The organism is Bacillus sp. RC51 (assembly GCF_044908115.1).
GTDB classification, from domain to species: domain Bacteria; phylum Bacillota; class Bacilli; order Bacillales; family Bacillaceae_G; genus Bacillus_A; species Bacillus_A mycoides.
This window is the reverse complement of record NZ_JBIYCW010000001.1, coordinates 519,042-576,712: the sequence shown is the minus strand read 5'-3', so window position 1 is coordinate 576,712 and position 57,671 is coordinate 519,042. Positions and strand designations below refer to the sequence as shown.

52 protein-coding genes and 2 pseudogenes (2 of these 54 cut by a window edge) are annotated in these 57,671 nt (G+C 35.0%); 10 read left to right on the top strand and 44 right to left on the bottom strand.

Annotation, left to right across the window (positions count from 1 at the left end; translation table 11 throughout):
* The 3 genes from ABH959_RS02935 to ABH959_RS02925 form a co-directional block, all read right to left on the bottom strand.
* On the bottom strand, nucleotides 1–1,500 hold the 5' portion of the coding sequence (locus ABH959_RS02935; RefSeq protein WP_113938268.1) for a HAMP domain-containing methyl-accepting chemotaxis protein. Its footprint begins 483 nt before the window's first position; only the first 1,500 of its 1,983 coding nucleotides appear in the window; the start codon lies at nucleotides 1,498–1,500; its stop codon lies off the left edge, out of view.
* Nucleotides 1,501–1,711: 211 nt separating this feature from the next.
* Entirely contained in the window at nucleotides 1,712–2,761 is a 1,050-nt protein-coding gene (rsgA, locus tag ABH959_RS02930) for a ribosome small subunit-dependent GTPase A (protein WP_404492263.1), read from the bottom strand.
* Nucleotides 2,762–2,943: 182 nt separating this feature from the next.
* The gene (locus ABH959_RS02925) at nucleotides 2,944–3,471 is read right to left on the bottom strand and encodes a DinB family protein (protein ID WP_113938266.1); all 528 of its coding nucleotides are present in this window, start codon (nucleotides 3,469–3,471) and stop codon (nucleotides 2,944–2,946) included.
* A 196-nt stretch (nucleotides 3,472–3,667) separates the two neighbouring features.
* On the opposite strand from ABH959_RS02925, the gene ABH959_RS02920 reads away from it, so the two are divergent.
* Nucleotides 3,668–4,015, top strand: coding sequence for a DUF4257 domain-containing protein (locus ABH959_RS02920; protein ID WP_000426320.1), 348 nt, complete (start codon nucleotides 3,668–3,670; stop codon nucleotides 4,013–4,015).
* Between the two features lie 84 nt (nucleotides 4,016–4,099).
* The gene (locus ABH959_RS02915) at nucleotides 4,100–4,324 is read left to right on the top strand and encodes a hypothetical protein (protein ID WP_002064959.1); all 225 of its coding nucleotides are present in this window, start codon (nucleotides 4,100–4,102) and stop codon (nucleotides 4,322–4,324) included.
* 185 nt (nucleotides 4,325–4,509) lie between these two features.
* Here the strand turns inward: ABH959_RS02915 and ABH959_RS02910 are convergent, their stop codons facing one another.
* Nucleotides 4,510–5,685, bottom strand: a complete 1,176-nt coding sequence (locus ABH959_RS02910) for an MFS transporter (RefSeq protein WP_113938265.1) — start codon at nucleotides 5,683–5,685, stop codon at nucleotides 4,510–4,512.
* Between the two features lie 49 nt (nucleotides 5,686–5,734).
* Nucleotides 5,735–6,670, bottom strand: a complete 936-nt coding sequence (locus ABH959_RS02905) for an aldo/keto reductase (RefSeq protein ID WP_113938264.1) — start codon at nucleotides 6,668–6,670, stop codon at nucleotides 5,735–5,737.
* 107 nt (nucleotides 6,671–6,777) lie between these two features.
* Between ABH959_RS02905 and ABH959_RS02900 the strand changes: the two genes are divergently transcribed.
* Entirely contained in the window at nucleotides 6,778–7,086 is a 309-nt protein-coding gene (locus ABH959_RS02900) for an ArsR/SmtB family transcription factor (protein ID WP_001259916.1), read from the top strand.
* A 309-nt stretch (nucleotides 7,087–7,395) separates the two neighbouring features.
* On the opposite strand, the gene galT is transcribed toward ABH959_RS02900, so the two are convergent.
* The 12 genes from galT to ABH959_RS02840 all read right to left on the bottom strand — a co-directional run bounded on the left by galT (nucleotide 7,396) and on the right by ABH959_RS02840 (nucleotide 25,152).
* A complete protein-coding gene (gene galT, locus ABH959_RS02895) occupies nucleotides 7,396–8,886 on the bottom strand; it encodes a UDP-glucose--hexose-1-phosphate uridylyltransferase (RefSeq protein ID WP_404492262.1) in 1,491 nt (496 codons plus the stop codon).
* Between the two features lie 404 nt (nucleotides 8,887–9,290).
* The gene (locus tag ABH959_RS02890) at nucleotides 9,291–13,667 is read right to left on the bottom strand and encodes an endo-alpha-N-acetylgalactosaminidase family protein (RefSeq protein WP_404492261.1); all 4,377 of its coding nucleotides are present in this window, start codon (nucleotides 13,665–13,667) and stop codon (nucleotides 9,291–9,293) included.
* 445 nt (nucleotides 13,668–14,112) lie between these two features.
* A complete protein-coding gene (gene lacD, locus ABH959_RS02885; protein ID WP_404492260.1) occupies nucleotides 14,113–15,120 on the bottom strand; it encodes a tagatose-bisphosphate aldolase in 1,008 nt (335 codons plus the stop codon).
* A gap of 15 nt (nucleotides 15,121–15,135) precedes the next feature.
* Complete coding sequence (gene lacC, locus ABH959_RS02880) at nucleotides 15,136–16,071, bottom strand: tagatose-6-phosphate kinase (RefSeq protein ID WP_404492259.1); 936 nt, start codon at nucleotides 16,069–16,071, stop codon at nucleotides 15,136–15,138.
* Nucleotides 16,072–16,097: 26 nt separating this feature from the next.
* Entirely contained in the window at nucleotides 16,098–17,246 is a 1,149-nt protein-coding gene (gene nagA / locus ABH959_RS02875; protein WP_404492258.1) for an N-acetylglucosamine-6-phosphate deacetylase, read from the bottom strand.
* A 23-nt stretch (nucleotides 17,247–17,269) separates the two neighbouring features.
* On the bottom strand, nucleotides 17,270–18,433 hold the full coding sequence (locus ABH959_RS02870; RefSeq protein WP_404492257.1) for an SIS domain-containing protein: 1,164 nt from the start codon (nucleotides 18,431–18,433) through the stop codon (nucleotides 17,270–17,272).
* Between the two features lie 64 nt (nucleotides 18,434–18,497).
* On the bottom strand, nucleotides 18,498–19,394 hold the full coding sequence (locus ABH959_RS02865) for an ROK family protein (RefSeq protein ID WP_404492256.1): 897 nt from the start codon (nucleotides 19,392–19,394) through the stop codon (nucleotides 18,498–18,500).
* Between the two features lie 108 nt (nucleotides 19,395–19,502).
* Entirely contained in the window at nucleotides 19,503–19,670 is a 168-nt protein-coding gene (locus ABH959_RS02860; protein ID WP_404492255.1) for a DUF6903 family protein, read from the bottom strand.
* Nucleotides 19,660–21,831, bottom strand: a complete 2,172-nt coding sequence (gene gnpA, locus ABH959_RS02855) for a 1,3-beta-galactosyl-N-acetylhexosamine phosphorylase (protein ID WP_404492254.1) — start codon at nucleotides 21,829–21,831, stop codon at nucleotides 19,660–19,662. The genes ABH959_RS02860 and gnpA overlap by 11 nt, the downstream gene beginning before the upstream one ends.
* A gap of 12 nt (nucleotides 21,832–21,843) precedes the next feature.
* The gene (locus tag ABH959_RS02850; protein ID WP_404492253.1) at nucleotides 21,844–22,833 is read right to left on the bottom strand and encodes a carbohydrate ABC transporter permease; all 990 of its coding nucleotides are present in this window, start codon (nucleotides 22,831–22,833) and stop codon (nucleotides 21,844–21,846) included.
* 15 nt (nucleotides 22,834–22,848) lie between these two features.
* A complete protein-coding gene (locus ABH959_RS02845; RefSeq protein ID WP_061675429.1) occupies nucleotides 22,849–23,739 on the bottom strand; it encodes a carbohydrate ABC transporter permease in 891 nt (296 codons plus the stop codon).
* A 69-nt stretch (nucleotides 23,740–23,808) separates the two neighbouring features.
* Nucleotides 23,809–25,152: a carbohydrate ABC transporter substrate-binding protein gene (locus ABH959_RS02840; RefSeq protein WP_404492252.1), complete on the bottom strand. Its 1,344-nt coding sequence runs from the start codon at nucleotides 25,150–25,152 to the stop codon at nucleotides 23,809–23,811.
* A gap of 169 nt (nucleotides 25,153–25,321) precedes the next feature.
* On the opposite strand from ABH959_RS02840, the gene ABH959_RS02835 reads away from it, so the two are divergent.
* The 3 genes from ABH959_RS02835 (at nucleotide 25,322) to ABH959_RS02825 (ending at nucleotide 28,622) form a co-directional block, all read left to right on the top strand.
* Nucleotides 25,322–26,182: an AraC family transcriptional regulator gene (locus tag ABH959_RS02835; protein ID WP_087980278.1), complete on the top strand. Its 861-nt coding sequence runs from the start codon at nucleotides 25,322–25,324 to the stop codon at nucleotides 26,180–26,182.
* Between the two features lie 69 nt (nucleotides 26,183–26,251).
* Nucleotides 26,252–27,115, top strand: coding sequence for a PucR family transcriptional regulator (locus ABH959_RS02830; RefSeq protein ID WP_404492251.1), 864 nt, complete (start codon nucleotides 26,252–26,254; stop codon nucleotides 27,113–27,115).
* Nucleotides 27,116–27,518: 403 nt separating this feature from the next.
* A complete protein-coding gene (locus ABH959_RS02825) occupies nucleotides 27,519–28,622 on the top strand; it encodes an ABC transporter ATP-binding protein (RefSeq protein WP_404492250.1) in 1,104 nt (367 codons plus the stop codon).
* Between the two features lie 29 nt (nucleotides 28,623–28,651).
* On the opposite strand, the pseudogene ABH959_RS02820 reads toward ABH959_RS02825, so the two are convergent.
* The 4 genes and pseudogenes from ABH959_RS02820 to ABH959_RS02805 form a co-directional block, all read right to left on the bottom strand.
* Nucleotides 28,652–28,738: pseudogene (locus ABH959_RS02820) on the bottom strand (IS6 family transposase); the annotation flags it as partial.
* A gap of 98 nt (nucleotides 28,739–28,836) precedes the next feature.
* A complete protein-coding gene (locus tag ABH959_RS02815) occupies nucleotides 28,837–29,787 on the bottom strand; it encodes a serine protease (RefSeq protein WP_404492249.1) in 951 nt (316 codons plus the stop codon).
* Between the two features lie 334 nt (nucleotides 29,788–30,121).
* Nucleotides 30,122–30,409, bottom strand: coding sequence for an AbrB/MazE/SpoVT family DNA-binding domain-containing protein (locus ABH959_RS02810; RefSeq protein ID WP_002012401.1), 288 nt, complete (start codon nucleotides 30,407–30,409; stop codon nucleotides 30,122–30,124).
* Between the two features lie 119 nt (nucleotides 30,410–30,528).
* The gene (locus tag ABH959_RS02805; protein WP_113938262.1) at nucleotides 30,529–32,409 is read right to left on the bottom strand and encodes an ABC transporter permease; all 1,881 of its coding nucleotides are present in this window, start codon (nucleotides 32,407–32,409) and stop codon (nucleotides 30,529–30,531) included.
* A 264-nt stretch (nucleotides 32,410–32,673) separates the two neighbouring features.
* Between ABH959_RS02805 and nadE the strand changes: the two genes are divergently transcribed.
* Nucleotides 32,674–33,492, top strand: a complete 819-nt coding sequence (gene nadE, locus ABH959_RS02800; RefSeq protein ID WP_002064947.1) for an ammonia-dependent NAD(+) synthetase — start codon at nucleotides 32,674–32,676, stop codon at nucleotides 33,490–33,492.
* 44 nt (nucleotides 33,493–33,536) lie between these two features.
* Here nadE and ABH959_RS02795 read toward each other — a convergent pair whose 3' ends face one another.
* The 4 genes from ABH959_RS02795 to ABH959_RS02780 all read right to left on the bottom strand — a co-directional run bounded on the left by ABH959_RS02795 (nucleotide 33,537) and on the right by ABH959_RS02780 (nucleotide 36,390).
* The gene (locus ABH959_RS02795; RefSeq protein ID WP_078204809.1) at nucleotides 33,537–33,998 is read right to left on the bottom strand and encodes an NUDIX hydrolase; all 462 of its coding nucleotides are present in this window, start codon (nucleotides 33,996–33,998) and stop codon (nucleotides 33,537–33,539) included.
* A 30-nt stretch (nucleotides 33,999–34,028) separates the two neighbouring features.
* On the bottom strand, nucleotides 34,029–34,226 hold the full coding sequence (locus ABH959_RS02790; protein ID WP_002086113.1) for a DUF4083 domain-containing protein: 198 nt from the start codon (nucleotides 34,224–34,226) through the stop codon (nucleotides 34,029–34,031).
* A gap of 103 nt (nucleotides 34,227–34,329) precedes the next feature.
* Nucleotides 34,330–35,490, bottom strand: coding sequence for a transglutaminase domain-containing protein (locus tag ABH959_RS02785; RefSeq protein WP_404492248.1), 1,161 nt, complete (start codon nucleotides 35,488–35,490; stop codon nucleotides 34,330–34,332).
* 147 nt (nucleotides 35,491–35,637) lie between these two features.
* Nucleotides 35,638–36,390 (bottom strand): YwqG family protein, encoded by a 753-nt coding sequence (locus ABH959_RS02780; RefSeq protein WP_113938259.1) that lies wholly within the window; start codon nucleotides 36,388–36,390, stop codon nucleotides 35,638–35,640.
* 224 nt (nucleotides 36,391–36,614) lie between these two features.
* On the opposite strand from ABH959_RS02780, the gene ABH959_RS02775 reads away from it, so the two are divergent.
* Together ABH959_RS02775 and ABH959_RS02770 are read left to right on the top strand one after the other, a co-directional pair.
* A complete protein-coding gene (locus ABH959_RS02775; protein WP_113938258.1) occupies nucleotides 36,615–36,776 on the top strand; it encodes a YjcZ family sporulation protein in 162 nt (53 codons plus the stop codon).
* 87 nt (nucleotides 36,777–36,863) lie between these two features.
* Nucleotides 36,864–37,829 (top strand): patatin-like phospholipase family protein, encoded by a 966-nt coding sequence (locus ABH959_RS02770; protein ID WP_113938257.1) that lies wholly within the window; start codon nucleotides 36,864–36,866, stop codon nucleotides 37,827–37,829.
* Between the two features lie 105 nt (nucleotides 37,830–37,934).
* Here the strand turns inward: ABH959_RS02770 and ABH959_RS02765 are convergent, their stop codons facing one another.
* Nucleotides 37,935–38,102 carry a DUF3933 family protein gene (locus tag ABH959_RS02765; protein WP_002012388.1) on the bottom strand — a complete coding sequence of 56 codons (168 nt, stop codon included), beginning with the start codon at nucleotides 38,100–38,102 and terminating at the stop codon, nucleotides 37,935–37,937.
* A gap of 12 nt (nucleotides 38,103–38,114) precedes the next feature.
* Complete coding sequence (locus tag ABH959_RS02760) at nucleotides 38,115–39,557, bottom strand: aminotransferase-like domain-containing protein (RefSeq protein ID WP_113938256.1); 1,443 nt, start codon at nucleotides 39,555–39,557, stop codon at nucleotides 38,115–38,117.
* 122 nt (nucleotides 39,558–39,679) lie between these two features.
* Between ABH959_RS02760 and ABH959_RS02755 the strand changes: the two genes are divergently transcribed.
* Nucleotides 39,680–40,297: a LysE/ArgO family amino acid transporter gene (locus tag ABH959_RS02755; RefSeq protein WP_002031419.1), complete on the top strand. Its 618-nt coding sequence runs from the start codon at nucleotides 39,680–39,682 to the stop codon at nucleotides 40,295–40,297.
* A gap of 48 nt (nucleotides 40,298–40,345) precedes the next feature.
* On the opposite strand, the gene ABH959_RS02750 is transcribed toward ABH959_RS02755, so the two are convergent.
* The 17 genes and pseudogenes from ABH959_RS02750 to thrB form a co-directional block, all read right to left on the bottom strand.
* Nucleotides 40,346–41,596: an MFS transporter gene (locus ABH959_RS02750; protein WP_404492328.1), complete on the bottom strand. Its 1,251-nt coding sequence runs from the start codon at nucleotides 41,594–41,596 to the stop codon at nucleotides 40,346–40,348.
* A gap of 217 nt (nucleotides 41,597–41,813) precedes the next feature.
* Nucleotides 41,814–42,020: an alpha/beta-type small acid-soluble spore protein gene (locus ABH959_RS02745; RefSeq protein ID WP_000113539.1), complete on the bottom strand. Its 207-nt coding sequence runs from the start codon at nucleotides 42,018–42,020 to the stop codon at nucleotides 41,814–41,816.
* Between the two features lie 120 nt (nucleotides 42,021–42,140).
* The gene (locus tag ABH959_RS02740; RefSeq protein WP_113938254.1) at nucleotides 42,141–42,983 is read right to left on the bottom strand and encodes a sugar phosphate isomerase/epimerase family protein; all 843 of its coding nucleotides are present in this window, start codon (nucleotides 42,981–42,983) and stop codon (nucleotides 42,141–42,143) included.
* A gap of 14 nt (nucleotides 42,984–42,997) precedes the next feature.
* A complete protein-coding gene (locus tag ABH959_RS02735; RefSeq protein ID WP_404492247.1) occupies nucleotides 42,998–44,002 on the bottom strand; it encodes a DUF6005 family protein in 1,005 nt (334 codons plus the stop codon).
* 23 nt (nucleotides 44,003–44,025) lie between these two features.
* The gene (gene asbD / locus ABH959_RS02730; RefSeq protein ID WP_113938252.1) at nucleotides 44,026–44,301 is read right to left on the bottom strand and encodes a petrobactin biosynthesis protein AsbD; all 276 of its coding nucleotides are present in this window, start codon (nucleotides 44,299–44,301) and stop codon (nucleotides 44,026–44,028) included.
* Nucleotides 44,298–45,536 carry an AMP-binding protein gene (locus ABH959_RS02725; RefSeq protein WP_113938251.1) on the bottom strand — a complete coding sequence of 413 codons (1,239 nt, stop codon included), beginning with the start codon at nucleotides 45,534–45,536 and terminating at the stop codon, nucleotides 44,298–44,300. The genes asbD and ABH959_RS02725 overlap by 4 nt, the downstream gene beginning before the upstream one ends.
* Nucleotides 45,523–47,364 (bottom strand): IucA/IucC family protein, encoded by a 1,842-nt coding sequence (locus ABH959_RS02720; RefSeq protein ID WP_113938250.1) that lies wholly within the window; start codon nucleotides 47,362–47,364, stop codon nucleotides 45,523–45,525. Before ABH959_RS02720 ends, ABH959_RS02725 begins: the two co-directional genes overlap by 14 nt.
* Nucleotides 47,365–47,431: 67 nt before the next feature.
* Nucleotides 47,432–49,240, bottom strand: coding sequence for an IucA/IucC family protein (locus ABH959_RS02715; protein WP_113938249.1), 1,809 nt, complete (start codon nucleotides 49,238–49,240; stop codon nucleotides 47,432–47,434).
* A gap of 250 nt (nucleotides 49,241–49,490) precedes the next feature.
* On the bottom strand, nucleotides 49,491–50,027 hold the full coding sequence (locus tag ABH959_RS02710) for a GNAT family N-acetyltransferase (RefSeq protein WP_113938248.1): 537 nt from the start codon (nucleotides 50,025–50,027) through the stop codon (nucleotides 49,491–49,493).
* A gap of 77 nt (nucleotides 50,028–50,104) precedes the next feature.
* Complete coding sequence (locus ABH959_RS02705) at nucleotides 50,105–50,785, bottom strand: MgtC/SapB family protein (RefSeq protein ID WP_002012374.1); 681 nt, start codon at nucleotides 50,783–50,785, stop codon at nucleotides 50,105–50,107.
* A gap of 158 nt (nucleotides 50,786–50,943) precedes the next feature.
* Complete coding sequence (locus tag ABH959_RS02700) at nucleotides 50,944–51,600, bottom strand: YkyA family protein (RefSeq protein ID WP_002135778.1); 657 nt, start codon at nucleotides 51,598–51,600, stop codon at nucleotides 50,944–50,946.
* Nucleotides 51,601–51,614: 14 nt separating this feature from the next.
* Nucleotides 51,615–52,436 carry a peptidoglycan-N-acetylglucosamine deacetylase gene (locus ABH959_RS02695; protein WP_113938246.1) on the bottom strand — a complete coding sequence of 274 codons (822 nt, stop codon included), beginning with the start codon at nucleotides 52,434–52,436 and terminating at the stop codon, nucleotides 51,615–51,617.
* A 134-nt stretch (nucleotides 52,437–52,570) separates the two neighbouring features.
* Nucleotides 52,571–52,831: pseudogene (locus ABH959_RS02690) on the bottom strand (sensor histidine kinase); the annotation flags it as partial.
* A 62-nt stretch (nucleotides 52,832–52,893) separates the two neighbouring features.
* A complete protein-coding gene (locus tag ABH959_RS02685) occupies nucleotides 52,894–53,895 on the bottom strand; it encodes an LCP family protein (RefSeq protein WP_113938245.1) in 1,002 nt (333 codons plus the stop codon).
* Nucleotides 53,896–54,254: 359 nt separating this feature from the next.
* Nucleotides 54,255–56,558, bottom strand: a complete 2,304-nt coding sequence (locus ABH959_RS02680; protein ID WP_404492246.1) for a glycoside hydrolase — start codon at nucleotides 56,556–56,558, stop codon at nucleotides 54,255–54,257.
* A gap of 221 nt (nucleotides 56,559–56,779) precedes the next feature.
* Nucleotides 56,780–56,992, bottom strand: a complete 213-nt coding sequence (locus ABH959_RS02675; protein WP_404492245.1) for a DUF6366 family protein — start codon at nucleotides 56,990–56,992, stop codon at nucleotides 56,780–56,782.
* Between the two features lie 92 nt (nucleotides 56,993–57,084).
* Nucleotides 57,085–57,671, bottom strand: partial view of a homoserine kinase gene (gene thrB, locus ABH959_RS02670; RefSeq protein WP_404492244.1) — the 3' portion only. Its footprint extends 307 nt past the window's final position; the window shows 587 of its 894 coding nt (coding positions 308–894); its start codon lies off the right edge, out of view; its stop codon occupies nucleotides 57,085–57,087.

The following is a 57,671-nucleotide window of genomic DNA, read 5'->3' as shown; positions in this document are numbered from 1 at the left end:
CTCAATTGCTGCATTTAAAGCTAGAAGATTTGTCTGATCTGCAATATTTTGAATAACTTCTAAAATATCACCAATTTGCTTTGATTTGTTATTCAACAACTGAATAACAGCATCTGACTGTGAAACAGATTCCGCAATAGATTGCATTTGATTTACTGTTTTTCCAACTAGCTTTCCACCATCTTCTGCTTTTTCGCGAGTGTGAGCAGAAGCAGTATTAATAGATGATGAGCTATTTGCTACATGCTGAATCCCTTCTGTTACATCAAACAGTAACATAGCACCATTTTCTACGCTTGCTGTTTGCGTCGTTGCACCACTTGATATTTCATCCATTGCTGATGTAATTTGTTCAGTCGCTTCACTCGCTTGTCTCACACTTGCTGTTAACTCTTCAGATGCAGCTGCAACATGCCCTGCTGAAGTATTAATTCTTCCAATTAATGTACGTAGTGAATGAGTCATCTCATTAAAACCTTTCGCAAGTTGTCCAATTTCATCATTTGAATGTATTTGAATCGTTTGAGTTAAGTCCCCTTCGCTTATTTCTTTAGAAGTGACAACTAGTCTCTTTAAAGGTTTGGTAATAGAAAGTGTCACGAAATAAATAAGCACTCCACCTACAACTAATGAAATAAACATTACAATTAACATATTATAAAATACAGGTTGAGCAGCTTCAACTATTTCATTTGAATATATCGTCCCTGCAATTTTCCAACCTGTTTTTAAATTTGTCGCGAATATCATTTTCTTTTCACTACCACCATAAGTGTATGAAAAAGTGCCATGGTTATCTTCGTATATTTTCTTTCCCCAAGAATCATCTGCCTTGTCACCCGATTTTTCTTGAGGGTGAGCAATTATTTTTTGTTTTCCATCTAAAATGAAAGCATAGCCTTTTTTACCAATATTGATTAACTTTGTTGTTTTTAATAAATTATCTAAGCTTAAATCTACCGCAATAACACCATTTTTATCTTCAGTTTGTTTTGCGATTGTTACGACAATATGTCCATTCCCTTGTGCCTTATATGGTTCAGTGACAACAATTCCACCTTGCTTATTCACTGCATCTTTATACCAAGAACGCGCTGTTGGATCATAATCTGCTGCCATTTGTATATTGGGTTCTTGTACAAATTTTTTATCGTTTCCAGCAACATACACTTGTTCTACATCTTTGTTCAAACTAATATATTGGGATAATGTTTTTCTTAGCTCATCCTGATTATCCCCTTGATACATATCACTATGAATCACTCGTGCAAAATTATTTACATCGTTGAATTTCGCTTCAATCATTTGATTGATTAAATTATCCAATATTTTTATATTATCCTGAGCGCTACTCATAATTTGTGATTCAAAATTCTTTTTAGCTGTTTGATACGACATGCCCCCAATAATAGAAACTGCCGCAATTAATATAACAAAAAAGGAAATTAATAGCTTTTTTGCTACTTTCATATCTCTAAACCAACTTACTAGTTTACTCATTATAAACCTCCTGCATTTCAATATTAAGCTTTAAAGATTAAATAGAGCTAATTTTGAATATATCCCATTCCTTAGTTTCTATTTTTATAACTTGTTTTGATGAACACTTTGTAAAGTTTAAACAAATTAATTTCTTTTGTCTATATATACGAATAACATTATTATAAAATTTACAAATATAAAAAACCAAAGGAGCAAGCCCTTTGGTTTTTTACATTTTTTTATGTTGTTTAGAAACCTTTTTCCATCTATCTCGTTCCGCTCTTGCCAGAGTAATGTTTTGTTTTCTCATAACATATGCCAATTCTCTTTGCAGTTTTTTATAGCTTAGTAAGCGCTCTACGGGTATAGTTCCGTTATCTATAGCACTTCGCACTGCACATCCTGGTTCACCTTCATGTTTACAATCTCGAAAGCGGCAAGTATTTGCAAGATCTTCAATATCGGAAAATGTAGTTTGAATTGCCGTGCTTCCTTCCCAAAGCTGAAGTTCCCTCATACCAGGCGTATCAATTACTAAACCGCCACTCGGTAATTGGAACAATTCACGGTGAGTTGTCGTATGCCTTCCTTTACTATCTTCTTCACGTATATCTCCGGTTTTTGCTACATCTGTTCCTATTAATGCATTTAATAAAGTAGATTTCCCTGCACCTGAAGATCCAACTAAAGCAATTGTTTTTCCTGGTGAAACAAATTGTTGCAATAATTCTATTCCGACGTACACTAAGCTATCAACAACAAATATAGGAACACCGATTGCTACCGCTTCAGTTTCTGCAATTTTCTGTTCCACATCTTCACATAAACTACTCTTCGTTAAAACAATAACAGGCATTGCACCGCTCTCATAAGCCACCAGCAAATAACGTTCCATCCTTCTTACGTTGAAATCATGGTTAAGTGCATTCACTAAAAATAGATAATCTACATTTGTTGCGATAATTTGTTCTTCAGTTCTGTTACCAGCTTCTTGTCTTGAAAAAGAACTTCTTCTCGGAAAAATACGGTGAATAATTGCCTTTTTCTCATTTTCTATTTTCTTTATATACACCCAATCCCCAACTGCCGGATAATCTCCCTTCGTTAACGCTTCATGACGAAACTTCCCAGACAGTTCCGCTACATATTCACCATCATTACAAATAATCCGATATATATGCTTATGCTCAAGTAAAATACGCCCTACTTCATAGTTCTCTACAGCTTGTTCTTCAAAAAAAGAATCCCATCCGAAAGATTCTAAAATATTTTGATCCAAATTGATATCCTCCCTAGTTTGAACTTAGTGGAAGGATTGTGCGCTCACTTATAGAGTATCGCCCTTTCCGTCCACCTTTGTATTTGGTTTATTATTCATATAAGTTAATTTCGCCATAATACATCACCCCGTTCTAATTTTAATTACTCTCATTATATGGAATATCCCATTAAAAAGCTACCTTATTTAACGTAATTTTCAAATAACTTATTTTTTAGCATTCTAATTTGTCCACGATGACTAATTTCATCTTCTATCACATGAAACCAAAGATAGTGCTGGTTATACGCTACACCGTTAGGCCACTTTCTTTCTGACATTAGCCATTCGTCATCCTGTTCACTCAAACACTTTAGTGTTTCTTCTCTCACTTTTTGCAAAAGTTGTACATAATACGGTATGTCATAGCCACGAATAGATTTCCCAGCTTCCCCTAAATACAGTGCATCTTCCCATATTTCTAATTCTTCTTTTGTAAAGTCACGCTTTTGAAATGAAATAAGCTGATGTGCTTTTTCAATAGCTACTATATGCTTTAGTAACGCTCCGATGGAATTCCCTCCACTCGGCATAATTAAATCTAATTGCTCAACTGATAGATCGTTTATTTCCTGTAATGTTACAGCCCTCGTATGTTCCAGCATGCTTACTAATTCCCCTATATTTTTTGTATAACCATCTACACTTCTTATTCGATAATCTATATTCATATCACGCCCCCCTTTCTACATTCATATTAAGGAATAACCGCTTCATATAATAGACTGAAATATATCAGATTTTTCTGTTATAATTAAATTGAATACGGAATAAACCTAAACAAACTTTCTCAATATGCTTATATGAAATATTAAAAGGAATCAATATAAAATTATCGAATCTTATTCACTAAAAGGAGTGGATTCGATGGAAATGTATCAATGGCTAACCGCTGTTCTCGTTGGTGGCATTACTGGCTTCGTTTCCCATCTGATCAATAACCAAGGCAAGTTATTGCTTCCACGCCGTTTAAAAACTTTTTTTCATTTTGGATTTTTAACTGATATTTTTACAGGTAGCCTCGCCGCACTTCTTGGACTCGTTTTATTCGATGTCACCTTAATAAAAGAAATTATAAAAGTCTCCATTGTGACCGCTATTTCCGGTCAAACGTTTTTACTTCACCAAGCTCTTGGTGGTGAACAGGCTAAAAATACGCAAATTGGAAAAGCTGATGAGAAAATCCAAGAAATTGACAAACTATTACGACGTTAGTCTATACTTTCTCTAAAAATTATTGTTATAATAAAAAATAAATATTTTCTATTGTGTCGTTTGTCAGAAGAAAGGGTGTTTCGTATGACAAAAAAGAAAATAGAAGATTTCTTAACAAACACCGAAAAAGAGAAACTGCTAGAAAACTATAAATGTTTACGAGAAGCCCGCACAAAAAGCGAAGCTAACTATTTTGGTGAAGCAGTAAACCATCTATTAAATAAAGCAAAACAACGAATTATTAATGATGCAGGCATACATGATGAAAATGCAGCAACTGTTCAATCAAAGAGAAAAGCACTGTTTTAGCTAAAACAGTGCTTTTTATTACGGCATTTTTCACATTACTTTCACATCTATTTCACAAATATAAGTAGTCCTATATGTTAAACTAAGTATATCCTTTTCCAAGGAACTATATGCCGATATATAAATCCCTATCTCTTTAGGGATTTTTTATTTTTTTGGATTTCCCCGATTTATTTTTAAAGGCTTTATGATGCAATTCCTGTTTCACTATCTTCACTAAGCTTTTCACTTTTTCTAAACAAAAATAAAGCTCCTATATATAGTAACGCAGTAAAACTACCTACAAGTATAAAATTGTGAGATGCTGCAAATAACATTCCTGCTATTGCCGCTCCAATCATTTGGCCAATATACATAGAAGCATTAGCAAGAGCGGCTCCTGTTCCTCTTGCTATACTAGACATATTTTGTAAGCGCCCCATCATCAATACAAACAAAATTCCTGTCACAAAAAATAAAACAAAGAATAATAACTCCACAAATATAATGTTCTTTACATGAGGAAGTAATACATATAGCACAGCTGTAAATACAATTCCACCATAGAAAGAAAGGTTATAACCAATTTTATTTACGATTCTTGGGCCAAAAATATTCCCTGTTAAATTTCCTAACCCTAATACGAGCATAGCTGTTCCTATTTCATGGACTTGTAAGCCAAATTGAATGGAAAGCCATACACCAAAAAATGAAAATGCAGCAAAATTACCAGTTTGAAAAACAAAATATGCAAAATAAGAAAGTGAAACCTTTGAATCTGTAAGTAATTGTTTATAGCGCTTTAAGATGTTTGTTTTACTTCCACCTATATGAACCGGTTGTATTTCTGGTAATACTACATAAATAAGAACGACAAGTAGTGCTGATAATATACCAATGACGAAGAATGGTGTTGTATAATGTATCGTTGCTAAATATGCTCCAATTGGCAGGCCTAAAATTTGGGAGATTGATAACCCTGCTGTTGCAATTCCAATTGCTTTTACAATTTGCTTCTTCTCTATAAGGAGCGGAATAGATGCCCATACTTGTGGAGATACAAAAGCTGCACTTACACCTGCTAAAAATCTAAATGTTAGCATCCATAAAAAACTCGGTGCCATTCCACACAAAAATGTACTTAATGCAAAAAAACTCATTCCTAATACCATCACTTTTTTTCTGTTTAAGCCATCTGATATAGGACCAGCGATAAGCGCAAATCCAGCGTATCCTAAAGCATATGAACTCACCATCCATCCTGATAATTCAGTTGATACATGATACACCTGTTGTAATGTCGGCAAAAGTGGTGAAATTAAGAAAGTATCTGTACCAATCATAAACATTATCGTAAAGAATACAGCTAGCACTCTTTTCATTTAAACCTTCTCCTTTTATATAAAAAGAGGGCCCTATCCCTCTTTTCAACTAATCTTCTAAAATAGATTCAATCTCTTTCATAACTTTTTCATTCAATGAAACATCCACTGCTCTTACACTTTCTCTTATTTGCTCTGCTCGTTTCCCACCAGGAATAACAGTATCAATTCCTTTTTTGTTTAATAACCACGCTAAAGCTAAATGCGATACTTCGAGATTCTTTTCTTTAGCTAAGCCTTTTAACTTCTCAACTTTCTTAAAGTTACTCTTATATGTATTTTCTTCAAATAGATTTACACTTTGACGCCAATCCCCTTCGTTCAATTTGAAATCTTCTGTATATTTTCCACCTAGTATCCCAAAGGCAAGAGGCCCGTACGGAATAAATGAAATACCTGATTCTATACAATATGGCAAAAGTTCTTCCCCAGCAGCACGATCCAACATATTATACGGTGATTGTACAACATCTATATGTCCGTGCTGATTCGCCTCTTTTAGTTGCTCTACATTTACGTTAGATATTCCAATTGAACGAATTTTCCCTTCTTCTTTTAGGCGAGTAAGCTCTCCAATTGAATCTATGTAACTTGTTTCAGGATTTGTAAAATGTAAATAATATAAATCAATATAATCAGTTTGTAATCTTCTTAAGCTATTTTCCACAGCATTTCTTAAATAGCTTGGTTCATTATTAATATGAACCTCTCCATTTAATAACGGCTGAATTCCACCTTTTGTAGCAAGTACAAACTCGTGGCGTTTTCCTTTTAATACTTCTCCTACCAATTCCTCTGATCTACCGAAACCGTATGAATCTGCTGTATCAAAAAATGTAATCCCTTGCTGAATTGCTTCTTCTATTAATCTTTTTCCTTCTTCCTCATTCACATCAGCATATAAATTATGTCCCCCAACAGCGTTTGTTCCTAACCCCAACTTCGAAATATTTAGTCCTGCCTTTTGCAATTTTGTATAATTCATTTTTTATCCCCCTATATTTCTATTGTTCGATTATATTCGAACAATAGAAATATACCACTTTATATGTTATAGTGCAAATATATTAACTTATACAAGCAGGTGAAAAAATGCGTACTCTCTATCATCCAAATCGAGAAGAAATTCAATTCTCTTCTGTCTTATATGCACTTAGCGATCAAATTCGTTTACAAATTGTAACTATGCTACTAGAGAAAAATGAACAATCTTGTGGTGCGTTAAACATTCCAATTGCGAAATCAACTTTATCTCATCATTTCAAAGTTTTACGTGAATCTGGTGTTATGTATACACGCCTTGAAGGCACACAACGTTTCATTTCAATTCGTGAAGATGACTTAAATGCTAGATTCCCCGGTTTATTAGACGTCGTAATACATGCAACAGAACCGTACTAAAAAACATCTCATATTCATATGAGATGTTTTTTATTTTTTGCTATTCTTTTAATAAAATGCAACTCTAAGAAGTCGGGAATTTGTTCATCACATACTAGGAATGTATGCGTTTCATTCTTTTTACTTTATTTTTGTACTGAATCCTTTGGACACTTTAATTATTTGATTACATTTTATACACATCATTAATATAGGGCCACCTATCTGTTTCAATTCCTGTAGTTGCTTATGCTCACACTCCTCCATATTATTACCCCCCTTATCATATAATTAGGTCATTTGTAATCACCATAACTACCAGATCCATTCCTAATTTAAGGTCTGAATAAAACGTTTAAAAGCCGATATCCCTTCGTCATCTCGTTTAAAAACACCTGCATCTTCAAGCGCCTGTATAAATTTCTGTCCCAATTCTTCTTTTACAATCTCCTGTACATTTTGTTCATTTATCCGATTGTCATATTTGCTTTTTAATTGTTCTGTCCATCGTATATGAGGCGATGGAATATCACTTGGAATGTTAAGTAAGAATTTTTCCACTTCCTGAAGTTCTGTTTTTAAACGAGCAGGAAGTACAGCTAACCCCATTACTTCAATCAGACCGATATTTTCCTTTTTAATATGCTGTATTTCCGCATGAGGGTGAAAAATACCTAGCGGATGTTCTTCACTTGTACGATTGTTTCGCAAAACAAGGTCCAATTCGTACATACCATTCCGGTAGCGGGCAATCGGCGTAATCGTGTTATGTGGAATTTCATTCGTAAATGCAAATATATGAACAGAAGGGTCACTATATCCCTTCCACCTCTCTAATATGTACTCCCCTGCATTTACTACTTGTTCTATATCGTTACTTCTTAAACGAATAACTGACATGGGCCATTTAACAATAGAACATTGGATTGCTGGAAAGTTGGTTAGTTCAAAGATTAGGTCGTTCGATGCATTTGCCATAGCAAATTCATAGTTTCCGCCTTGATAATGGTCATGTGTTAGAATGGACCCTCCTACAATTGGCAAATCTGCATTGGAACCAAGGAAATAATGCGGGAATTTTTCTACAAATTTTAACAAGCGTAAAAATGTTTGACGGTCAATTTTCATATCTCGATGTTCTGAGGACAATACAATACAGTGTTCATTGAAGTATATATACGGAGAATACTGTAGAAACCAGCTTTCATCTGTAAGATTCATACGCATCATACGATGATTCGAGCGTGCAGGATGTCCAATCCTGCCCATATATCCTTCATTCTCAATACAGAGTAAACATTTTGGATAACCCGTACTTTCCAATACTTTTTCTCTTGCAATTTGTTTTGGGTCTTTTTCCGGCTTTGATAAGTTGATCGTTATATCAATGGTACCGTATTCCGTATTTACTTTATAATTTATATTTTTGGCAATTTGCTTCATTTGGATATAGTTGCTGTTTTTACTTAATTCATAGAAGTAATCTGTCGCACCCTTCGGATTTTGTTCGTATTTTTCATAAAATAGAGCATTGATAACGGACGGTTTGGACATAAAAACATCCATAATTGCACTTGCTAAAATCTCCTTCTCATCCAGTACTCCCTCAATGACTTTATGCATACAAGCATATTCGATTAACTCTTCCAATAACTCCGAAATTGCTTTCTTTGCGGGCGTAGGCGCTGACGCTTCCACTACAAAGTCATCTAAACGAAGTAAGGAAAGGATTTTATTCCTTGTATATATTGCATCTTCTTGTTCAATCAATTGAATTTCAATAGCACGATCAATTAACTGCTGGATAACTTGATATATCATCAGCATTTACCTCCTCTAGCCTTATATCGGTTTATGTTGTTACGATGCAAGTTCTATGTACCTTTTATCATTTTATGAACAGACGTATGGGATAACCCCACCATTCTAATATATGTTTTGCTTTCTCCGAAGAAGCTATTAGCATACTAGAATCGCCCGTTTAGCAAGCTATTTTGTTACATTATACGTATGTAAAAACACTTCTACAATCAACATCTTGTCGTATTTTTTAGACATCTTGCTTTTCACTTTTAACAATTCACTAAAAACATACAAAGGAAAATTTTTTAAAAGCAGTTTCCGATGATTCAATGAACACAATGAGGCCTATCTCCTCTGAGATAGGCCTCTAATTCACGATATTACACTAGCTATAAAACTACCTTTATCTTAATTCGAGATTTTTATCTCTGTGCCTCTCCCCCTGAAGTCACCTTTTCAATACGTAAATTATCTAAAATAAACGTACCTGCTCCGGTATCCCCGTTTAAATTCGTTCCATCACTGAAAATCCCAACATAAGTTTGACCGTTCTCAGAACCTGTCACAGTAAACTCTGCTGTTTTTGTGTCAGTAGATGCAGTAAGAGTGTTATTCACACTCAATCCCTTTGCACTCGCAATGTCTCGAACATCAATTTCTTGATCCCCTGAAATAAAGCGGAATGCATTTGCTGTTGTTTGATAGTCAAATGATACTTTATAAGTTACGCCTGGTTCGAAACGATAATTTTGAGGAATAGTACGGTACAGCAAACCTTTATTTCCAGTGTTCACTTTAACGGACCAATTCCCACCTAATACATCATCGACTAACTTTTTACCTGCCCAGCCTTTTTGCGTATATGGAGCATGCAGTTCAGACAGATGAATTCTGTTGTCTTCTACCCCTTCTGTGTTACCAATAACGAATGGGTAAATACCTTGTACCACCGTTTCAAAATCTTGTTTAAATTCCGTCGGTGAGGCATAATTTGTTAAGGACTTTTGAACGATCCGAATATCATCAAATCTTGTGTTTCCTTTTCCAGCATCACGGCTGAGAGTTAATTTAGCTTTATTAGTTACAGCTGTAAAGCTTACTTGCATGATTTGCATTTTGCTATTATATCCATCATTTGAGGCATGTGAATCTGCCTTAACATAGTTCTTTTGCAGGCTGCGAAGTGTGTAATTGTTAACGTCTTCTTTCCCACCTGTTACTGTAATTCCGGCCTTTACATCACTATTGTTTTCAACATATACCTCTGCTACATATTCTTTACCTGGTTCCAAACCAGTAAGGACACGGGAAACAGTTGTATTTTTTGACGGACTATCAATATTCAAGTAGTAATCTCCACTACTTAAGTTACGGTTACTTCCAGTTTGATTCGTTCTAACGGCGCTTACAGCTTTGTTATCACCCTCAATTGTTGTATATGCACTTACTTTTCCAGTATTGAATCCCGCGTCATATATATGAGCACTCTTACTCCAATCATAGTCAAGGATTTCCAACCCTTTATCTCTTTTTGGTACAACAACATAAGGAGTTGCCGCACTAGCTGTCAAAGTTACCTTATTATTTACTACCTTGACTTCTTTCATATCTGCTCTACCTCGATCTGTCAGTTTGTATACATAAACACTAGATACACCCTTATATTCATCTGGAAGTGTCCAAGTAGTTGTACCACCTTCCAAATTCCAATGATACAGTTTTTCAGAATTAGAAGTTGGATTTTTAAAGTCTTGTTTCACCCAAGGAATTAAATAAGCTTGACCATCAAGTATAACATTTCCATTCAGTTTAATAACACGTTCCCTAGAATTGTCTTTTCTAGTTACATCGACAACATCCCCATTACTTGGGTCTTTCAATTTTATTTCTTTTTCTAAGTTTGTCTTGCTTCTATCACCTTCTACATCTGTCCAATTCATTACATAATATTTTTGTAAAAATTTAGTAGGTAGATTCGTATCAAATGTCATGCGAATAAAATTATCAAAATTCTTATCAGATTGCCACCCTTCGAAACCAGCTAATTCAAATCCACCAAGTAATGGATGATCAGCAGTTCCACCTACTTCAGGCCAATTTAACACCCAAGAATCTCTTTGGTGATTGCTAATAAAGCGTAGTACTTCTGAGTTGATACCTTTGCTTTCCGGTCCACCGTAGTTTTTATCGGTAGCCCAGTGTTGCCACGTTGAATAATTGGCCATAGAACCACCAAATTCCGTTGTTAGTCTCCAGCCCCTATCTTTAAATTGATCTGCTATTCTATTTGATTCCCATTGATTTTGATACCATACATCCAAATAAATAAAGTCAAGATCTGAAACAGCAGCTTTCAATTCATCTAGTCTTTTCGCACGTGCTCCAGAATACAAATCTTTTAATTTATTAATTGTATAAGATTGATCTAACCATCCCCATCCTAAAGAATTTGGACGATCAATAAAATCATTGTTGAAAGCTTTCGCTTCAGGATAAACTTCTTGTGCATTTATATGGACACCAAATTGGGTATTATACTTACGCCCCTCTTTAATAAGCGTATCCAAATCTTTAACGCCGCCCATACGCTCACCCACATTGCCATAATCCGGATGACCACTGTCATGTCCTTCGTTTGCATATCCTTTCAATAAAACAGCTTGCCCCAATTCATCTGTAGCAAGAGCAACTTTTTTAACATTATCTGCTGTTTTTAAGAATGGTTGTTGTACTTGTGATCCGAAATTCATTGCAATACGCATTCCAACATTATTGTTTACATCTTGATATCCTTTAATGTCTTGCATAATATCACGGTATGCAATCGCCGCATCCTGCCAATCTGTCTTATTATCAGTATTCAAATCTTTAGCGATAGCTATTTTAATAGTTGGCTTATTTTTTTGTGGTTCTGGCATAAAATCTCTTTGGTAATAGAGTGCACTAGAACCTATCCCCATTGCTTTCGCACCATTTTTATTTACATATCGATTTGCAACTAAGTTTTTATAGCCATCCACTTCTGAACTAGACCATACACCTGCACTCAATTCGTCAGTTGACAAAAATGCAGTATAATTTTTAGTAGATGTACCTATTTCCTCCATAGAAGAATCTACGCTTACATCCACATCACCTGATTTCCTAACATCAGTACTAATATTCGTTAATTTAGCTTTTGCACCTTTTTGCTCCGAATTTACTGAGATAACGTTCATATCAGCAAACTCAACTGTTTCAATTTTTGCACTACCATTATTTTTAATTTCATCGAAACTATAAATAACTTTATTATCATTTACTTTCAAAGATACTTTAAATACAGCATCAAGATTTTTAATTTCATCCACAACTTTTAATGTATATAGCGCTTCACTATCGCTTAACTTTTCAAAGTTTACTTTAGGATAGTATAGTCCACCATTTACTTTCAATCCGTAAACAGGTGCTTCTTGTCCATTCATTACTTTATCGCCAACTTTGTATTTCACAATTCGCGGGAATACTTGGTCAATAGTGACATCCATATACTTTGACTTTAATGTATCTTCTACTGGCGTGGTATCTGGAGGTTTTTGCGCACTATATTCCTTGATTTTGATATTAGAAATCGTAATATCGGCAGCTCCTCGGCTTTTTTCAAACCCAAGTCCCCCCGCTTGATCTACACCACCTGTTAAAGTCCAAGAGTCTACCTTTTTACCCTCAATGTATAACGTTGCAACATCGTCCATGAATACTAAACGTAAATGGTATGTTTGTTTTGCTTTTAAGGGCACGTTTGAAGTCATCGACGTCCAATTGTTTATAGGTCCAAATGTTTCACCAAAATATTGATCGTTCGTATCCCCTGTTCCCACATATGTGTATGAAGATGCATTTTGAACACGATAGATTAATCCAAAGCGATTCATCTTATCAGTATTAGTAGTAACATCCGCTTCAAAAACACCATTTTTAATCGCTTTCATTTGGTTGTAGACAATTCGATTCTTTTGAGTAGATGTAACACCGAAAGTTGCTGAACCATCTTCATTATAGGTGACTTTTCCGTCACCTGAGATAATTTTAAAGTCGCCTTCTTCCAGTTTATTATCCGTAATGTCGACAAGTTTTTCATCTCCTGGATCCGTGCCTCCATCCCCAGGTGCATTTCCTAATTCAATGAGTACTTGACTTTTTTTATCTCCAAAGGCACCGAGTTTAACCGCTTCCTTACCTGTAAGGAGGTTATTTACATCATTAGGTAACGTAACTGATCCAAATAAATCTTTTCCATCTAATGTAATATTCATAGTGGTTCCGTTATAATCAATTTTTATGGAATGTGAGGTCCCAGCCTCTGGAAGTGGAACATTCGGTCTCGTTTTTAACCAATCACCTTTTCCTTGATATTTGTATTCATAGAACCATCCAACTGAGTCGTAGCCTACAAAAACGAAGTTATTATTGTCAATATAATGAGGATAGAAACCAAATCTAGTATCTTCTCCCTTGGTTTCTGGAGTAAAGGTATACGCCATCGTTCCCGATTCTTTAGCAACTTTATTTTGTTCTTGAAAAATTGCAGCTTTAGCCCCATTATCATTTCCGGCACCTGCTCCAAGCCTTGCATAGGACTTCCCATTCTGTTCTATTAATGCATTAATTTCGTTTCCTCCAGATGAAATTGTGACCCATGGATTAGACACATTTGCTCCTACATGTAATGGCACAATCATGCTCACTAAAAATGTTGGCACAATCAGCACAAGTGCAAGAAGAGTATTAAAAGCTCTCTTGAAATGCTTACTCTCCAATTCTTCTCCCCCTTTGAATTTTAATTTTAGTTAGAGACGATACCTGTACATTAATTTTAAAATATACCAAAACCTGAAAGGTAACGCTTTCACCTATGTTTAGAATAGTTTTTTTCAAGTGCCCACTCAATAAAGATATTGTTTCTTTTTTTAGTTATATTGTCTTTTTAAAACGCTTACAAAATAAGGGTATTATTACCTTTTACCAGCTATATTTACTTCAGATATAAAGTGCACCTCACATATCCCTGTTTTAAGCTATAGTTACTACTACTTTTACTGTTCTGGACTTTCCCCCTAGGGTTTTCACACATGCTGGCCTTACTAAAAAATGAGCAGATAAATGTCTGCTCATTTTTCTTCATTCCGTTTAAAAATTGATTCTGATGCAAATATTTCTTAAAAATAAATGAATTGAAAGATATATGGAAGAAAAGATATTGTACTAACTTTGAAGCTCAGCTGTTACTTTCACTTTAGCAAACCATGAGTTAGCTGTCTCTTTCAACACGAAATTCAGTTCTTCAGTATTCCTTTTACCAATATCTTTTAACCAATCACGACCTGCTTGTTCACCGCCTAAAGCAAACGGTATCACACCGTCTCTCCAAGTCGCCCGACCACATAACACTCCGTTAAAGGTAGAACCAGAGTCTTTAGCAAATTTTAATGTTTCTTGAAATAATTTTGCGCTTACTCCTGCACTCAGGAAAATAAACGGCAGCTCGGTTGCTTCACTTTGTTCTTTGAAATAAGAAGCTGCTTTTTCTTTACTGTAAACAAATTCACCTGCTGTATATCCTTCCACAAAGTTCATATCTACTGGAACTTCTACTTTTAAAACATCTACTTTGTATTGTGGTTTCGAGAACTCCTTCATAGCCTCAATCACTTTATACGGTTTTATTTTTGCGTATGCTTTACTTTTCACATCATCACTTTCAGCATCATAAGTAACAATCTCCAAGAAAAATGGTATGTCTTCAGCTGCACACTCGGATCCGATACGTTCCATATAGACATGTTTATAGTTATTAATTTTTTCATCTTCATTAAAATCATAGTAGAGTAAGAATTTAATAGCATCGGCACCTGCTTCCTTTAATCGCTTTACTGACCATTCCGATAATAAATCTGGCAACCGGCCTACTTCTGACGCATCGTATCCAGTTTTTTCATACGCTACGATTAAGCCCGATTCTTTATCGCGGACCTTAGCCGCTGGCAGACCGTATTCCGGGTCCAAAAGAATCGCTGTTGCAAATGGTGTTAATTCCTCAGAAACTAACTCTTTGAAACGGATAATGCCCTCATCTCCAACATGACTTGCACCACCAGACGCGATCATTTTTTTCAATGAACCGCGTTGATCAATAGCCAATGCCCCAATTATGCCATTTTCAGCAGATAGCCGTTTTAGAGCTTCCAATTTATTTTTGGTTAGTTCTAACATCAACATTCTCCTCTATCAATCTATTTTTACAACTTTAACGAGATCAAAGTATTGTTTAAACTTATTCACATTAATATAACCAGTTCCAGCTTCCATGGTATTTAACATTCCTGTAGTCATCGCTGTTTTAAGAACAGTCTCAACGGTTTGATTTTGATGTAGTGCCACAGCTAACCCTGCAACTGTCGCATCACCAGACCCTACAGGATTGACCATTTTTATTTTTGGAATCGTAACTCTGTAATAGTCCTCGCCGTGCCTAACAAATGCACCTTCACTACCCATTGAAACGATAATCCACTCAATACCAGTAAATAGTTCATCGTTTAATGCTTGCTTTATACCTATGATTCCCGCTTCCATGTTACTGCCCAGCAGCTGAGATAATTCCGCTGCATTTGGTTTGATGGCAAATGGTTTTTCTTTATGCATGATGGCTTGTTTCAAAGATTCTCCTGACGAATCCATAATTACTGGAATTTCATTTTTATGACAGATTTCTAACATGTGATAATAAAAGTTAGTCGGTAACCCTTTCGGCAAACTGCCCGAAATTGTCACAAGTGAAGCTGTTGTAAGCAGACATTCAAATTTCCCTAAAAAAATTTCCCCTTCTTCTTTAGATAATGTCGGCCCAGATTCTAAAATCTCTGTTTGCATCCCTTCATGAAGAATAGCAATACAATTTCTTGATTCTTTTTTAATTTTTAAAAAGTCATTTGGAATATTGCTTTTATTTAATTCTTGAATAATATATTCACCAATCGTACCACCAAGCACACCTGTCGCTAGGACAACTTCTTCCATTTGAGCGATCACTCGCGCAACATTCAAGCCTTTTCCACCAGCAGTTTTATGAACCGTTTCCACACGGTTAACAACATCTAACTTTAATTCATGAATCGGATAGGAAATATCGACCGATGGATTCATGGTGACAGATAAAATCATTGGTAATCCCTCTTTCAGAAAATTGTTTAAGCTTGAAAACGGCATACACCATCAAGGTAGGTAGCAGTTACATCCATCGATGGCGTCATCACAATAAAGTCAGCAGCATATCCCTCGGCAATCTTCCCGCATTCGCCATCGAGCTGAATACTTTTTGCTGGCGCAGTACTCGCCATGTAAATTGCTTCCTCAGGTGTAGCAATTCCCCACTCGACGACATTTTTGACAGCATCTTTTAATTGCAAAATGCTCCCTGCTAAACTTCCGCTTTCCAAACGAGCCATCCCATCTTTTACTTTCACCGGAAATCCTCCTAGTTGATAAGTTCCTTCAGGCATACCTCCAGCCATCATACAATCGGACACCATTACAACCTTTTCTCTGCCGCGGACATTCATTAAAATATTTGAGGCAACAGGATTAACATGATGTCCATCACATATAATTTCGGCATAAACACCTTTTAGATTCATGGCCGCACCGACCATCCCCGGCTCACGATGGTGTAGTGAACTCATTCCATTGAAAGTATGAATAAAAATGGAAGCTCCTTTTTCAACCGCTTGCTTTGCTTCTTCATAAGTTGCGTCACTGTGAGCCAACGCCACTGCAATCCCTTCTCCTACAGCGTATTCAATAAATTCCGCTGCCCCTTTCCTTTCAGGTGCAATCGCAATTTTTTTAATAGAATCATTTGATAATTTCTGCCAAGCTTTCAACATATCAACCGATGGGTCACAAAAATATTTCGTATTTTGTGCCCCTTTATGTTTTTCAGTAAAAAACGGCCCTTCTAAAAAGATCCCTTTAATTTTTGAGCCTTGCACTTTCGTGTAATTGGCACCAATCATTTCAACGACGTTATTCAACGATTCTGTTGAGGAAGTTAAGGTCGTCGGTAAAAAGGATGTAACTCCGCAAGAAAGGAGTCCTACTGAAATTTGATTCAGTCCTTCAAAATCATTGTCCATAATGTCGTGATTTCTAAATCCATGAATATGTGTGTCTACTAGACCAGGAGCAATCCAATGCCCTGCATACTCAATGACTTCTGCCGCTTCCTCTGGCCTGTCTTCTGAGAATTCACCGAATTTTCCGCCTTTTATCCCCAAAAAGCCAGGCCCTGCAACCTTCCCCTCAAGAAAGAACTTATCTGCAAAGATAAAAATAGACATGCATTTTTCCCCTACCCTAGTTATTAATATTCGTAGATGGTAACACCTTTGACGACACGGTTCACCGTTCCTGTCGGTGAAGGTGTATCAGGTGTATTACCTACTTTCACGGAAGTTAACAGTGAGACTATTTGCCCAATCATGACAAAAGGTAATGCTAAGTAAGCATCTGGTACAGACTGAGCCTCGCTGCCGAATACAAATCTGTTCCCAGTATAATTAGTTTCTCCATCAACCTCGATGGCACAAATATAACTGGCAATGTCGTCCTGCTGCATTTCTTTTAACATATCTAAATCATATTGACGTGTATACGGATGGTTAGAAACAAACACAAAAACTAATGATTTTTCATTTACAAATGATTTTGGACCGTGTCGAAATCCGAGTGGTGAATCAAATGCGGTAACAATTTTTCCAGCTGTCAGTTCTAATATTTTTAATTGTGATTCTTTCGCTAAGCCTTCTAAACTACCAGAACCTAAGTAAATAATTCGGTCAAAATCAAAATCTACTATCTCTTTGATGACGTCTTCTCTTTGAATGACACTTTCACCCATTTGATGAATTTTTTTCACTATCTTTGATTTTTCTTCAGTCGATATAGAATCAAAAACAAGTAATGCCGTTAACGCCATGCAAGTATAACTTCCTGTCATAGCAAATCCTTGGTCATTTGATTTTTCAGGCATCAATAGCAATAAATTTTTTTCATTCCCTACCGCCCGTTTGGCTAATTTACCGTCTTTCGCACAAGTAATCGTTATCTGATACAAATCCATTACTATTTGCTCAGCTAATTGCACGGAAGCAACACTTTCCGGACTATTCCCGCTTCTAGCAAATGAAACGAGTAAGGTTGGAAAATCCTTTTTATAAAATTGGTAAGGATTTGAAACCAACGTAGTTGTCGGAATGCTTAGCATTTCCCATTGTTGTTCATCCACCTTTTCTTTTAGATAAGGGGTAACTGTATCCCCGACATAGGCAGACGTTCCAGCGCCTGTAAAAATAACTCGAATCCGGCTGTGTTTCGTTACTATTTTTTGTAAAAACTCTTCAATCCCTCTGATTTTCTCCGCATATAAAGCAAAGGTTTCAGCCCATAAATCAGGCTGCTGTTTTACTTCCGCCGTTGTTATTGATGCACCTAACGAAACTAATTTTTCTTGACTTAATGTAAACATATCCGACCACTCCTCTACCTATTTACCAGCATCCTCTCCATAAAAGAAGACTGGTGACTCCTTATTACATACATTCAAATACTCGTAACCCTGCACCAGCAACTCCATTATTTTGTGCCAATGTACTGATGCTCATCTGTTCCAAAAGATGTTGTTGTTCAGGTAGCTGATAAATTTTCAGTTTCGCTTTAATTAACTCTAGTAGAAAAGGGTTTTTCACAATGACACTGCCACCAAAAACCATTTTGTGTGGATCCAATAAGCAGGAAATCGTATAGAGTCCTTGAGCTAAGTAGTCGGTTACTTCGTTGATGATGAACTGATATTCCGGTACCTCGTTTATATAACCAACAAAAACATCCTTGGTTGAAATAGTATCTACCTGTAATTCCCTTTCAGCTATCCTCTGGATCCCTGGCCCAGCAGCGATTTTTTCTAATCGTTCATTGCTTCCCTTCGAGAGGGCAGGAATCAGACCCAGTTCTCCAGCAAATCCTGCTCCCCTAAAAAATGAGCCGTTATGAATGATAGAACAAGATATTCCCGTACTTATAGTCACGTAGACAAAGGTTTCATTCTTTTTTACATGCGCTGCTTTCCATTCGGCATAAGCCGCCATATAGACATCATTGTCAATCGTGATTCGCTGGATACCAAATTGTTCCTGCAAACGGACTGAAATAGGAAACTGTCTCCAAGGTAAATTATTTTGAAAAACGGCAATTCCCTTCTCGTAATCCACTTTTCCCGGTACCCCAACACCAATACCCTCGATATCAGCGATGGAAATCGATGATTTTCTGAGAACTTGTTCCACAGCTTCTACAACTCTATCAAACATTTTTTCCCGGTCTGAAGGATCACTTTTTATTTCCGAACGTTCAAGCAATTCGCCTGTATCCGAAATGACTCCCGCTGCAATTTTCGTTCCCCCAATATCAATGCCGACTGCCTTTTTCATTTGTCCGCACCCCTAGGTTTGTATTTGAAGTATTGAGTAATGTTTTATAATTGTTATCGTTAAACATATATATGCGATTCCTTGATCAATCCACTTGCCCTGGTTGATTTATACGTATTTCCGATTGTAGTTATAAAGTAGCCCTAAGAGACCAGCTAATCCAATCAACATCATACCTAGTTCGAATTTACCAGCTGTCTTTTGGTAGATGATAATCAAAGACAGACATACGATAAACACAACAATTTTAATAATGAATAAAGCGCTAGCCTTCATTTGAAACATCCTCCCACCTTATTTCACTAGGTGCCAACGTCACTTCTTTTCTGTTTCCTTGTCCGTCATATACAACTGTCTTTTGTTCGATCATCGAGTTGTTAACAATTGCCGTTTTTTGAATAGATGGATATGCATGAACTTCACAATAAATGTTGCTCGCATGATACTTGTGAAATTCTGCTTCTTTATGGGCAGCATAGTATAACGCACGCATCAGCAGACGTGTATTTTCTTCGCTGTATGGCAGCCCTGCTATATAGACGGATCTCCCTTCTCCAAACTGATGACTAGAAAGATGAACTTCTCCATTTGAATATTCGATTATTTCGGTTTCCTCTGATAACGCATAAATGTTTTTCATTCCTTCACCAAAATCAAATTGGGTGCTGTCAGCAGAAATAAAATGATTTTCAACAGGATTAATAAAATATTTATCTGTTGATAAGCTGAATCCTAGTTCTTTGTCAACACCTAAGACGTTTGCCAATTGAAAATAATGTCCTTCATGCTGATAAGCTGTAGGTTCGCCAATGCCTATGAAACCTCCGCCATTATACATCCAGGCCCTAATTGTTGTGACTAACTTTTCATTAATCCAATTAGCCCCGCCTGAAAAAGCTGTGCCCACATCGCCGGCATTAATAATGACGTCAATATCCTCAGGTATCCCATCGTTAATGACATCATCAAAACTAATGAACGTAACTTCCACGGCAGCCCCGCTCAAGGATTCTAAAACACCTAAATAAGAATAAATTTGTTTATACCATAGTGCATGAGCAACCATATGTGTCTGCCAAGTTCTCAACTTGCCCCAAGAGTTCAAAATTGCAACTTTAAGACCGCTGTATGGTTGAACGCCTTTGATCGTGTCATGAATTTCACGAAATTCCTCAGTAACTTTTTCAATATAGGAGATAAATTCTGGGAATTGATAAGCTAGACTTAAATAACCGCCATAACCGATACGATCAACAGGGTTCCGCAGTAAAGCTCTTCGCGCCGTTAACCAGTTTTCATTCGCTTCAATCGTCGGGTTGTTACCTTCGTAAAAAGTATCTGGGAAGAAATAAGGTAGGAACCGCCCTTCTGTGTAACGAACATGTGGTATATCTGCAATCATACGTAGTGTGGCTCCACCGCCCACACTGCCTACAACTGCGTCCAATCCAATATTTTCAAAGTATTTCCCATATGGTTCTGTACCGATCCAGTTATCACCAAGGAACATCATTGCTTCTTTTCCACTTTCATGGACAATATCCACAAGTTTCTTTGCTTCTTCAGCAACGAACTTATGAACAAAATCTATATAATCTAAATATGCAGGAGTTGGAATTCGAAATGCAGTATTATAATAGCCTTGATCAACGATGTCCTCTGGCCTTAAGCGATAGCCCTTTTCTTTTTGAAAAGCATCCAAAGCAGCAACTGAAACACTAGCACCATAACCGAACCAATCGACAAATTTCTCTTTGCCAAGATTATTAAACACAAGGGTAAAATGATAGAAGAACGTTGTAAACCTAACCACATCTGTATCTGGATTTTCTGTCAGCCATTGTTTTAAATAGGTTTTCATAAATTCATTGGAATGTGGCTGCCTGACATCAAAAGGAATATCATGCGGCTTATCTCCCCAATTATTAGTAATATGATTGTACATTTGGGTTGGATCCCAAATCGCATAGACTAGGAATGAAACCGTATATTCATGCCAAGGAATCGCCTTCGTAATCAAAACACGATTTTGCTCTTCATTTACTTCCCAATCATTAACGTCAACAACTTCTCCGGTTGTCCGGTCAATAACCTCCCAGTATTTTTTAGGACTGTGAACGTAATCCGGCTTTAATTGTTCCTCAAAGTAGCCTTTCATAAAATCAATTTCAAGGGTGTCAGTAAGCGCAGTATTGAATAAGCTCATTAAATACAGTTGCTGGCATTCATCCATGTGCTTCTCTGCGAACTCATTGTGAGCTCGAGCAACAAAATAAGTCGTATAAATTTTCGCATCCAATTGTTTAATATCATCGTCTAGTTTCGTTCCATCACTATCGCGAATCGCATCCGCACCCCATCGTTCCATCAATTCTTTTGTTTCCTTAAGAAAATTTTCTTCACTCGGTAAAGTAACACGGCCTTTTTTCTTTTTCATGTAAATCCTCCTCTAATCCTTTAAACCACCAAGGGACATTCCTTGTGTTAATTTTTTTTGAACAATAATGTATAAAATCAAAGTTGGCAGCATGACAAGAACCATTCCTGCATACATTTGACCATAGTTCGCAGCAGATTTCTGAGCTGCCATCAAGTTCATTAATCCAACAGGTAACGTTTTATTCGGTCCCGGGATTAACGTTAAGGCAATAATGTATTCGTTCCAAAAGGCAAGAAAATTAAATAAAATGACGGCAATAATACTTGGCCGAGCTATCGGAATCATGACTGAAATCATTGTTTTGAAATATCCGGCACCATCGACCAACGCCGCTTCCTCATACGTAGATGGAAGTGATTGAAAAAAACTAGACAGCAAGTAAATGGTAAATGGTAACGCCGTCGCCGCATATACCACAGCTAAAATAAATAAATTGTCTAGTAGAAATCCATCACCCAGTTGGCCTCGTAAAAAGGTATCTCCGTCCAATAACATCAAGAAAATTGGAACAACAATGTAGTTCACATTGATGAATAATCCAGCTTTAAAAAAAGTATTTATTAATTTACTTCCTCTAAAGGTATATCTTGCCAACACATAGGCTGCTGGTAAGGCAACAATCAATAAAATAAGCAGAGCCAACGCAGTTACCATGATTGAATTCAACATGTAGGTACCCATGTTTGCTTTTTGGAAAGCATCGATAAAGTTTTGAAAATAGAAACTTTTCGGCATGGCCCAAGGACTACTGTAAAATTCTGAATTTTGCTTCACTGAGGCTAAGAAAACCCATGCAACAGGAATAATAATAGAAATTGCTAACGTAATCAGTGCAACATATATAAAACAGCGATATATTGCTTCTGTAGTCATTCCTTTTTTTGTCTTCACTGTTTTTGGGGCTTGATAAGCTGTTTCTACAATCATTTCTTTTTTGGTTTCCACCGTTTTTGGATCTTGATAAGCTGTTTCTGTAGTCATTCCTTTTTGTATTTCCATCGTTTTTGGACCTCCTTAATACTCCAACACTTCCCTTTTAGTGACACCGCTGATAATTGCAGATAATGCGAATGAGAATAGGAAAATGACCACCCCAATAGCCATACCGTAACCGTAAGAAGAATTGGTATAAGCCTGCTTATACATGTAGCTTAAAAACACTTCCGTCGATCCGTCAGGTCCGCCGCCAGTCATCGCTTGAACGAGTAGAAAACTTAAATTAATCGTACTAATAACGAAGAAAGTTAACGTCGTCCGCATGTTATTCCAAATTAACGGTAAAGTAATACTGAAAAATTGTCTGACCCGTCCAGCACCTTCCAAAGCAGATGCTTCATAAAAACTTTCGGGAATGCTTGCCATTGCCGCCATATACATGACCATATAGTAACCAATTGCTTGCCAAATGAGTGCCCCGCCAATGCTGTAGATAGCAATTTTTTGATTACCGAGCCACATCTTTTGAAGGTTTTCAAGGTTAAATAGAGCAAGTAAATTATTCAACAACCCTGTAGTTGGGTCATAAACTGCAGAAAATATTCCCGCGATAACTACAACGGATAAGATATTAGGGATATAAAAAATAATTCGAAAGAAGCCTTTACCTTTTATTTTTTCTCTTGTTAACAAAGAGGCAAACAAGATCGCCAGCACCATAGTAATAACTGTAACGATAACAATCAATACGATACTGTTTTGAAGAGATCGAAAGAAGTTCATATCATTCCATAAAATCTTGAAGTTATCGAGCCCAACAAATACCTTATTATTAGAAAATCCTCCCCACTTATATAAGGACATCCTGAATACCTCAATCGTAGGAACAATCATAAAAATGGCTAACAGGATTAGTGCGGGTGCAGTACAAACAAAAATAAAAATTCTTTTTTCTGTTGTCTTATTCATGCCATCACCTCAGTTAATAAGTACAATGGTGAGACTATCAACTCACCATTGTACGTAGTGAAAACTAATTTATTTTAATGCAGACCGTAATTGGTCACTCACTTTTTCAACAGAGCTTTGCCAATCCTTCACCTTTTTATCACCAGAAATAACACTGTCAATCGTTCTAAATAATGTATCTGGCATACTTACACCTTCAACAGCTTTCGTTGCAGCAAATCCACCTATTCCCACTTTCACTCCATTATCATAGATACTATAGAATGATTTATTTTCACCTGTCAGTTTATTAGAAAGGCCTTTGATAGGCTGAATCGCACTCGATTGAGCAAAAATTTCAGCTGCCTTATCCGAATAAACAAACGTCATGAAATCTTTAGCAAGTTGTTTATTTTTAGCTGCCGAAGGAATCCACATTTGTTCAAAGAAAGTAAATGCATAACGGTCGCTATTAGCATCAATTGTTGGTAAAGCCATCATGCCCCATTCAAACCCTTTAGATCGAGGAGCTTCTTTCATTTCACCAACTACCCATGTACCGTTTGGCATAAACAATGCTTTGTTATCAAGAATCAATTGTTGATTTTTCTTATAGTCTTTATCATTTGCATTCGCAACTGTAGTTGGTTCTGTATATTTTCCTAATTTTCCGACAATTTCAAAAGATTTTGTTGCTTCAGAAGTTTCCCAAACACCATCTCCATACTTCATAGCTTTATTAAATAACTCCGGTCCACCCACCCCTAATAGTAAAGAGTAGAAGAATGTATCAAAGTAGCCTGTGGTAGGATAAGTAAATAAAGAAATTCCTTCTGCTTTCGCTTTATCTCCCAAAGCCCACATCTCATCCCAAGTCTTCGGTACTTCCCAACCTTTTTCCTTGAATAAGCTAGCATTATAGAATAATCCAGTTGGACTATAGAACATCGGTGCCATATAAATTTTACCGTCATTATAAGGATTAGTCGCAGGTGTACCAGTAAGCCCTGGTACTAACTTATCTTTGACTTTAACATCTTCACCATAAACATTCTTATCAAAAACATCGGTAATGTCTTCTAAAGCTTTATCTTTAATCAATGTTTCTGTTAGTGCCTGTTTTCTCCCGGTTGCCAACAACACAACATCCGGATACTTTCCTGCTTTCATATTTGAGCCTATGACATCCTCAAGATTTTTGTCCACTGTCAATTTAACATCAACTTTTGGATTAGCAGCTTCATATGCGTCAATCACTTTGCTCCACATCTCTTTACCATAAGCCGATTCAAGTGTTGCCACATGAAGGGTTTGTTTTTCACTGGAGCCTTTATCACCCTTAGAGTTATCAACTTTTGTAGTATTACCTTGGCAAGCTATTAAACTAAAAGATAACAAAGCTGTCATTCCAGACAACAATAACTTTTTTTTCATCTTTATTTACCCCCATCTCCTAATCTTCCTTTCATAATTAAAGAATACAAAATAGATAACGCTTTCACAATAAACATCTTGTTCTGTTTTTTAGATATCTTGCTTTTTACTGCATATCCCACTAAAATCTTTATAACATAGATAAAAAGTCTACGAAGGAGGGATTCATTTGTCCAATGAGGTATATGAGATTCCACAAATTCAACGAAACCATCTTCCAGTAAAACTTCTTTATATAACAAAATCAAAATACGATAAAGATTGGCATAGTACCATTCATGCGCATCACTTTACAGAGCTATTGTATATTACCAAGGGCAAAGGAACTTTTATCTTTTACAAAGAAGAAATCCCTGTCCAAGAGCACAATTTGATTATCATCAATCCAAATATCGAGCACACAGAAAAATCTGATACGAATCACCCACTCGAATACATCGCACTTGGTATTCAAGGTTTGTCCTTTTCATCCATAGAAAATCCTAGTCAAGTCACTATTCACAACTATAAACAGGATCAAAAGAACTTCCTCTTCTACCTTCAGCAATTAATTGAGGAAGTGGAAAATCATCAAGAAGATTACGATTTAATTATACAAAATATTCTGGAAATTTTACTACTTAAAATGATGAGAAAAAAATCTTTTAATGTAGAAAAAACATCTACTCAAAAAATCAATAAAGATATTGAATTTATTAAAAACTATATTAAGCAGCATTTTCACGAAAATATAAGTCTGGATACATTAGCAAGAATCAGTCATATTAATAAATATTATTTATCTCATTCCTTCAGGAAATTCGTTGGTGTTTCGCCTATTGAATACTTAATTCAAACTCGTATTAGAGAAAGCAAAATATTATTAGAAACTACCAACTATTCGATTTCTAATATTTCAACCATTACCGGTTTTTCTTCCCAATCATTCTTTGCACAATCATTTAAACGAGAAACGAATCTATCTCCTTCACAATACAGAAACACTATCAATTCTAGCAAAAACAAACCAGATTCTAGCGCGAAATTTTAAAGATAATCGCAATGAATCTATATTTCTTTAATATATTGATACTATTATTTTAGAAAGGAGAGTGTTCCTATGATTCAACAATTAAAAACATACTATGGTGAGGATATCAAAATCAATGAAGCTGTGTTGTCTGAGGATTATAGCTGGTTTTTAGTTGAAGGACACAAAGTCGGGATTCGAAAAATCCGATTACATCAAAGGGAGCATCAATTGCTTTCATCCATCTTAACGCCCATTCATACTGATACATTTTATAAAACAGAAAAAGAAAAATCATGGTATGAAGCATTATACAAAAATAATAACATTTCTATAATGTCGGTTCGTTTTTTACACTTCTTCACAACACAACCTATAGTAGAGAGAGAAGAATTTCAAGACGCTTTACAATCTATGTTTTCTTTTGCCACTACAATAATTTGGGAAACTTCGCAAGCAGGTGTCCTCATCTTAGAAGAAAATATACCGGAATCTGTATTGCAAACAGCCTTGGATACACTAGAAACAGATTTTTTTATATCTCTATCCTTCTTTATTGGAAGACACTATACGCAAACAACTGAAATTGCTCGTCTGTATCAATGGGAGCGAAAATTATTCTCTGTTCTTTCTCCCTATTTATCTCAAAAGATTACACACATTGAACAACTGCTCCCTTATCAATTAATGATCTCATTACCAAAAGAAGAAAGAAAAAAGTACACGAATCAATTATTGGAACACATTTCAAATGACAAAGAACTAATAGACAGTGTTAAAGCATTCTTCCAATGCAACTTAAATGTATCTCTTGCAGCTAAACAATTATATTTACATCGTAATACTTTGCAGTATCGAATTGATAAATTCATTGAAAAAACGGGAATTAATATAAAAACTTTTGAAGGTGCAGTAGCAGTTTATATGGCCTTTCTTTCTCTAGATATCTCTTGACACTCCCATGAAAGGCCATATAGGTTCATAAGCTACGGTACTATTACCTTATAGAGTGTTGGATTTTCATTATGTTTTAGGTTCTTGTACTTGACGATATATATTGTTTTACGCACGAAATGAAATTGATCCATGCAACCTCATACAATATTCATTTTTCTGAGAACATCATTATTTTAGCGTCTTTCGCATAACTTTGAAGCCCTTTCAACATATTTTCCTACGCAAAAGTGATACTTTCATTCCGTACCTAAAGGTGGACTTAAGTCCTACAGGTGCTTTCTCGTATCGTAAATTTGTAAACTTGCATAAAAACCTATCATTTTTTTGTGCACTCTGCCAATTTACCTACGCCCGAAATAAACTTATAATTCAAACAATTAACGAAAAGGAGTGAGTAATCATGGCAGAACTTGTATTAGATCATATTTTTAAAGTTTATGATAATAAAACGACTGCTGTTTCTGATTTTAACTTACATATTGAAGATAAAGAGTTTATCGTATTTGTCGGTCCTTCTGGATGTGGAAAATCAACAACTCTACGTATGATTGCGGGTCTAGAAGACATTTCCAATGGTTCATTTTATATTGATGGAGAGCGTATGAATGATGTCGCTCCAAAAGATCGCAACATTGCGATGGTATTTCAAAATTACGCACTATACCCACATATGTCTGTTTATGATAATATCGCGTTTGGCTTGAAACTACGCAAACTTCCAAAAGATGAAATTAATCGCCGAGTAACAGAGGCGGCGAAAACCTTAGGGCTTGAAGATTACTTAGAACGAAAACCAAAGGCATTATCAGGTGGACAACGCCAACGGGTTGCACTAGGAAGAGCTATCGTCCGTGACGCAAAAGTATTTTTAATGGACGAGCCCCTATCCAATTTAGACGCAAAATTACGTGTAAGTATGCGTTCAGAAATCTCTAAACTTCATCGCCGTTTAAATACGACCACTATATATGTGACACACGATCAAACAGAAGCAATGACAATGGCATCACGCCTTGTTGTTATGAAGGATGGGCTCATACAGCAAGTGGGTACTCCAAAAGAAGTATATGATACTCCTGAAAATATTTTTGTTGGCGGATTCATTGGTTCTCCAGCAATGAATTTCTTTACCGGGACATTACAAGATAGCTATTTTCATATAGAAAACATTCAATTCAAAGTACCAGATGGTCAACTAAAAACATTAAAGAATAAAGGGTATAATGGACAAAAAATCATACTCGGCATTCGTCCCGAAGACATTCATGATGAACCAATCGTCCTTCAATCTTCTCCTGAATCGACCGTCGAAATTACAGTAGAAGTTGCTGAATTATTAGGTGCTGAAACTATGATTCATGGAAAACTTTCGAGTCAAAACTTTGTTGCGCGAATCAACGCTCGTTCCGAAATTAAAGCTACCGATAAACTTCCATTAGCTTTTAGTTTAACTAAAGCGCACTTTTTCGATATCGCTACTGAACAACGTATACGTAATAATTGATGGATGAATTCTTTCTAATTTGGGACAGACTAGTCCCGTAAATCAATCTCTTCTTTTTTAATCCTATGCATAGCTTCTACTTCAGAAAGAATAGAAGTATCTGTGTCAAAACATTTCGTGAAGAAGACCCTTGGATTATTAAATGTCGTATTAAACGTGACAGAACCATACTAAAAAACATCTCATATAAATATGAGATGTTTTTTAGTAATTACTATTCTTTTAATAAATCTATTAATCCATTCCCTTCAGATGTACGTTCATACCCTAAAGGTACAGTCTTTTTTATAAGTTGCGCATATATTTCCGGCTCTGATAATTTTCTACCATACTCTCTCTCACACTGCTTTATGAGAAGTGCTAGCGCCCCAGCGACATGCGGCGTCGCCATTGAAGTACCACTTAATACCGCATATTTCCCCTCTGGATAGGTAGACAGTATTTCATCACCCGGCGCTACTAAATCAATTTCTTGATTTGAATTACTAAAGCATGAAATTTTCCGCTCTAAATTAACAGCACCTACTTCAATTACTTCAGAATAAGCACCTGGAAAATCTAATTCTTCCGTATCATCGTTACAATCTCCATCATTTCCTGCAGCGCACACGACAAGTACGTCTTGTTTTACCGCATTTTGAATAGCTTCATGTAACTCTGGTACATCTTGCGGACCACCAAGTGACATTGAAATGACTCTAACTCTTTCTTTATTAGGCCCTCTCCAATTTACTGCATAATGAATGGCCTCAATAATTTGCTCATAACTCCCAGAACCATCTCCCGCTAAAACCTTTAACACTAACATTTTAGCAAGTGGTGCGACTCCTAAAACACCAACACCATTTTCAGTCGCTGCAATTGTCCCCGATACATGAGTACCATGCCCATTATTATCAAGATAAATATTGGGATTTCCTTCATAATCTTTTGTGAAATTTCTCCCACCAATAATACGATCTTTTAAATCTACATGATTTACATCACAACCTGTATCTAAAACAGCAACGACAATGTCTTTTCCTTTCGCGCTCTTTTCCCATACTTGCGGAGCATGAATCAATTGTACACCTGGTGGAATTTCATTTACTTGTTCAACTACTTTATTTACAGTAAACGGAATTAATTTAATGCCTTTTTGTTTATTCGCTGTACTACTATTCATCGTAATCCCTCCTGAAAATATATTATTTTCATTTCAGACCACTATTGAATGCGTTTAGATTTAACATTCGTTTTATTCGTTCCATTTCCCTTCCTCTCAAATGTTTCTCAATAAACAAAAGAAAAGGACCATTAATGGTCCTTTTCTTTTTCAGTTTTTCAATAGAATAATATAAAGTGAAACTATAATCAGTGGGTGGTGTTCATCCCCCACTGATTATTAGCCCTCACCAATCGGGCGTTTACGGGCAATTGATCTCCCACCTAACTTCTTTGCTTCAGCCGAGTTTTGAGGTGGGAGTTTTACTGCCCACAAATAGCGGGATAAATTAAGACTAAATCTTACTCTTGTTCAAAAACTGCTCAATTTCTTTTATTACATGTTTTGCGCCTTCTATACTAACAGTAATGTTTCCATTTGCTAATGAAATATTTTGATCTGAAACATCACCTGTTATTTGACAAGCATTGTATGGTTGATATTTTTGTAAAATGACTTTGTCTTCTTCTACAAAAATTTCAAGTGGTGATTTGATTTGTATTCCTAATACATCCCGTAATTCTTTAGGAATAACTATCCGTCCCAATTCATCTACTTTTCGAATAATTCCTGTTGCTTTCATGTTACTCCCCCCTTACTCTCTATTATTTTTTTCACCTCGCTATTTTCATTTTATCACTATATATTTGGTAATGCCTTACTCTTTTTAGAAAATATAGTACAAAAGTTAAAAAAACACATTTAACGAATATTCAATCTTTCTTTCAATTGTTTTAAATAACGCGATCGTATAATTAAGAAGTATACAACTTGAATACCTACGAAAATACTTAATACAATTGTATTTTCTTTAAACAGTGAGTACTCAAACATTTGTCCTAACGCAGTTAATGCTACTGCCCCGTGTAATGTTGCAACTCCAACTGGAACGAAGAATAAAAGCGCTAAGCGGATTGTGACTACTTTCGATAATTCCCCTCTCGTCAATCCAACTTTTCGAATCATTTCAAATAAACGAGTATCGTCCTCCAAATCTGAAAATAAACGGAAGTAAAGGAAGCTTCCTGCACAAACGAAAAATACAATACCAATAAAGAAACCTACAAATAAAATGGGTCCTGCGATTTGTAGACTTTGATTTTGATCGTACTCTTCTGCACTAAACGTTGAATGTTCTTCATAAGGCTTAATCTGATTCGTAAGCTCTTTACCAACCTCAATTTCATCTTTCGTGGATTGTGTTTTATACATATAATCTTTTTCTTCTTTAAATCCATCTTGTAATGAATCATATTGATTTTTAGAGATTACATACACATTACCTCTTAGTATTTTACTTAATGAAGAAGTATTGACTTTTTTCACATTTAAAGGTTCATTCATATTTGGTAAAGTAATTTCTTTTCTTTCTTTCATCGGTGGTCCGGGTATTTCGACTGACAAAAATAAAGCCTCTTTATTTGATACAGTATTAAATGGTTCTCCTGTTAACTTTGCATATTCTTTATAATCTGATTCTTTTATAAAAATGGCGCTTCTTAACGACTGCTCCTCCGTTTTCTTCGATGAAATATTTATTTTTGAAGCTGCTATATTATGTTTCTTTAATCCTTCGTCAATGATTTTCAGATGCTGTGACTCATTGCTATTACCTTGCTTAGACTGATAGTGAAACGCAATTGGTCTGTCCATAATTTCTTTCGTCATCGAAGCAAATCCAACCAATGTACCTATTGCTGAAAATGCTACTGTTGAAATAATTGTTACAATAAAGAACATCCTTGCATTATCTCTCATACGGTATGCTAAATCTGACAAAGTAATAATATTTGTCTGTGTCCAATAGAAACGTTTGCTTTTTTTACATAATCGAATAATAAAGACGCTCAACTGCTTGTACAGCAAATACGTACCAATAATGACTACCGTTGTAACAGGAATCATCATTATAAATACCATTGCACCATGTGACATAAGAGCTCCTGCATAACCAGCGCTAAGCAATACTACTGCTAATATAGAAGAAATTATAGATGCCTTCGGTTCTGGCTTCGCCTCTGCTGATCCTCTAAACAATTTCATAATTTTATTTTTACGAACCATTCCTGCACTAAACAATGAAATGATCATAAATAATACGAAAAACATAATACTCGTCACAACAATCGCTTTCATCGGTATGTAATAGGATAAAGAGATATCTAGTTTTAATATCATCGGAGCTACAAATATTAATATCCCTGAAAACAACATACCTGAAAGAATCCCAAAAATTATTGCCCCTATTCCAATCATTATATTTTCAAAGAAGATAAGACGCTTTAATTGATATTTCGTCATACCTAGCATCATTAAAATTCCTAGTTCACGCTTTCTCGTTTTTAAAAACATTCCCATTGAATATAAAATAAAGAAGAATGTAAATAAGTAAATAATAGACTGCGCAAAAGACATACTTACGAATACGTACCGTCCTAATTCTCCAGCACTTAATGCCGGATGAAACGCAAAAAATGAATACACAAAAAAGGCCATAATTGCAAATGCACTACTCAAAAAATAAGCTGAGTATGTTCGTCTATTTCGCGTTACATTTCGAAATGCGAGTTCTCTAATGTTCATACTACTTCTCCGCCCTTCTACTAACTATACTTTTATATTAGTAAAGTTCGGAAATACCTTCCATCGATTCAAATGACAAAAACCTTACATTATTGAAAGGTTTTAAACAATTGCTTATATAAAACAGTTTCATTATAATGACTACATTCATACACGCATCCTATTGTATATTCGTTAGTTTTGCGAAATAATAAAGGATAGAAGTATGTACCAATATACATATAAACTTATTTACCGCTTTAATATGAATAGGAGGAAAACATAATGACATTACAAGAACAAATTATGAAAGCATTACATGTTCAGCCTGTAATTGATCCGAAAGTAGAAATTCGTAAACGAATTGATTTCTTAAAAGATTATTTAAAAACTACAGGTGCAAAAGGATTTGTACTTGGAATTAGCGGCGGACAAGACTCTACACTGGCAGGACGTTTAGCACAGCTTGCAGTCGAAGAAGTTCGTAATGAAGGTGGTAACGCAACGTTTATCTCCGTACGTCTTCCATACAAAGTACAAAAAGATGAAGATGATGCACAATTAGCATTACAATTTATTCAAGCTGATCAGTCTGTTGCTTTTGATATCGCTTCAACAGTTGATGCTTTCTCAAATCAATACGAAAACTTATTAGGCGAATCATTAACAGATTTCAATAAAGGGAACGTTAAAGCGCGTATCCGTATGGTTACACAATACGCAATCGGCGGACAACAAGGGCTACTCGTTATCGGAACTGATCATGCTGCTGAAGCTGTAACAGGTTTCTTCACAAAATTCGGAGATGGCGGTGCAGATTTATTACCATTAACGGGATTAACGAAACGCCAAGGACGTGATTTATTACAAGAATTAGGTGCAGACGAGCGACTTTACTTAAAAATGCCAACAGCTGATTTATTAGATGAAAAACCAGGTCAAGCTGATGAAACAGAGCTAGGCATTACTTACGATCAATTAGATGACTATTTAGAAGGTAAATCCGTTCCAGCTGACGTTGCTGAAAAGATCGAGAAGCGTTACAAAGTGAGTGAACATAAAAGACAAGTACCAGCGTCAATGTTTGATGATTGGTGGAAATAGAACATAAAAAAGAAGCTAATCTCATTTAGCTTCTTTTTTATACGTTAACGATATACCCCTACTCTTTTCTCTAATAAATCCTGCAAGCAATCTTCATGTTGTTTATTAAACAATGGCGGCATTTTGTCTAAAGGGAAAAACTGCAAATCTAACGTTTCATCACCGTCTATTTTTGTATTCCCTCCAACGATTGAAAACTTAAAGAATATTACAATTGCCTGTGCCTGATCTCCATTCGGATATGTTTGAAAATATTTCGTATACACACCAATGAGCTCATCAATTTCCACATCATATCCTGTTTCTTCTTTTATTTCTCGAATCGCAGTTTCTGCCGCAGATTCCCCGACTTCCATTGCACCGCCTGGAAATCCCCAAGCATTAAAGTCTCCTCTTTTTTGTAGAAGCACTTCACCAAATTCATTAAATACACAACCACCTGCAAAATTCAAAATAACATAATCATGCCCTACTTTTTCACGTAATTCTTTTATATAATTAGCCATCTTCTTCCCCTTTTCATACATCTTCTATCGCTATTTCTTATCTTTTTCAAGCAATTCAATAATCCGATCTAACTTCTGATTCATATTAATCACATGTTGTTTTTTTGCAGCGCTGTTTTGCAATAACCTTCTAACAAACAATGTAAATGATAGGAAAAACAAAACGATAAGTCCGATTACTAAACAAGTATATATCAATGTAAAAATACTACTTTCGAACAAATTCATTCAGATTCTACATCCTTCCTCTTTTATTTTATCCCATAATTCTGATTTTTTAAAGTAATACATAATAAAAAGAGCACCTTTTACAGATGCTCTTTTTCATTGCTTAATACGTAAATGTAATTGTCGCTAATGAATAACCTGTCATTGCACTATATGGCGCAACTTGATAAGATACACGCTTTGCACCTTTTGGCCAAGTTATTTCATTTAATACTTTCTTTATATCTTGCATCGTTCCATCCATTGACTGCTTATATCGTACTTCTACTTTTTCTGGCTTGGAAGCAAATTGTTGCTGTAACTTTTGCTTAAATTCATTATAATTTTCCGCTCCATATTGTGCAGACAAGTATTTTAAATTTGTTTCTTTTAACATTTGTTCATATACAGCAGTTTTTGAACTACCGGATTTTATTTTGTTTGTTAATTCACCAAAGTAACTTGTAGTTGCCGCTGGGTATTTACTACGATCCCATTCGTGGTCTTTGCTTAATTGCTCGTCAGACATATTAAAATAGGAATATGTTACACGCCCAGCTTTATCTGGTACTGGATCATCGAATGTAGTATCAAGGTGGTACCACTTGTTATCAATGTTCACTAAATTCCATGCGTGAGCTTGTCCATTCCCTGTACCTGTTACAATATGATTTTGAATACCTGCTTCTTTTAGTAATTGATATGTTAACAATGTATATCCTTGGCAAACGGCAGAACGATTCGCTAACGCTTCATACGCTGTATATGCTTGATAAGAAGTATCATATGATACTTCTTTCACAACATAATCATGAATAGCTTTCACTTTTTCATGTTCATCCATGCCTTGTTTAATGATAGAATTTACAATTGCTTTCGCCTGAGACTTTACATACTGTGTTTGCTCTTTTGATTCACGATACTTCACTTGTAATGTAAATGTATAATTCCCTGGCATCCCTTTTATAGAATATTTAGTAGACGCTACATTATATTTTACATACTCATCAGCATCTACAATTTTATTAAACTCGCCATACAATTGGTCCATAATATTTCTAGCATTTCTATCTTTTGTTTTATATGTGATTGTAATATTTTCTTCTCTATTATCAATCTGTTTTTTTAATTCTTTTCTGAAATCATTTAACAACTTTGCATCTGATTGTGTTGTCACTGTAGTCGGATTCGTAGCCGCATAAGATACAGCTGACGCCTGTAAGCCTCCCATTACTATAGTTGAACAAAGTGCGGCAGCTGTCACATACTTACTTGTCTTTCCCATCTTGTCACTCCTTACATTCTATAACTATACAAAAAAGTATCGTATAGTTTCAGAGTATACAATACTTTTCAAAATAGGTCATATGAGATTATGCATATTTAACATTTTTAAAAGGGTTGTTCTTTTAGAAAAAGAACAACCCTTTTTTTAGCAAGTTTGCAACACACAGCATGTATTTTCAAAATGGCGATTTTTCAAGTCTTCATTTCCAATACAGAAATAAAGCATCCCTAAATCTCCCCACATCATATTACAATTTTTAGTATCTGAATCAATTTGGAATAAGAGCGTCATATGCTGTGGATCTATCCCCATATATTGTCCAGTCTCGTACAATACCTCATCTTGTACAGAGAATGGTTCTCCAAACATTTGATGATTATCATAGTTGTCTGGGATTAGCTCTTCAAGTAATTGCAAGAAACGATCTGAATCTGCCTCATCTTCAATGAAAAGCTCCGGTAATTTATACGTCAGTTCAAAAGTAATTGCACACTGGTTATATTTCGCTTGTATTTCATCTGCTCTACGTAATTGCTCTACAGGGATATCATAATAAATTACACGTCCAGCTTCGGTTGGATCCACATCTTCTTCAAAGTAATTTTCAATACTAAAGAAATATAGCATCCCTGTCTTAGGAAGATTGTGATCCATACCAACGTTTTGTAAATCACTTAAATTAAATTGTGCGATAAAACGTAACGGATTCTCTTTGTATGTTGGATATTCAAATGTATTTGGCAAATCAGGAACTCCGCCCATTTTCGAACTGCCTATCGCAATTATTTCCTGTTGTTTTGGCACAACTTTTACACAAGGAAATACAGTATTAATAAGTTCCTGTTTCAAATGTGTTAGTTCATATTTATCAATTAATATTTCAATTTTCTGTTCCATAAATTCTCCTTACATTTACATACTTATTTGTATCATAGCACAAAGATTATACTTCATTCATTGTAAATTCAACAAGCCCTCCAAAAAACGGGCTTATCCCTCGTACGCGAACAAGTTTAAAAAAGCATAGTATACATTGTTCCTACAAACACGATAGTTCTTTATTTCTTCCAGTACATTTTCCCCTCGTTCATTTTTATTTTTAATTTAAGGAGGAATTCCACATGGGTTACGGATATAGTTGCGGTGGTTACGGCGGTGGTTACGGTTACGGCGGTAGTTGTGGTGGCGGTTGTGGTTATGGAGGTTTCGCTTTATTAATCGTTTTATTTATCCTTCTAATCATCATTGGAGCTAGCTGTTGGGGCGGCGGATTCGACTGCTAGTAAACTTAAAAACTATTGTAAAAAAGCGCGTACAATACGTGCTTTTTTGCCATTTTCAAATTTTCCATCTGAAAGGAAGTATGTTTAATGAAGATTGATGGTGTTTTCGAGGGAGGCGGTGTACGCGGAATTGCGCATGTGGGGGCAATTTGCGCGTTAGCCGAAAAAGGATATGAATGGGAGCGCGTAGCTGGAACATCAGCTGGTTCAATTATCGCAGCGCTTTTAGCAGCTGGATATTCTTGTTCCGAATTAAAAACAATAATAACCGATATTGATTATAATAAATTTATGAAGAAAACTTTTCTTGATAGAATCCCGTTTATCGGTAAAGGAATAAGTGCATGGTCTACTCTAGGTATTTATTCCAATGTATTTATAGAAGAATGGCTTGAAGAATTACTGCGAAAAAAGGGCGTTCACTTATTTACAGATCTACCTGATTTAAACAAACTCAAAATTATAGCTTCTGATATAAGCAACGGTAAAATGGTTGTCTTCCCCGATGATTTACCGAACTATGGATTTTTAAATTATCGCTTCTCTATTGCTAAAGCTGTAAGAATGAGTAGTACAATCCCTTTCTTCTTTGAGCCAGTAAAATGGAGAACACCAAAATGGAAGCAGCCTTGTTATATGGTTGATGGCGGGATTTTAAGTAATTACCCAATTTGGATTTTCGACTCCCCTACCTCTCCTCGCTGGCCGACTTTTGGATTTCATTTTGTAAAAGATGAAATTCAAGCTGATCCTGCCCATTATAAAGAACCTATTTCCATGTTCAAAGGACTATTTAAAACAATGATGCAAGCTCATGATTTACGGCATTTAGATAAAGAATCAAAAGCAAGAACAATTACAATTCCTACAGGGACAATTACAAGTACAAATTTTGAGTTAACGAAAGAAGAAAAAGAATGGCTGTACAATTCTGGTTATAACTCCGCAAATAAGTTTTTACAATCTTGGAACTTCAGACAATATGTTGATGAATATAGAGACGGAAATCAGGATCGAAAAACAAATCGATTTTTCCGTCAACTTGACTCATAATACTTTTATTTTCATACGAGAAGACTTGACGCTTTAATAGTAAATAAGCCTAGTAATTTCATATATTACTAGGCTTATTTATCTCCTACATACCACACACATTGCTTAAGGATAAGTTAACCCTTCAGCTTCTTCCGCGGTAATTACTATGTAACGGTTTCCGGTTCTTAATCCTAACAGTTCTGCTTTTTCAACTGCATCCTGTTTTGTCTCTGCATAAGCAGCTAAATATTTATCCCCATCGATAATTTGGCAAATCACATATTGTTTCATGTTTTTCTCCTTTTACCCTTTAATTAATTGCGCAACCTTTTTTATTCCAACTTCAATTTCTTCTACAGTTGCATAGGAATAAGAAAGACGTAAAAATTGGTTAGCACTTCTATCATACAAAGTGCCTGGGTTTAACAACACCTTTTCTTGTAAAGCTTTTTCAAATAAACTACGATTCGAAATTGGTAGATTTATATGTAGCCAAATGTAAAAGCTTCCTACTGGCTCATGCCAAGTTGCAATGCCACTACAATACTTTTCTAACATACTTATCATAAAATCTCTACGTTTTTTCAATTCACTTCTTACAAACTGTAAATGTTCATCATACAATCCATTTTCAAACCACTCCGCTGCAATCTGCTGGGATATAGAACTTGAACCATAATCAGTTTGCATTTTTATATCTGCTAATCTTTGAATAACGGATTCTGATCCAACAACCCACCCAATTCTTAAACCAGGACTAATGACTTTGGACATACTTCCAATATGTAGCACGATACCATTTTTATCATATGCCTTTAAAGGCTTTGAAACTGGTGCATCGAACCATAAATCTTGATATACCGCGTCCTCAATAATAGGTAATCCAATTTCATTACATATCTCCATCACTTCTTCCCTCTTCTTAGCGTTCATACTAAAATTGGTCGGATTATGAAAAGATGGGATTGTATATAAAATAGATGCGTTAAATTGTTTCTTATATTTTGTGATATAGGAAGTATTTATACCATTCTCATCCATTGGTATTCCAATCAAGCGCATTCCTGCTGATTGAAATACATTAAGCGAATATAAATATGATGGTTTTTCTAATAAAATTGACGCTCCTTTCGGAAGAAGCCCCATAGAAATAAGCTGCAATGCTTGGATTGCTCCCGAAACAATTAAAATAGAGTCAGGAGATACATATACCCCATGCCCTTTTAAATATTCCGCAATTTTTTCTCTTAAATGGAGATTTCCTTTCGGTTCCTCATACCCAAGTGTAACATTTGATTGTAGAATTTTATTAATAATACCCTTCATCTTTTTCTCAGGCAAGAGACTCGGTGAAAGTTCACCTGTTCCTAATCGAATTACATTGGGAGTAAATTCAGCTTGATTAATCTCTTGTACAGCAGGAAGATTCGGATAATGAAGTCCTGTTTCTACATAAGACTGCCAGTTTGGAGGCGGGGCATATGTAGAAGTACTCTCACTATTATTTATAACAATTGTTCCCTTCCGGCCATTCCCCTCGACATACCCTTTGGCTATTAACTCATCAAAAGCCATTACAATTGTACTTCGGTTCACTTCAAACGTATGCGCCAAATCTCTTTGTGAAGGTAATTTAGTTCCAATTGTCCATTCCCCATTAACAATTCTCTCTTTTATATAAGATTCTATTTGTTTATACAAAGGAATAGATGAAGACATATTAGGTTTCCAAACGAGCCTTTCCATTATCTCACCTCACATATTTTATGGTTGGTAACCTATCCAACCATATGGATGGATACAAATTTTCATTTCTTCTATACAATATAGACTATCATAATTAATCAAATTAAGTAGGAGGTAATCTGATGAGTGAAGCAATTATTCACGGTATCATCCTTGCATTTGGTCTTATCATTCCATTAGGTGTCCAAAATGTTTTCGTCTTTAACCAAGGCGCTAGTCAACCAAATATTTGGAGAGCTGCTCCTGTAGTCTTGACTGCATCTATATGTGATACATTATTAATATTAATTGCTGTACAAGGTGTCTCTCTTGTCCTCTTAACTTTCTCTTGGTTAACAACCACCTTGTATATGATTGGATTTTTCTTTCTTATGTATATGGGCTGGGTTATTTGGAGAAGCGATCCTTCAAATGATGTAAAACAAGAAAAAAGCATGCCTTTAAAAAATCAAATTATTTTCGCCGCATCAGTTTCATTACTAAATCCACACGCAATTTTAGACACAATTGGTGTAATCGGAACAAACTCTATACAGTACATAGGAAGTGAGAAATGGGCTTTCACTTTTGCAACAATTATAGTTTCTTGGATCTGGTTTATTAGTTTAGCTTTTGCTGGAAAATTTCTAAAAGGATTTGACTCGACAGGAAAAACGATTATAGTATTAAATAAAATTTCAGGGCTAATCATATGGGGAGTCGCACTTTATATGTTAAAACAAGTTGTTTTTCCTAACTAATTAAAGAGAATTGCATGTTATGTAATTGGCATGCAATTCTCTTTCGCATTATGAAGTTTGTTCCGGTTTCTGTTTTAACATCATTTTATCTTTTGCTGGTTTAATCCAAATAATTGCTATGACAGCACCAATAGCAGCGAAGATGCTCGTTAAATAAAACACTTCATGGTCTGCCCCTTTCATAAAAAAAGAATACAGGGGTGGTCCAGCTGCTACACCGATAAATCGCATTGAACTATAAAATGACGTAACTGTCCCCCTCTGCTCTTTTTCAATCCCTTGTGTAATAAGAGCATCTAGACATGGTAACACCATACCAATTCCTCCCCCCATAATAACGAGACAAAGAAGTAGCAAATAGATTCCTTTTAGAAATAAAGGTAAGAAGACAGATGCAGCAGCCAGTAAAAATCCAATATAGATACACTTTTTCATAATATCTTGTTTATCTCCAATTTTTTTACCAGCCATATATGAGCTAAGTGATAGTACAAGTAAAGGAATAGCGAGTACACACCCTTTCCATATACCATGAATATCGTACTTCGACTCCAGTATAGTTGACAGATAAAAAAGTATTCCGAATAAAATAAGCATAATAATTGCACCTAGTATAAAAATGGCGATTAACCATCTTCCCTTTTCTCGAAACGTAGAGATAATAGATTGAATAAATTCTTTAAGTGGTAGGACTTCTTCTTCTTGTTTCTTCGCCTTTACTAGTACCAGTAGTAAAACAATCGATATTACACATAAAACTGGAATCGCCCAAAATGGTAAGAACCATACAATAGCTGCAAGAGCTGATCCTAATATGGGACTCAATACTTTTCCAAATGTATTTGACGTCTCAATGATTCCTAAACCTGCACTAACCTGTTTTTCATCTTTGTATAAATCACCGACACATGGTATGACAACTGGCATAGCACCAGCAGCACCTATCCCTTGAATTGCTCTTCCGATAAGAATCCAAACATAAGGGTTATCAACTTTCCATGATACCCATCCCGTTATCGCTCCTCCAATAGCTGCAATTAATAAACTTGGAACCATTACCATCTTTCGTCCCCATCTATCTGATAAATAACCAGCAATCGGTATAAGTATAATTGCAATGATAGAATAAATTGTAATTATCATGGATACTTGGAAAGATGAAATATGTAATTTCTTTTCAATGGTTGGCAGGATTGGAATAAGCATTGAATTACCTAGCGTCATAACAAGTGGAACTGATGCAAGTGCAATTAAACAACAGTTTTCTTTTTTTAACATGTTGATTTCGGAACCTTTCATCATATATTTCTTACCATATAATAGCCCTGCTGGAAATTATGTTTACATTCCACCAGGGCTATTTCATCTTTACTACTTTCCATTTACAACAAAAGAAATTGGGTAAAATATAGCATTACTCCTATTCTTTGAATCCTGTTCACAATATATCCATACCAATTAATTGAAAATAAAAAAGAAAGGAAGAATCCTTCCTTTCTCCTATAACCTTCTACATTTAGCGAGTATATCCGCCACCAAGCTGTTGTTCTGCCATCGCTACAAGGCGTTTTGTAATTTCACCGCCTACAGAACCGTTTGCACGTGAAGAAGTATCAGCTCCAAGCTGTACACCAAACTCTTGTGCAATTTCATATTTCATTTGATCTAGAGCTGCTTGTGCTCCATGTGATGCTAATTGATTAGCGTTACGATTTCTAGCCATTACCGATCACCTCCTTATATATATTAAACTGTATCAAATCCGAAATTAAATACATGGTAATTTTTGGTTATTGATAAAATAAAAAAAGTCTCCTAAACGAGACTCTTTCATCATTTCACCTTATGAACTTACTACTTCTAATTTTCTATTCGTTAATGCTTTCATTTCTTCTTTCAATATATCTTTCGCATTATGCCCAAACCATTCAAGCGAAGCAAAATGATCAGTATCTCTCACTTCCCGGATGATTTCATCATAGTTTACAATACCTTCAAATAATGGAACCATTCCTATACGACTTCCAGCAGCGGCATATACATTATTTGGTTCAAACACGTGTAAATACTCCGCTGATGATATATTCTTAAAATGGTAATGTTGTATCCACGGCTTTAATCGATGAAAACTATCTACAGGGTCTGCACCAGACTCCCATATATGAAGAAAATCAAGGTTTATTTTTAAATATGGATGATTTACTTCTTCTAACAATTTCAAAGTAGACGGCAAAGTATCCGTTAACGTATTTGGATGTGTTTCTAATAGTATATACATATTATGCGGAGCAAATAGATCACAAATCATGCGAATTCGCTTCACATACTCTTTTCTCTCTTGTTCCGAGAAATCCTCACTACCTTTTTGCCCGGCAAACGTACGAATTTTATTTGTATTAAACCAATTAGCTAGTGTTACCAGCTGTTCACATTTTTCCATCGTTTTTTGAAAATCCGCTAATAATGATATGTCCAAGTAATCACTTATCATCGTAACTTCTAAATTTTTATCCTTTAAATAATCTATTTCTCGTTCTGTCGTTTCACGCTCTTGTATATATAAATTTTGTGCATGGGTCCCCCACAACTCAATTCCTTCAAAACCGTTTTCATATGCAAATTGAACAATATCAGTAAATGAAATTAGTTGATGGCGAAATGAAATTGTACATAGCGAATATTTCATTGGTTTGAACTCCCTTATCTTAAATTCAATGAACTTGTATTAGTTAAGAAAGACTGATTTGTTGTAATTTCTTTCCATAACAGAAACTGTTTCTCTAGTTCATCCTTGATTTGCAGTTCAATTGTATTCATTTCATCAAGTTTTTCAACAATTGGTAATAACATATCTTTATTATTTGTCATTGCCATTTTAATAGCACGGTACTGTACATTTGTAAATCCTTGTACAATGTCTTCCACTCGATCACACCAATAATCAAATTCTTGCTCCGAATATTGTAAAGTTTCACGGAAGTATGCAAAGGCATGTTCATAGCTATATTTACGTATTGCCAATACGGGTATTTGCTTTACTGCCGTTACGAGCCCGGAAAGTGAATACCCACCCTCTTCATTTACCATTTTTATTATTAATTTTTTTAATTCCATTGTTAGTTCATTATCATCTTTTTTGAATGTTTCCATGAAATAACTTTCTACCATCTCTTGTGTTGGCTCCTGAATTCCTTCTATATCAATGAAATAGCCTCCACCAAATGGGTTGTCTTTAACAGAATGGAGCACTTTTTCTCTTTCCATATTCCCTTCCCAGCGAAAATCAGGATCAAGCATGAACCATTCGTCTTCTTTCTCTGTCTTCGATATCATTAAGTAATGCGGAAACGGTTTTTGATGAAACTTATTTTCTCTCTCAGGCAATAAAGACATATCAACCATTACAATTACGTAACGATTTTCCGGCTTATTTTCTACTAATTCTAAAAATGTTTCTACATTGCTACTTTTATCTTTTGAATGATCGTACCATTCGTTCACTTTTATCCCATACAATTTTTCATACCAAAGCAAGTAGTTATCATGGTTAATGTTTTCGGAATGATAAGAAATAATCCCGCCTTCTGTTATATCAAAGTCTCCATCCCATAATCCGAAATAAAATGGACGGTAATCTATATCGCTACACCTTTTTATAATTTCACAAAAACAACTCACTAAACAGTGAACTTTAATTGAAGTCATACTCTCATCCACTTTCCTAAAGGTTAGTTATTCACATTTACTTCGTGTAACGGCTGCAAATCTTCCATAAAGTCGAGCAAAGATCCTACAGTAAGAAACGCCTTTGGGTCTATCTCATCCTCTGGAACGCATAGCTTTAAATCCATTTCTATGTATACTATGAGCTGTAACATCATTACCGAATCTATATATAAATCTTGATTTAAACGCATCGTTTCTTCTAAATGTGTCACGTTTTTTAGTTCCATTTTTTCTCTCATAATACTTAAAACTGCTTCTTTTAACATTTCACGACTCATGTTGTTATCTCTCCCATCTCTAATAACTTCCGACTTACTTTCCCTGTTTTATTTTTCGGAATCTCTGCTACATTTTCAATTTCATGTGGCACTTTATAAGACGGTAAATGCTGTATGCACCATTCTCTTATTTGTACTGGTTCAATACGAGAGACTACTTTCGCTTTTACTATTTCTCCCATCACAGGATGCTTGCCCCGGTATACAATTGCCTCCTGAATACCTTCTAATCGAAGCATCGTTTCTTCCACTTCTATAGGAAATACCTTTAGACCGGACACATTAATAACATCATCTATTCGCCCCATGAAATGAAGGCCTTGCTCAGATCTATAACCTAAATCTTTTGTATAAATCTCCTTTTCAGCAATTTTCACTACGATTTCTTCAGGTTCATCTTCATTTGAACCTATGTTAATACTTACATGAGGAAGTGGTTTTCCTAAATCCAAATGTGTTTCCATAGCATGACATATACTAATGCAACCAGCTTCAGAACAGCCGTACTGCTGCATCATGTATTTCGTCATGCCCTTTAACTTATAAAATAGCGTTTCTGGCAAAGGTGATCCTGATGTCATAATTTTATGAAACTGAAAAGTCCCTTGTGGAAAACTCCCCATAATATGTAACATAAGTGGTACTGCGTATATGATATGTTTTTCGGTATTACGAACTATATTTAATGCGAATTTAGGGTTTTTATTTGTAATGATTATAGGCTTACTACCTCTCGTAATTGCTGATAACGTGCCACAAATTAATCCGTATGAATGTGAAACTGGAGCCATTACAATTGGCACTTCGTCTTCTTCACATTTTAAAGCTTCATTGTAAGCGGCAATTTCTGTTTCAATTTCCGTCCATGCTCTACGAATCAGTTTTGGCTCTCCTGTTGTACCTGAACTATACTGCAATAAAGACGGTTCTTCTTGTAATAGATTTGGAACTTCTAATTTTGTAAAGTCGTTACTTTCTCCGTATAAAAGTGCAGTACACTTTGCGCGCTTTGCCATTTCAATAGCTGTATCCTTTGGCGTATCTTCATGAATAAGTAGTACAGATGCTCTTTTTTCTTTTAGGAAAAACACAAGCGTAATAATATCGAATGGATCTTTCAGACAAAGTGCAAATCTATTTCCTTCTGCTTCTTGAAATTGTTCCACTCCCTCGTAACCTTGTAATCTCAATTCAAAATCATATTTGCTAAATTCTTGTTTATTAACGATTAGCATGATTTCCCCCTGTAACAACTGATTTTTGTATTGTAAGTTGCTTTGCTCTATACAATGGATTTGGAACTTCATGAACAAGCGATTCCACATCCATATATAAACGACGCTTCGTTAATTGCTCTGCATGAAATGTAGGTGCATATAATTGTAATGCTTCAAAACGTTCTTTCAAATGCGAAAATCTTTCAAAATGATCTTCTATTTCTTCAACAAGAATGATCCAAAATTGTTCCTCTTTCAACTGATACTCATCTGCCAGCACGAAAGCCAGTTCACCTAGATTGAATAGGAAAAGCGCATCTAAAACCATTTCTTGTAAACATTCAATACGGTCCATTTCAAAGAAATCATTCATTTGACCATGCGCATATGTTTTATGCATTTTAGTAAAGTCAGGACATTTTTCGAGTTCTTTCAAAAATGGACGATAAAACTCCAGTCCTTCATGAAAATCTTTTAGTGCAATACGGACTGGTATTCCCTCTTCATGAACTAAAATCATGTTTTGTCCATGTGATTCTAATGCGACTCCATGCTCTACAACGAGGTGTACAACTGGGATAATTGCTTTTTGAATAAGCAATTGTAACCAGCTTTCTACTCCATATCTCTTTAACCACAAATCAATAGTTGGTGTCCCATTTTTTCCCTTGGCATATAAACCGTTAAATGGGATTGCCTCTTCTTTCTTATCTAAATATTTGTGAACGCTTTCGCGCCAAATACATCCTAATGAGCCATACGTAGCTTTTTTATTCGCATCGTACGTAACACTCGAAAATTCATTTAACAAAATTAAACGCGATTCATCCCTTAAATAAGGGTCATGATTTACTATATCTTTTAACCAATTCGATATAGCAGGTGCACTCACAACCGAATGTGGTTTTAATGTACGGATAGTTGAAGTATTGAGTAAATTCATTGATAACTTTACATATGGTTTCTCTCGATTCGTAACATTTCTTAATGTCCGCATCGACTGCTGCGCGCAATAATCATCTTCTGATTTCCCTAAATAAATAATATATTTATCCTGTATATGGTCAGTATAATTCGGAATAATAAAGTTCTCCCACTGCCAAGGATGAACAGGTATAAACATGTACTTCTTCGAATCACAGTCCATTGTTCGAATACGATCCATATACTCTTCGATTTTCTTTTCACCAAGTTCTTCTTTAAAGGTACAGTTATAACTCTCTTCACTTTCATATCCTACAGTCGTATATTTCTCATGAACTGCAATCCATATAATTTTCATTGGTTGCATAAATTCAAATCCATATTGAAAATTATCACGATATTGAAACCCGATGCGTGCTTTATAACTAGGATGATACGGGTGTCCATCTATTAAATGACTTTCAAGCTCATCATAAGATTTCGCAAGATAGTCTTCTTCACAACCTCTCTCATATTGTGCAATCGTATCTTTAAAGATTGTTTGTTCTAATTCTTGAATAAAAGAATCCAATTTCGTTCGATCCACTTGAACAATCCGAAAAATCTCCTGTAAAAATTGTGAAACTGATTGTATTTCTTCTTCCTCATCTTGAACTCTCATTATTAATGAGTCATGTAAACAAATACGCCCAAATGTCATACGTTCTTGCCCATAGCATTGGTACATTACATTTTGATCCTTTTCATCAAGACCTTGTATAATAAAAAGGATTTGCTCTCCCTTTTGTATACGAATCGGCGTAATGATTTCTTCATAAATTAACGATTCTACTAATTGCCGGAATACTCTTCTTCTTACTGAAATGTACTCTTTTGATTGGAGTGCCTTCAATATTTTTATGTGATAAACTTCTTCTTTCATAAATCCCTCCGCTATAATACGGAATATCAAATTCCATTATTTGTATTACGTGAAATTTTAGCACTACTTATGAACGAACAGCCACTTCTCTAACGAGTGGATTATCTACTTGTACATAAATTGCTTGCTCTAAAGGATTTGTCAGTTCATCAACATCGAAAAATCTCGTTAGCAAATTTGCTTTACATGCCAATTTATTTTCTTCCAACAATTCACTTAAAAATGTAGAAGGTTCGCGGTTATATGGACGGAACGCTTCAAGTACAGACCTTAATTCCGAAAGAAGAATTTCCTCCTTTATTAATCCCGCTGTACCAAAACCGTTAATTAGTCCAAACATATGATTAAAAATTAAATAGTAACGAAATCTTTCATCTACAATGTAATCGTCATATAAATTCCCAGTACGTTCGCCAATACCCGCTAGTTCATTATCTAGCACTGACTTCATTGAATTGCAGAAATAAAAACCTTGATTATCACGGAAGTAAAACTTAACTGGATAACCATCTTTCAATTGAACAACACTATTTTGTTGATGCGCTTCTAATGCAACGCCATAACGTAAATACATCCATACCATCGGCTTTAAAGAGATATTCATATATCGTCTAAACCACTCTAAACTTACTTCTTCACAGCTTCTACCTTCTAAATCCGCTAAGTGATGAATAATATTCGATAAACGAGTACGTTCTCCCGGTATAGCATCTTGAACTAGTCCTGCAATTAAAGTAACGTCATTTGCATGTTCACTATAAAAAGGATTCTCTCGAATAATCACTTCAAATCCAGACTCTTTTGCTCCATAATTTAAGGTAATAAAGGCTGGATCACAAATAAAATCAAAACCTGGATACTTTTCTAGTACTTCACCAATCGACGTATTTAACATTTCCTTCCCTTCAAGGCCACTCTCAAGTTCCTTCAACTTATTAATGCGCATTGAATTTGTTACTTTCACCGGAAATGAAAACTTAAGCATATATTTCGAATGAGGATGATATAGCGTCCTAAGTGATGATGTTGCCATATAATACTTACCTACGGGACCCATATACTCAAGTACTCCTTGATTTATCCACTCTTGTACATAAGGTTGATGTAATAGCCATTCTGCTTGTAGCGGATGGATTGGAATTAATGAATATTCATCTTCTTGACAGTACTCTTCAATAAATTCTTGACCTACCTTTTCATCGCTCTTTAATTCCTTTTTTATCATCGCCGTTGTAGAATCTTGTAACAATGACTTTTCACTTACTATACTTTTATGTGCCCGAAAATAGTGAAGTTGGCACTCCCCTTTTAATTCAGGAGAATACATGGAACTTTTCCAATCCAATATACCTTGTCTACTCTTTGGTGTAGGATGAGTTAAATGTCCAAATAATAAAGATTGCTCCGCCTCAATAAAAGTTGTATGGAAACCATATAATGCAGATGTATCTTCTGCTCTCTTTTTTGTAAATTCCTCAATATTTTGACAACTACGAATAACTCGAAGCATAAGTTCAGCAGGGTTAGTTCCTTCTCCATAGTTGATAGACATCTCTTTTATTAAAAATGTAATAACTGTAACGTAATCTGCTTTTATAACAGTTTTAGTTTCTCCGACTTGATAATAAAACTGTTCTCCAAACAAATGGCGATCTGTTGATGATTTATATATAACTTCTCCATACAAAGTAACCTTCTGTGCCGATAGCCGACAACATAAATATGTGGGGACTATATTTCTATTCAACGTATTACTGAAGATACTTTCTATTCTTTCATCCTCTGTAATCCATTCTCCACTCCCTGTTTCTCTTAAATAACAGTTTAAAAAGCTTTGTATTGTTGCATGTTCCGCGATTTGTTTCGCATGCTGCATACTGCTCCTCCTCTTTTAGACGAACACTATCATTTTTTTGTAAAACTTCTGACAGTTGAATTTTATTATCAACTATGATTCTAATTGATAATGATAATCATTTCAAGAAATATTTCAGAATTTTTTTATCTAGCTAAACTTTTCACCTTTTCAAAACATTTAATCCGGCAACAAAAAAATACACCAATATAATAATTGATGTATTTTTTCATTCTCGCAGATTAAGTTTACATAATAATATTATCGTATTCTAATTTGATAGTGATTTGTATAAACAATCCATATCTCGCCAAGCATATGCTATTTCTTCTACATTTAGTCTTTCTAAAAGTTTCGTGTCAATTTTTTCCGGATTATATTTTTCATAAAACTTTTTAGAAGGATTATTAGCAACAACCCAAACTAACAGAGATTGCATATTATCTTTTTTACATTCCGATAGCAATGCTTGAAATAATCTTTGTCCTATCTTCATTCCTTGATATTTTTGTAAAATGTATATTGCATATAATTCCCCATCACAATTATATGTACCTGTTCTTTCAACTCCCCCATCGATAAATCCGATAATTTCCCCAGTTAACGTCTCTGCTACAAATCTATATTGTAGATTGTCTTCTTTTTGAAAAATGTTTTCCCATTGCTTTTTTCTTTGTTCAAATGTTAAATTTTCTAAAATTTCGTTAGCGAATATCCCAGTATACGTTGTTTTCCAACTATCCACATGCACTTTTGCTATTGCCGCAATATCAGATTTCATTGCCTTTCTAATATGTATCTCCACCATACTCATCCCCCTTAGAAAATAATTATAGCAAAATGTTTTGTATGCATTAAAAAAAGAGTGAATTTTCATCACTCTTTTTATCTACTTTCAACTTCTACTGAAACAACATGATCGATTTCTTTTAAAGAACTATATAATTCAGTTGTATATAAATCTTCTGGAGCTAAAATGACCATTTCCAATTGCTGAGATGCCCCATTATCAATATCTTTAATTTTCACTCGTTTCACTTGCATATTTAAATTTTTAATTTGCTTAAAAATCCCGTCTAACTCTCGATGTTTGTTTACGGTAATTTTTATAGATAAGTCCTTTTGTCTTAATGAATAAGGGCCTGCAATTTTCACAATTTGCGGAAGTACGTTAATCGCTAATATAATTAAAATCATAGCAACCGTCGCTTGTATATAAAACCCTGCACCAATCGCAATACCTAGTGCTGAAGCGGCCCATACCATAGAAGCTGTCGTTAATCCTGAAATAACGTCATTATTTCTTCGTAAAATTACCCCTGCTCCAAGAAAACCGATCCCACTAACAATTTGAGCAGCGAGACGCATTGGGTCCATGTTTGTATGACCCGGTACAGAATAAACATTCACTGATTCAATTGAAACCATTGTAATTAAACAACTCGCTACGGAAATAACCATACTTGTTTTCACACCAAGCGGTTTATTCTTTAGCTGCCTATCTATTCCGATGAATAATCCTAAAAAGAGTGCTAAACCTAATTTGAATAAAAATTCATATGACATAAATTCTTCTCCTTACTTTACAATGTTTCCCTTCGAATATTTCACTATAACTCTTTTATGATATCAATTCCAGTCTTTTCTATTCATTTAAAGTAAAAAACCGAAAAAACATTTTTGACAATGTTTCCCCGGCTTTTTATTATAATTAAGATCTTTCTTTATTTTTGTTCTTTAATTTTAATTTGTGCATCTTTATAAAATGCTAACTTATTATCATTATACTCTTTTGTATGTTTATTAAATTGTTCTTTCGCCTTTTGCGCTTCCACATTTAACTCATTAACAGTTTTAACTTTTTCACCAATTTCTTTTAACTTCGTTTCTTTTACTTTTAATTTTTCATACAGTTCTTTTTCAGTCGCTAACGCCTTCGTGTAATTCTCATTCATCTTTTGGAAGGCATCATAACGATTTTTATACGATTCTTCTACTGTTTTTGCTTGTTTTTGTAATTTCTTATCTTCGAGTTTTTCAATATTTTTTTGAACGGGTGTCGTTTCTTTCTGCGCTTTTTCTAACTGTTCCTTCTCGTTTTTCAATACTTTTTCACGCTCGTCTACATTTGCAGTAGCTTGCTCTATTTTCTTTGAAACTGCTTCATTATGCTCTTTACCTTCTTGTAAAATTTGAGAATAAAGTTCTTGTCCTTGCTTTTCTAACTTCTCTAATTTTTTTGTGTCATCTGCTAAAGATTTTTCTTGTGTAGATGCTGCTTCAAAAGCCGTAAATAAATTTTCTTCTGGCTTTTCACCGAAACAACCTGATAATAATCCTACTGATAATGCTCCAACTACTGCTACTTTTCCATATTTCAACTTCAATTCCTCCATTACATACGGTTATCATGCCAGAGGTTCACGGGGAAGTGATTCTCTTCATGATATGCTTCAAACTCATAACCTTTTTCTTTTAGACCCTTTAAAATTGCTGGCACAGCAGCAACTGATTGCGGGTGAATGTCATGCATTAAAATGACTTCTTGCGGTTTTGTTGCACCAGCTAATACATTTTGAGCGATTTGCGCTGCCGCTGCATCCACTGGTACTTTATTGTATTTCCAGTCTAAAGAGTCAATTGTCCAGTCCCACACTTTAAGACCACCCTCTACTACTTTGTTTCGAAGGTCTTCATTTAAACCAGGCTTCGACCCGTATGGTGGACGTGTTAATTGAGGTGATTTTCCAATAATATTTGCGATTAAGCTTTGATCTTCTTTCATTTCATTAACATATTCGCCATTTTTATATAACTTCGCAAAATTGTGTGTCATACTATGCATTCCAACATAATGTCCTTCTGCATTTTCACGTTTTACTAAATCAGGAAACTGTTTTACATTCGCACCAATTAAAAAGAATGTCGCCTTCGCATCATGCTGTTTTAACATATTTAATAATTCAGCCGTATATTTTCCTGGCCCATCATCAAATGTAAGATAAGCAACTTTTCTTTCCATTCCGTTAAAACGACTTGGCGCCGTTTTATTCATTTCAACTTTCGATTGTTCACTTGCAAGCTGCACTATATTTTCTTGCTTCGCAACAGCTTTTGCTGGTGAAGTAATAGATTGAAACATGAAATACCCAATAGCTACTATTGCAATCGCTACTGAAACAACTGCAACTCGTTTAATTTTAAAAGCCTTTTCCATTCTATCGAATTCCTCTCCCTATTAATCTTATATATAAATCACCCAATATAATTATACATCTATTTATTTTATTACACTATATAAACAATCTAAAATATGAATTATAATGGGAGTTTTATCAAAATTGTTGTTCCTGCCTCAACAAGCTCTTTATTCTTTTCATACCAATTCTTGATTGCACTATGTACAACTTTCAAGAAGATTTGTTTTAACCTGTTTGATCTTCCATCAATTCAATTCGCTTTCAACTTGCAATGAGATGAATTTATTTCCTCTATTTTAGGAGTTAATTACCAAATTCTTTCCTCTAGTATATCGTACAATTGCACCTTTTGTTTATATAAATTAAAATGATTTAACTGTAGACGTGAAAAAACTAGTAGCCCTTCTACTAAAAATAAATGAAGCAGTCCATTTCCATAAAAAAAGATTGGCTGAGGCCAACCTTTTTTTATACTTATTCATTTCGATTTGGTTTTGGTGTAACACCTAAATGCGCATTTAACTTATTCGAAATATCTTTTACATTCTTTTCATTTGGAATGTAATAATAAATACCACCAATACGTTTATCTGTTCCTTCTATTTGCATCTTTTCCATTTGCAAATCAGAGCCTGCCATATTTTTCGTAATAGCAAGCATATCATCAAACGTTAAGTTTGTTTTCATATTTTTATCAACTGCATCAAGTAAAGAGCCCATTTTACTAATAGATTGAACAGACATTGCTTTTTTCGCAATTGCTTCAATTACAAGTTGTTGTCTTTGACCACGCATTGTATCACTGTCAATTTTACGCGTTCTCGCAAGTGCAAGTGCTTGTTCACCATTTAAATGTTGGTAACCTTTTTCTAAATGAATCATACCTGCTTGGTCTTTACTATCTTGTTCAGTGAAAGTAACAGGTACATCAATATCAATACCACCAATTGAATCTACAATTTGTACAAATGACTCAAAGTTAAACTTCACATAATAATCAACTGGTACATTTAAAAATCTTTCCACTGTATCTCGTGTACTTTCAACACCACCAAATACGTGTGCGTGTGTAATTTTATCTAATTTTTTTCTAGATGGAATATAAACGCGTGAATCACGCGGAATACTTACTAATTTAACTGACTTATCATCTTTATTAATTGTCGCTAATAAAAGTGCATCTGTTCGAACCGCTTCACCATATTGGCTTTTTCTCATTTCGCTTCCATCGACACCCATGATTAAAATCGAGATATTATCCTTTAAAGGTTCCACTTCTTTGTCCCTTTTTGATGACTTATCAATTTTTGCATATGCATCACTTACAACAGCTTTTGCTTTGTTATATATAAACGATCCATATCCTACTCCTCCAAAAATAAGTAGGAAAAATGGAATTAAAATGAACCATTTTATTGATTTTCTTTTAGAACGTTTTTTACTGCTTCTCGTATCTTGTTCTAATTCAGAGCTCATGTTCATTCTCCTCTCTTTCTCTTTTCCTAGTATAATGTATGTCTAGTAATCTTCATATTGAATTTCCTTTCAATCACCTTACATTTTTGTAAGGTTACATCATGAATCCAATATGTATTCCATTTCACATTATACTCTCGTGCTTATTTTTGGCAAGTCACTATTTATCAACTTCAAAAATTTAACACTTCAAAACGTTCGAATTTACAGATTTATCATTCTGTTATTTGCAGGTAGTAAGACTTTCACCTCATAATTTAGCAGGAATAAAAGAGTCAAGTTTGTGCCGTGAAATTTTGATTGGTGATGACTAATAATCAGTGAGGGATAAATCCCCCACTGATTAAAATTCCACTTTATTATTTCTCATTTGGTGTGTATATCATTTGCTTTCCATTATTATAAATTAAAGCTGATTTTGCTTTTATTTTCGTTTTTTCTATTTCCACATCATCATTAGAGAAATTCACAATAATTTTAATCTCTTTTCCATAAGAAGCAGATTGTACTAACTTATCTTCTGACAAATATGCAAAGTTCGTCATTTCTTCTTTTACTGCCTTTTCATGAACATCATTCCAAACTTTCAGATGCTCTGTAATTTCTTTTTTATGCTTATTCCACTCTACTTCATCTAAATGGTACAACGGAGGAACATTATACAATAACTCATATAACATACGATTTCCAACCTCGTCCTTTACCTTCAAACTTCCCCATTCCCAGTGGTGCGTTGTAATAACCGAATCATTGTATACTAGTTTATATAATGGCACCGAATATACTGGATTTAAATATACTTGCTTATATTCTTCTTTTAACGGTACTTGTTTTGCATATTTTTCTGGAACATTTTGATTTGGTGACCAATATCCACCGACATAATACGGACTTGTTTTATTTTTTCTCATATCTTCATCGTCCCACTTAATAACTGGTGTTTCAATTCCATGAGCAAATGCAATCGTACTACTTGCAAAATCATTTCCGCCCTCAGAGCCAACTACCATACCTTTTTCTTGTGCAATATAATCCATTCGTTTTAATCGTGCTTGTAAATCTTGTTCTTGTGTCGTTACATGTTTTGCCGAATAGTCATCATAAATTTCGCCCGTCGCGTCACAATCAATAAACCATGAATTATATTTAGGGCCATTTTGTAATATATCGTTCATTCGTTCTTTTACACTAGGAAGTGATAATGTCGGATTTAATTTTCGGCCTCTACCTAGAAATCCTTGCACTTTCTCACCATTTTTCTTCGTTACAGTGGCTTCTTCATATAACGATGGGTCATTAAAGGAAGCTGTGTTCCAATTTTTATCACCTTTCTCATGAATAGAATGGTAAGAATCATACGGACCAACTAAATATCCCATTTCCTTAGCTTCTGTAACGAAATTAGGCTGCATAAATCCTTGTTCCCAGTTCGGTAGACCAATCCACGCTTTGTCTATCCCTACTTTTTTCATTTCCTTTATTATATCCGTTCCATCTGCTTTACCCCATTTACTTACTTCTTCAACTGCATCACCGAGTACTGACTTTAATAAATGTTTATTTAAGCTATACAGCTCTGTCTTCGATAAGTGATCTACACCTTTCTTTAATAACACACTAGCTTCCTGATTAACTTTCGGGAAAACATCCTCTTTATACAATTCCTTCATAGATAATACTTCGTTTGTATAGCGTAAAATAACATTTTTTTGGTACTTATCGATAAAGTCTTGTTTACTCACCTGCTCAAATACATTCAATTCCCCAGGCTCTGAACTATTCTTTTGAATAAGCTCTTTTATATGGCTAAACACCGGGCTATTTATTTGCTCCCTTAGCTTTGGCCAATTTACGTTACTTTCTGATAAACCATTTTGATTCCAAAAATAAAAATGACCTGCACCGTAAAGTTTTTCAATTTCTTTGTTTTTTCTAGCCTTTTCTTGTAATGTTTTAAATTCACCTTTTTCAATAATATTATCCTTATACAGTTTAGCAATACTTACTGCATCATTATTTGTCACATATAATTGAAATCCATATGTTTTATTTTTATTTATACTCGGGAATTCATGTGTAAAATCAAACCCTATTTTCGGGTCCGAATGAAATTTCAATTCATTATTAAACATATTGTTCGCAATATATACGATCGAATACTTAGAACCATTTAATGCAAAAAACTTCATAGAAAATGATTCAGCAAATGAATATGCATCATCCTTTAAAAACTTCTTCCAATTCTCATCATTACTCGGAATTTGCTTACCTTCCCATAACGGAAGTGTATAATTTTCAGCTTGCACTTTTGGCCATGTGAAACTTTCTGCGCCAGTCGATTCCACTTCAATATTTAAGTGGTCTTTTTTCTTTTCTAAATTTACTTTTACTTTTTGATCCGGATATTCCCATGATGTATGATCCTTGTCTTTTTTCAAATTCGACACCTTCATTTTTGGTAGCGGTTGTGATGCCTGTTCTTTTACACCATCATGTTCTACAGTTAACGTAAAAGTCTCAGGATTTACATCGTAAGTAAAATCTTTATACGTCGCTTTCTTTATTTTAGACTCTTGTAAAGCCTCATTACCTTTTACATCACACCCGACTAAAGTCGAAAGTGACAATGTTGTAAGAAGACATATCGCTATCATTTTTTTCATCTTCTGCACCTCCACCAATGAATATACAGGAGGTTTGTTACAGGAATATGGCAAAAAAATAATAGAGCTAGCATTATGCTAGCTCTATTATGAGCAAAAAAAATTTACGTATAACTATAATTTGTTTAAAGAAAATATGTAATACAGTGGGACTTTAATCCTTGTTTTTTTATTCTCACTAATAATTAGATCAAGCAAATCTAAATTCCATCAAGCTTTCCTTAACTGAAAAAGTAACTATATATAATATATCCTAAAACTAGCACTAAAATTAATACCCCTGTACCTTTCCAATTCATACCACCTGTCATATCAGCGGGGCTACCTGATTCCGCCCTGTTGAGTCCATCATTCAAAGAACCGGTAGGATTATTTTTCAATTCACCTTGTCTCATGCGTTCTCTTTTTTCTTCTGGTGACTCTTTTGAACTCATATAATCACCTCTAAAATTAATGCTCATTCCGAAAAATCCCCTTTAAAATAGATTCTCCATAACGTAAAGAAAGCTAGCGATGCTAGCTTTCTTTATAATCCAATATGTTCTTCCTTATTTACAGTAGTCCCTTTATGATCAATTTCAAGCTCACATACTTTCATAGCTGCAAATACTCTCGCTAATTGGTCAGCTATTTCTTTACGCTTCTCGTACGGAGTTAAAATAAAAATGGATGGTCCCGCACCACTAAGCGCTGTGCCATATGCTCCAAATTCCTTTGCACATTTACGAATTGATGGTAATAACGGTACAAGTTCTAAACGATATGGCTCGTGGAAATGATCTCGTTCCATCATTTCACCTACAACTTCCCACTTCTTTTGACATAACGCAGCTACTAATACGTTGCTTATCGCACTAGCTTTAACTGCTTCATGAAACGGAAACATCTCTGGTAATACAGATCGGCTTTCATCTGTATTTAGCTCTTCATTTGGAATAAGAGAAATTACGCCTAATTCCTTACTTTCAATTCTTACAACCGAAACATTCTTTCCATCAAGTGCTCCGATTACAGTTCCACCTAAAATAGAAGCAGCAACATTATCTGGATGCCCTTCAAAATTTGTAGCAATTTGAACCTTTTGATCAGTTGTTAAATGTAAATTTCCAAGTT

What these genes read in the sequence shown, in the direction of transcription:
- ABH959_RS02925 (WP_113938266.1), bottom strand. Translation starts at nt 3,471, where the DNA reads ATGAATATAGATTATCGAATAAGAAGTGTAGATGGTTATACAAAAAAT.
- ABH959_RS02920 (WP_000426320.1), top strand. Translation starts at nt 3,668, where the DNA reads ATGGAAATGTATCAATGGCTAACCGCTGTTCTCGTTGGTGGCATTACT.
- ABH959_RS02915 (WP_002064959.1), top strand. Translation starts at nt 4,100, where the DNA reads ATGACAAAAAAGAAAATAGAAGATTTCTTAACAAACACCGAAAAAGAG.
- ABH959_RS02910 (WP_113938265.1), bottom strand. Translation starts at nt 5,685, where the DNA reads ATGAAAAGAGTGCTAGCTGTATTCTTTACGATAATGTTTATGATTGGT.
- ABH959_RS02905 (WP_113938264.1), bottom strand. Translation starts at nt 6,670, where the DNA reads ATGAATTATACAAAATTGCAAAAGGCAGGACTAAATATTTCGAAGTTG.
- ABH959_RS02900 (WP_001259916.1), top strand. Translation starts at nt 6,778, where the DNA reads ATGCGTACTCTCTATCATCCAAATCGAGAAGAAATTCAATTCTCTTCT.
- galT (WP_404492262.1), bottom strand. Translation starts at nt 8,886, where the DNA reads ATGATATATCAAGTTATCCAGCAGTTAATTGATCGTGCTATTGAAATT.
- lacD (WP_404492260.1), bottom strand. Translation starts at nt 15,120, where the DNA reads ATGTTAGAACTAACCAAAAATAAATTGGAAGCTCTAAAACGGCTATCT.
- lacC (WP_404492259.1), bottom strand. Translation starts at nt 16,071, where the DNA reads ATGATTTTATCTGTCACCATGAATCCATCGGTCGATATTTCCTATCCG.
- nagA (WP_404492258.1), bottom strand. Translation starts at nt 17,246, where the DNA reads ATGTCTATTTTTATCTTTGCAGATAAGTTCTTTCTTGAGGGGAAGGTT.
- ABH959_RS02870 (WP_404492257.1), bottom strand. Translation starts at nt 18,433, where the DNA reads ATGTTTACATTAAGTCAAGAAAAATTAGTTTCGTTAGGTGCATCAATA.
- ABH959_RS02865 (WP_404492256.1), bottom strand. Translation starts at nt 19,394, where the DNA reads ATGAAAAAGGCAGTCGGCATTGATATTGGGGGAACGAAAATTGCAGCG.
- ABH959_RS02860 (WP_404492255.1), bottom strand. Translation starts at nt 19,670, where the DNA reads ATGAAGGCTAGCGCTTTATTCATTATTAAAATTGTTGTGTTTATCGTA.
- gnpA (WP_404492254.1), bottom strand. Translation starts at nt 21,831, where the DNA reads ATGAAAAAGAAAAAAGGCCGTGTTACTTTACCGAGTGAAGAAAATTTT.
- ABH959_RS02850 (WP_404492253.1), bottom strand. Translation starts at nt 22,833, where the DNA reads ATGGAAATACAAAAAGGAATGACTACAGAAACAGCTTATCAAGATCCA.
- ABH959_RS02845 (WP_061675429.1), bottom strand. Translation starts at nt 23,739, where the DNA reads ATGAATAAGACAACAGAAAAAAGAATTTTTATTTTTGTTTGTACTGCA.
- ABH959_RS02840 (WP_404492252.1), bottom strand. Translation starts at nt 25,152, where the DNA reads ATGAAAAAAAAGTTATTGTTGTCTGGAATGACAGCTTTGTTATCTTTT.
- ABH959_RS02830 (WP_404492251.1), top strand. Translation starts at nt 26,252, where the DNA reads ATGATTCAACAATTAAAAACATACTATGGTGAGGATATCAAAATCAAT.
- ABH959_RS02825 (WP_404492250.1), top strand. Translation starts at nt 27,519, where the DNA reads ATGGCAGAACTTGTATTAGATCATATTTTTAAAGTTTATGATAATAAA.
- ABH959_RS02815 (WP_404492249.1), bottom strand. Translation starts at nt 29,787, where the DNA reads ATGAATAGTAGTACAGCGAATAAACAAAAAGGCATTAAATTAATTCCG.
- ABH959_RS02810 (WP_002012401.1), bottom strand. Translation starts at nt 30,409, where the DNA reads ATGAAAGCAACAGGAATTATTCGAAAAGTAGATGAATTGGGACGGATA.
- ABH959_RS02805 (WP_113938262.1), bottom strand. Translation starts at nt 32,409, where the DNA reads ATGAACATTAGAGAACTCGCATTTCGAAATGTAACGCGAAATAGACGA.
- nadE (WP_002064947.1), top strand. Translation starts at nt 32,674, where the DNA reads ATGACATTACAAGAACAAATTATGAAAGCATTACATGTTCAGCCTGTA.
- ABH959_RS02795 (WP_078204809.1), bottom strand. Translation starts at nt 33,998, where the DNA reads ATGGCTAATTATATAAAAGAATTACGTGAAAAAGTAGGGCATGATTAT.
- ABH959_RS02790 (WP_002086113.1), bottom strand. Translation starts at nt 34,226, where the DNA reads ATGAATTTGTTCGAAAGTAGTATTTTTACATTGATATATACTTGTTTA.
- ABH959_RS02785 (WP_404492248.1), bottom strand. Translation starts at nt 35,490, where the DNA reads ATGGGAAAGACAAGTAAGTATGTGACAGCTGCCGCACTTTGTTCAACT.
- ABH959_RS02780 (WP_113938259.1), bottom strand. Translation starts at nt 36,390, where the DNA reads ATGGAACAGAAAATTGAAATATTAATTGATAAATATGAACTAACACAT.
- ABH959_RS02775 (WP_113938258.1), top strand. Translation starts at nt 36,615, where the DNA reads ATGGGTTACGGATATAGTTGCGGTGGTTACGGCGGTGGTTACGGTTAC.
- ABH959_RS02770 (WP_113938257.1), top strand. Translation starts at nt 36,864, where the DNA reads ATGAAGATTGATGGTGTTTTCGAGGGAGGCGGTGTACGCGGAATTGCG.
- ABH959_RS02765 (WP_002012388.1), bottom strand. Translation starts at nt 38,102, where the DNA reads ATGAAACAATATGTGATTTGCCAAATTATCGATGGGGATAAATATTTA.
- ABH959_RS02760 (WP_113938256.1), bottom strand. Translation starts at nt 39,557, where the DNA reads ATGGAAAGGCTCGTTTGGAAACCTAATATGTCTTCATCTATTCCTTTG.
- ABH959_RS02755 (WP_002031419.1), top strand. Translation starts at nt 39,680, where the DNA reads ATGAGTGAAGCAATTATTCACGGTATCATCCTTGCATTTGGTCTTATC.
- ABH959_RS02750 (WP_404492328.1), bottom strand. Translation starts at nt 41,596, where the DNA reads ATGAAAGGTTCCGAAATCAACATGTTAAAAAAAGAAAACTGTTGTTTA.
- ABH959_RS02745 (WP_000113539.1), bottom strand. Translation starts at nt 42,020, where the DNA reads ATGGCTAGAAATCGTAACGCTAATCAATTAGCATCACATGGAGCACAA.
- ABH959_RS02740 (WP_113938254.1), bottom strand. Translation starts at nt 42,983, where the DNA reads ATGAAATATTCGCTATGTACAATTTCATTTCGCCATCAACTAATTTCA.
- ABH959_RS02735 (WP_404492247.1), bottom strand. Translation starts at nt 44,002, where the DNA reads ATGACTTCAATTAAAGTTCACTGTTTAGTGAGTTGTTTTTGTGAAATT.
- asbD (WP_113938252.1), bottom strand. Translation starts at nt 44,301, where the DNA reads ATGAGTCGTGAAATGTTAAAAGAAGCAGTTTTAAGTATTATGAGAGAA.
- ABH959_RS02725 (WP_113938251.1), bottom strand. Translation starts at nt 45,536, where the DNA reads ATGCTAATCGTTAATAAACAAGAATTTAGCAAATATGATTTTGAATTG.
- ABH959_RS02720 (WP_113938250.1), bottom strand. Translation starts at nt 47,364, where the DNA reads ATGAAAGAAGAAGTTTATCACATAAAAATATTGAAGGCACTCCAATCA.
- ABH959_RS02715 (WP_113938249.1), bottom strand. Translation starts at nt 49,240, where the DNA reads ATGCAGCATGCGAAACAAATCGCGGAACATGCAACAATACAAAGCTTT.
- ABH959_RS02710 (WP_113938248.1), bottom strand. Translation starts at nt 50,027, where the DNA reads ATGGTGGAGATACATATTAGAAAGGCAATGAAATCTGATATTGCGGCA.
- ABH959_RS02705 (WP_002012374.1), bottom strand. Translation starts at nt 50,785, where the DNA reads ATGTCATATGAATTTTTATTCAAATTAGGTTTAGCACTCTTTTTAGGA.
- ABH959_RS02695 (WP_113938246.1), bottom strand. Translation starts at nt 52,436, where the DNA reads ATGGAAAAGGCTTTTAAAATTAAACGAGTTGCAGTTGTTTCAGTAGCG.
- ABH959_RS02685 (WP_113938245.1), bottom strand. Translation starts at nt 53,895, where the DNA reads ATGAGCTCTGAATTAGAACAAGATACGAGAAGCAGTAAAAAACGTTCT.
- ABH959_RS02680 (WP_404492246.1), bottom strand. Translation starts at nt 56,558, where the DNA reads ATGAAAAAAATGATAGCGATATGTCTTCTTACAACATTGTCACTTTCG.
- ABH959_RS02675 (WP_404492245.1), bottom strand. Translation starts at nt 56,992, where the DNA reads ATGAGTTCAAAAGAGTCACCAGAAGAAAAAAGAGAACGCATGAGACAA.